At 70.1% G+C, this 57,671-nt stretch carries 45 protein-coding genes and 2 tRNA genes (1 of these 47 running past the window's edge); 37 read left to right on the top strand and 10 right to left on the bottom strand.

The annotated features are described in order from the left end of the window. The 5 genes from ACFWXQ_RS16300 to obgE form a co-directional block, all read left to right on the top strand. Positions 1-43, top strand: the end of a protein-coding gene (locus tag ACFWXQ_RS16300) for a ribonuclease E/G (protein ID WP_386268384.1). 4,151 nt of this gene lie to the left of the window's left edge; 43 of the gene's 4,194 nt are visible here — the last part of the coding sequence; its start codon lies beyond the left edge, outside the window; it ends in the stop codon at positions 41-43. Positions 44-321: 278 nt separating this feature from the next. Then, positions 322-1,674 carry a phospholipase D-like domain-containing protein gene (locus tag ACFWXQ_RS16295; protein WP_383955453.1) on the top strand — a complete coding sequence of 451 codons (1,353 nt, stop codon included), beginning with the start codon at positions 322-324 and terminating at the stop codon, positions 1,672-1,674. Positions 1,675-1,894: 220 nt separating this feature from the next. Further along, positions 1,895-2,215: a 50S ribosomal protein L21 gene (gene rplU / locus ACFWXQ_RS16290; RefSeq protein WP_006374708.1), complete on the top strand. Its 321-nt coding sequence runs from the start codon at positions 1,895-1,897 to the stop codon at positions 2,213-2,215. Between the two features lie 14 nt (positions 2,216-2,229). Continuing rightward, positions 2,230-2,484 carry a 50S ribosomal protein L27 gene (gene rpmA / locus ACFWXQ_RS16285; protein WP_006374707.1) on the top strand — a complete coding sequence of 85 codons (255 nt, stop codon included), beginning with the start codon at positions 2,230-2,232 and terminating at the stop codon, positions 2,482-2,484. 148 nt (positions 2,485-2,632) lie between these two features. Next, positions 2,633-4,069: a GTPase ObgE gene (obgE, locus tag ACFWXQ_RS16280; protein ID WP_383955457.1), complete on the top strand. Its 1,437-nt coding sequence runs from the start codon at positions 2,633-2,635 to the stop codon at positions 4,067-4,069. 301 nt (positions 4,070-4,370) lie between these two features. On the opposite strand, the gene ACFWXQ_RS16275 is transcribed toward obgE, so the two are convergent. Beyond that, positions 4,371-6,455, bottom strand: a complete 2,085-nt coding sequence (locus ACFWXQ_RS16275; protein WP_383946827.1) for a hypothetical protein — start codon at positions 6,453-6,455, stop codon at positions 4,371-4,373. A gap of 381 nt (positions 6,456-6,836) precedes the next feature. On the opposite strand from ACFWXQ_RS16275, the gene proB reads away from it, so the two are divergent. From proB to ACFWXQ_RS16250, 5 genes are all read left to right on the top strand, one after another. Then, positions 6,837-7,943 (top strand): glutamate 5-kinase, encoded by a 1,107-nt coding sequence (proB, locus tag ACFWXQ_RS16270; RefSeq protein ID WP_326763071.1) that lies wholly within the window; start codon positions 6,837-6,839, stop codon positions 7,941-7,943. Positions 7,944-8,082: 139 nt separating this feature from the next. Further along, positions 8,083-8,541: a hypothetical protein gene (locus ACFWXQ_RS16265; RefSeq protein WP_055610583.1), complete on the top strand. Its 459-nt coding sequence runs from the start codon at positions 8,083-8,085 to the stop codon at positions 8,539-8,541. 74 nt (positions 8,542-8,615) lie between these two features. After that, complete coding sequence (locus ACFWXQ_RS16260) at positions 8,616-9,902, top strand: glutamate-5-semialdehyde dehydrogenase (protein ID WP_383946824.1); 1,287 nt, start codon at positions 8,616-8,618, stop codon at positions 9,900-9,902. Between the two features lie 166 nt (positions 9,903-10,068). Then, entirely contained in the window at positions 10,069-10,659 is a 591-nt protein-coding gene (locus ACFWXQ_RS16255) for a hypothetical protein (RefSeq protein WP_383946822.1), read from the top strand. A gap of 77 nt (positions 10,660-10,736) precedes the next feature. Further along, positions 10,737-11,804 carry a hypothetical protein gene (locus tag ACFWXQ_RS16250; protein WP_383946819.1) on the top strand — a complete coding sequence of 356 codons (1,068 nt, stop codon included), beginning with the start codon at positions 10,737-10,739 and terminating at the stop codon, positions 11,802-11,804. 568 nt (positions 11,805-12,372) lie between these two features. Here the strand turns inward: ACFWXQ_RS16250 and ACFWXQ_RS16245 are convergent. Then, complete coding sequence (locus ACFWXQ_RS16245) at positions 12,373-13,494, bottom strand: M48 family metallopeptidase (RefSeq protein ID WP_383946817.1); 1,122 nt, start codon at positions 13,492-13,494, stop codon at positions 12,373-12,375. Positions 13,495-13,595: 101 nt separating this feature from the next. Between ACFWXQ_RS16245 and ACFWXQ_RS16240 the strand changes: the two genes are divergently transcribed. The 7 genes from ACFWXQ_RS16240 (at position 13,596) to ACFWXQ_RS16210 (ending at position 18,504) form a co-directional block, all read left to right on the top strand. Continuing rightward, positions 13,596-13,751 carry a hypothetical protein gene (locus ACFWXQ_RS16240; protein WP_186000991.1) on the top strand — a complete coding sequence of 52 codons (156 nt, stop codon included), beginning with the start codon at positions 13,596-13,598 and terminating at the stop codon, positions 13,749-13,751. A gap of 232 nt (positions 13,752-13,983) precedes the next feature. Beyond that, positions 13,984-14,148 (top strand): hypothetical protein, encoded by a 165-nt coding sequence (locus tag ACFWXQ_RS16235; RefSeq protein WP_198655517.1) that lies wholly within the window; start codon positions 13,984-13,986, stop codon positions 14,146-14,148. A gap of 47 nt (positions 14,149-14,195) precedes the next feature. Next, a complete protein-coding gene (gene nadD / locus ACFWXQ_RS16230) occupies positions 14,196-14,870 on the top strand; it encodes a nicotinate-nucleotide adenylyltransferase (protein ID WP_055610578.1) in 675 nt (224 codons plus the stop codon). Between the two features lie 16 nt (positions 14,871-14,886). Beyond that, positions 14,887-16,695: an LCP family protein gene (locus tag ACFWXQ_RS16225; RefSeq protein WP_383946813.1), complete on the top strand. Its 1,809-nt coding sequence runs from the start codon at positions 14,887-14,889 to the stop codon at positions 16,693-16,695. Between the two features lie 375 nt (positions 16,696-17,070). Continuing rightward, positions 17,071-17,517 carry a ribosome silencing factor gene (rsfS, locus tag ACFWXQ_RS16220; protein WP_383946810.1) on the top strand — a complete coding sequence of 149 codons (447 nt, stop codon included), beginning with the start codon at positions 17,071-17,073 and terminating at the stop codon, positions 17,515-17,517. Positions 17,518-17,555: 38 nt separating this feature from the next. Beyond that, positions 17,556-18,215, top strand: coding sequence for a histidine phosphatase family protein (locus ACFWXQ_RS16215; RefSeq protein WP_383946833.1), 660 nt, complete (start codon positions 17,556-17,558; stop codon positions 18,213-18,215). Positions 18,216-18,431: 216 nt separating this feature from the next. After that, positions 18,432-18,504: transfer RNA gene (locus ACFWXQ_RS16210), tRNA-Ala, on the top strand. A gap of 4 nt (positions 18,505-18,508) precedes the next feature. Here the strand turns inward: ACFWXQ_RS16210 and ACFWXQ_RS16205 are convergent. Further along, positions 18,509-19,429 (bottom strand): helix-turn-helix transcriptional regulator, encoded by a 921-nt coding sequence (locus tag ACFWXQ_RS16205; RefSeq protein WP_383946807.1) that lies wholly within the window; start codon positions 19,427-19,429, stop codon positions 18,509-18,511. Positions 19,430-19,580: 151 nt separating this feature from the next. Here ACFWXQ_RS16205 and ACFWXQ_RS16200 point away from each other — a divergent pair, with 151 nt between their 5' ends. From ACFWXQ_RS16200 to ACFWXQ_RS16190, 3 genes are all read left to right on the top strand, one after another. Beyond that, the gene (locus tag ACFWXQ_RS16200; protein WP_383946830.1) at positions 19,581-21,005 is read left to right on the top strand and encodes an MFS transporter; all 1,425 of its coding nucleotides are present in this window, start codon (positions 19,581-19,583) and stop codon (positions 21,003-21,005) included. A gap of 243 nt (positions 21,006-21,248) precedes the next feature. Continuing rightward, positions 21,249-21,482, top strand: a complete 234-nt coding sequence (locus ACFWXQ_RS16195; RefSeq protein WP_010986886.1) for a hypothetical protein — start codon at positions 21,249-21,251, stop codon at positions 21,480-21,482. Positions 21,483-21,833: 351 nt separating this feature from the next. Next, positions 21,834-21,906, top strand: a tRNA-Ala gene (locus tag ACFWXQ_RS16190). A gap of 126 nt (positions 21,907-22,032) precedes the next feature. Here the strand turns inward: ACFWXQ_RS16190 and ACFWXQ_RS16185 are convergent. Continuing rightward, positions 22,033-23,655 carry an NADH-ubiquinone oxidoreductase-F iron-sulfur binding region domain-containing protein gene (locus ACFWXQ_RS16185; protein WP_359714757.1) on the bottom strand — a complete coding sequence of 541 codons (1,623 nt, stop codon included), beginning with the start codon at positions 23,653-23,655 and terminating at the stop codon, positions 22,033-22,035. After that, the gene (locus ACFWXQ_RS16180; protein WP_383946802.1) at positions 23,655-24,980 is read right to left on the bottom strand and encodes a cytochrome b/b6 domain-containing protein; all 1,326 of its coding nucleotides are present in this window, start codon (positions 24,978-24,980) and stop codon (positions 23,655-23,657) included. The genes ACFWXQ_RS16185 and ACFWXQ_RS16180 overlap by 1 nt, the downstream gene beginning before the upstream one ends. A gap of 415 nt (positions 24,981-25,395) precedes the next feature. Here ACFWXQ_RS16180 and leuS point away from each other — a divergent pair, with 415 nt between their 5' ends. The 9 genes from leuS to holA all read left to right on the top strand — a co-directional run bounded on the left by leuS (position 25,396) and on the right by holA (position 37,884). Then, positions 25,396-28,272: a leucine--tRNA ligase gene (leuS, locus tag ACFWXQ_RS16175; RefSeq protein ID WP_383946800.1), complete on the top strand. Its 2,877-nt coding sequence runs from the start codon at positions 25,396-25,398 to the stop codon at positions 28,270-28,272. Between the two features lie 204 nt (positions 28,273-28,476). After that, a complete protein-coding gene (locus tag ACFWXQ_RS16170) occupies positions 28,477-29,364 on the top strand; it encodes a hypothetical protein (protein ID WP_383946797.1) in 888 nt (295 codons plus the stop codon). A 72-nt stretch (positions 29,365-29,436) separates the two neighbouring features. Beyond that, positions 29,437-30,282: a DegV family protein gene (locus ACFWXQ_RS16165; RefSeq protein ID WP_055610571.1), complete on the top strand. Its 846-nt coding sequence runs from the start codon at positions 29,437-29,439 to the stop codon at positions 30,280-30,282. 107 nt (positions 30,283-30,389) lie between these two features. After that, positions 30,390-31,517 carry a helix-hairpin-helix domain-containing protein gene (locus tag ACFWXQ_RS16160; protein ID WP_383946794.1) on the top strand — a complete coding sequence of 376 codons (1,128 nt, stop codon included), beginning with the start codon at positions 30,390-30,392 and terminating at the stop codon, positions 31,515-31,517. Then, positions 31,514-34,249: a ComEC/Rec2 family competence protein gene (locus ACFWXQ_RS16155; protein ID WP_386268376.1), complete on the top strand. Its 2,736-nt coding sequence runs from the start codon at positions 31,514-31,516 to the stop codon at positions 34,247-34,249. The genes ACFWXQ_RS16160 and ACFWXQ_RS16155 overlap by 4 nt, the downstream gene beginning before the upstream one ends. A gap of 4 nt (positions 34,250-34,253) precedes the next feature. Continuing rightward, entirely contained in the window at positions 34,254-35,075 is an 822-nt protein-coding gene (locus tag ACFWXQ_RS16150; protein ID WP_383951736.1) for an arylamine N-acetyltransferase, read from the top strand. A 178-nt stretch (positions 35,076-35,253) separates the two neighbouring features. Then, positions 35,254-36,135: a YceI family protein gene (locus ACFWXQ_RS16145; RefSeq protein WP_383951756.1), complete on the top strand. Its 882-nt coding sequence runs from the start codon at positions 35,254-35,256 to the stop codon at positions 36,133-36,135. A gap of 139 nt (positions 36,136-36,274) precedes the next feature. Further along, entirely contained in the window at positions 36,275-36,520 is a 246-nt protein-coding gene (locus tag ACFWXQ_RS16140; protein ID WP_189837892.1) for a hypothetical protein, read from the top strand. A gap of 377 nt (positions 36,521-36,897) precedes the next feature. Further along, complete coding sequence (gene holA, locus ACFWXQ_RS16135) at positions 36,898-37,884, top strand: DNA polymerase III subunit delta (RefSeq protein ID WP_383951739.1); 987 nt, start codon at positions 36,898-36,900, stop codon at positions 37,882-37,884. Between the two features lie 397 nt (positions 37,885-38,281). Here the strand turns inward: holA and rpsT are convergent, their stop codons facing one another. Beyond that, complete coding sequence (gene rpsT, locus ACFWXQ_RS16130; RefSeq protein ID WP_143632071.1) at positions 38,282-38,548, bottom strand: 30S ribosomal protein S20; 267 nt, start codon at positions 38,546-38,548, stop codon at positions 38,282-38,284. A gap of 236 nt (positions 38,549-38,784) precedes the next feature. Here rpsT and lepA point away from each other — a divergent pair, with 236 nt between their 5' ends. Then, positions 38,785-40,653 (top strand): translation elongation factor 4, encoded by a 1,869-nt coding sequence (gene lepA / locus ACFWXQ_RS16125; protein ID WP_383951742.1) that lies wholly within the window; start codon positions 38,785-38,787, stop codon positions 40,651-40,653. A 308-nt stretch (positions 40,654-40,961) separates the two neighbouring features. Beyond that, positions 40,962-42,836, top strand: coding sequence for an AMP-dependent synthetase/ligase (locus tag ACFWXQ_RS16120; RefSeq protein WP_383951745.1), 1,875 nt, complete (start codon positions 40,962-40,964; stop codon positions 42,834-42,836). 90 nt (positions 42,837-42,926) lie between these two features. On the opposite strand, the gene ACFWXQ_RS16115 is transcribed toward ACFWXQ_RS16120, so the two are convergent. Beyond that, positions 42,927-43,511, bottom strand: coding sequence for a response regulator (locus tag ACFWXQ_RS16115; protein WP_359714785.1), 585 nt, complete (start codon positions 43,509-43,511; stop codon positions 42,927-42,929). A gap of 18 nt (positions 43,512-43,529) precedes the next feature. After that, positions 43,530-47,627, bottom strand: a complete 4,098-nt coding sequence (locus ACFWXQ_RS16110) for a HAMP domain-containing protein (protein ID WP_383951748.1) — start codon at positions 47,625-47,627, stop codon at positions 43,530-43,532. 212 nt (positions 47,628-47,839) lie between these two features. On the opposite strand from ACFWXQ_RS16110, the gene ACFWXQ_RS16105 reads away from it, so the two are divergent. Next, a complete protein-coding gene (locus ACFWXQ_RS16105; RefSeq protein ID WP_383951751.1) occupies positions 47,840-49,909 on the top strand; it encodes a SpoIIE family protein phosphatase in 2,070 nt (689 codons plus the stop codon). 82 nt (positions 49,910-49,991) lie between these two features. Further along, positions 49,992-51,224 (top strand): radical SAM family heme chaperone HemW, encoded by a 1,233-nt coding sequence (hemW, locus tag ACFWXQ_RS16100; protein ID WP_383951753.1) that lies wholly within the window; start codon positions 49,992-49,994, stop codon positions 51,222-51,224. 246 nt (positions 51,225-51,470) lie between these two features. On the opposite strand, the gene ACFWXQ_RS16095 is transcribed toward hemW, so the two are convergent. Both ACFWXQ_RS16095 and ACFWXQ_RS16090 read right to left on the bottom strand, forming a co-directional pair. Further along, positions 51,471-52,274, bottom strand: coding sequence for a DUF3097 domain-containing protein (locus ACFWXQ_RS16095; RefSeq protein ID WP_383956079.1), 804 nt, complete (start codon positions 52,272-52,274; stop codon positions 51,471-51,473). 90 nt (positions 52,275-52,364) lie between these two features. Further along, a complete protein-coding gene (locus tag ACFWXQ_RS16090; RefSeq protein WP_383956082.1) occupies positions 52,365-53,222 on the bottom strand; it encodes an MBL fold metallo-hydrolase in 858 nt (285 codons plus the stop codon). A gap of 238 nt (positions 53,223-53,460) precedes the next feature. Here ACFWXQ_RS16090 and hrcA point away from each other — a divergent pair, with 238 nt between their 5' ends. The 4 genes from hrcA (at position 53,461) to ACFWXQ_RS16070 (ending at position 57,541) form a co-directional block, all read left to right on the top strand. Beyond that, entirely contained in the window at positions 53,461-54,477 is a 1,017-nt protein-coding gene (gene hrcA / locus ACFWXQ_RS16085) for a heat-inducible transcriptional repressor HrcA (RefSeq protein ID WP_055615606.1), read from the top strand. Continuing rightward, positions 54,478-55,614 (top strand): molecular chaperone DnaJ, encoded by a 1,137-nt coding sequence (gene dnaJ, locus ACFWXQ_RS16080; RefSeq protein ID WP_383956084.1) that lies wholly within the window; start codon positions 54,478-54,480, stop codon positions 55,612-55,614. 98 nt (positions 55,615-55,712) lie between these two features. Beyond that, positions 55,713-56,798 (top strand): nitronate monooxygenase, encoded by a 1,086-nt coding sequence (locus ACFWXQ_RS16075; RefSeq protein WP_383956088.1) that lies wholly within the window; start codon positions 55,713-55,715, stop codon positions 56,796-56,798. Then, positions 56,795-57,541, top strand: coding sequence for a 16S rRNA (uracil(1498)-N(3))-methyltransferase (locus ACFWXQ_RS16070; RefSeq protein WP_383956091.1), 747 nt, complete (start codon positions 56,795-56,797; stop codon positions 57,539-57,541). Before ACFWXQ_RS16075 ends, ACFWXQ_RS16070 begins: the two co-directional genes overlap by 4 nt. Positions 57,542-57,671 lie beyond the last annotated feature (130 nt).

Raw genomic sequence — 57,671 nt, 5'->3', positions numbered from 1 at the left:
GCAGTCGCCGTCGACCGTCACGGCCTCCACCGACGAGGGCTGAGCACCCGCGTAACCGAAGACGCCCCCTGGCCTGCGGTCCGACCGCAGGCCAGGGGGCGTTCGGCTGTTCGGACAACGCTCCGTCAGGGGAACCGAACTGCCCTGACTTCCGCCCGGTTTGGGGGCCCCTGACATGTTTTCAGGAGCATCACGGTCATCACAATTACCCCCCGCCTCTTGGAAGGCGATCATCTACCTGTAAAACTCATGCAGTCATAGGCGTGAACACACGGGTGCGCGTTGGGGAGACGCTCACACGTGTCAGGGGAGGGGATTGGGATGGCGCGCGTGCGCCTGAAGGGCACTGGGCGACACCGTGCCGTAAAGCCGGTCAGGGGCGGGCGCCAGGCCGTCGCGCTGGCGACCGTGCTGTCCGCGGCGGGCGGACAGGCCGTCATGTCGGCGGGTACCGCGCAGGCCGTGGACAACCCGGCGTGGATCGAGGGGCCGATCTTCAACGACCCGCTCGGCACGGCCGACGAGCAGACCGCGATCCGTACGAGGCTCATCGAGCTGACGAACGCCGCGCTGCCCGGCTCCACGATCAAGGTCGCGGTCTACCACGTCTGGGAGGCCTCGGTCGTCAACGCACTCGTGGCGGCGAAGAACCGTGGCGTCGACGTCCAGGTACTGCTCGACGAGTCCAGCATCAGCGACCGCCCCACCAACACCGCGTACGGCACGCTGGCCTCGGGGCTCGGCACGGACCGTACGCAGGGTTCGTACGTCGCGACCTGCCCGGAGAACAAGTCGTGCCTCGGCGACCCGAAGTTCGGGCAGTCGATCATGCACAACAAGTTCTGGCTGTTCTCGGCGGTCAAGGGCGCGACGAACGTGGTCGTCGAGACCACCTCGAACTCCACGCCGTCGGCGCACACCAAGTTCTTCAACGACGCGCTGCTGCTGCCGAACAACCCGACGATGTACGACGCCTACGCGGACTACTTCGACACGATGGTCGCGCAGGACTGGGAGTCCTGGAACTACCGCACGGTGAGCAACGGCCTCTACAAGGCGTACTTCTTCCCGCGGGCCGGCAACACCCGGGCCACCGACACGGTGTACTCGATCCTCAACAACGTGACCTGCAAGTACAAGGACACCGCGGGGGTCACGCAGTCGACCAGGGTCCGGGTGGCGATCTTCAAGATCACGCGGCTGGCCATCGCGGAGAAGCTGGTCTCGCTGAAGAAGGCGGGCTGTTCCGTGAGCATCGTCTACGCGGAGTCGGACAGCGCCAAGAGCAGCGGCGGCACCAAGGGCACGTGGGAGAAGCTGCACACCACCGGCGGCCCGACCGTGCGCTGCTACAACGACGACCGGGACCCGCTGAACCCCGGCCAGAAGCTGTCGACGCCGTACATCATCCACTCCAAGTACATCCTCATCGACGGCATGTACGACGGCGTGAAGAACAAGGTCAGCTTCACCGGCTCCGGCAACTACACGGGCCCGGCGCTGCGCGAGAACGACGAGTCGATCGTGAAGGTCGACGACGACGCCGTGCACGACATGTACAAGGTCCACTTCGACCGGGTGGCCAAGGCGGCCTACCCGGGCACCGCGGACACCACGGACCTGTGCAAGGGCGTGAAGCCGCTGCCCGACGACGGTGAGAAGCCGACCGTGTAGGTCCCGCGCAGGTCCCGCGTAGGTGCTGGTCAGCAGCGGCCCCCGACCCGGTTTGACCCCCAGGTCGGGGCCCCGTAACCTTGACCCTCGGTGTGTTCACTGACGCACCGCATTCCCGTAAACCTCTTCCTCCCGGTGGCTCGCGCCCCGGGAGAGGCCGTCTGCTTTCCTCGGCGGCTGGACTGCGGGGATTCCGATTTCGAGCGAGAGAGAGATCCGCGTGTACGCCATCGTGCGCAGCGGTGGTCGCCAGCACAAGGTTGCTGTCGGCGACATCGTTGAGGTTGACAAGATTTCCACTGCCAAGGTTGGCGACACGGTCGAGCTCTCGACCCTGCTCGTTGTCGACGGCGACGCCGTGACGAGCGACCCCTGGGTCCTTGCCGGCATCAAGGTCCAGGCCGAGATCGTGGATCACCACAAGGGTGTGAAGATCGACATCCTTCGCTACAAGAACAAGACCGGCTACCGCCGTCGTCAGGGCCACCGCCAGCAGTACACGGCGATCAAGGTCACTGAGATCCCCGCGGCTGCGAAGTAAGGGACTGAGGAGAGATGGCACACAAGAAGGGCGCATCGTCCACCCGGAACGGTCGCGACTCCAATGCTCAGCGGCTCGGCGTGAAGCGCTTCGGCGGTCAGGTCGTCAACGCCGGTGAGATCCTGGTCCGCCAGCGCGGCACCCACTTCCACCCCGGCGCCAGCGTCGGCCGCGGCAAGGACGACACGCTGTTCGCCCTCGCCGCCGGTGCGGTGGAGTTCGGTACTCACCGTGGCCGCAAGGTCGTGAACATCGTTCCGGTCGCCTGACCGGATCTTTCGCGAGGCGGACCTCACTTCCCGTACGGGAAGCGGGTCCGCCTTTCGCGTGTTTTAACTGAGTAGTGATCACTGAGCGGCGAAGACTGCCGGGTGATCATCGATGAGAGATTTCCGTACGTAACTGGAGGCACATCCCATGACCACCTTCGTGGACCGCGTCGAGCTGCATGTCGCCGCGGGTAGCGGAGGTCACGGCTGTGCCTCCGTCCACCGTGAGAAGTTCAAGCCGCTGGGCGGCCCGGACGGCGGCAACGGCGGCCGTGGCGGTGACGTGATCCTGGTCGTCGACCAGTCCGTCACCACGCTCCTCGACTACCACCACTCCCCGCACCGCAAGGCCACCAGCGGCAAGCCCGGCGAGGGCGACAACCGCTCCGGCAAGGACGGCCAGGACCTGGTCCTGCCGGTGCCGGACGGCACGGTGATCCAGGACAAGGCGGGGAACGTACTCGCGGACCTGGTGGGCCAGGGCACGACCTACGTCGCCGCACAGGGCGGCCGGGGCGGCCTCGGCAACGCGGCGCTGGCCTCGGCCCGCCGCAAGGCCCCCGGCTTCGCGCTGCTCGGCGTGCCCGGTGACCTCCAGGACATCGTCCTGGAGCTGAAGACGGTCGCGGACGTCGCGCTCGTCGGCTACCCGAGCGCGGGCAAGTCCTCGCTGATCTCGGTCCTGTCGGCCGCCAAGCCGAAGATCGCGGACTACCCGTTCACGACCCTCGTCCCCAACCTCGGTGTCGTGACGGCGGGTTCGACCGTCTATACGATCGCCGACGTACCCGGACTGATCCCCGGGGCGAGTCAGGGCAAGGGCCTCGGCCTGGAGTTCCTGCGCCATGTGGAGCGTTGCGAGGTGCTCGTCCACGTCCTCGACACGGCGACCCTGGAGTCCGACCGCGACCCGGTCTCCGACCTCGACATGATCGAGGAGGAGCTGAAGCAGTACGGCGGCCTCGGCAACCGGCCGCGTCTCGTCGTCCTCAACAAGATCGACGTAACGGACGGCAAGGACCTGGCCGAGATGGTCCGGCCGGACCTGGAGGCACGCGGCTACCAGGTCTTCGAGGTCTCGGCGGTGGCCCACACGGGCCTCAAGGAGCTCTCCTTCGCCCTCGCCGGCCTGGTCGGTGAGGCCCGTGCGGCGAAGCCCGAGGAGGAGGCCACCCGTATCGTCATCCGCCCGAAGGCGGTCGACGACGCTGGCTTCACCGTCGTCCAGGAGGAGGACGGACTCTTCCGCGTACGGGGCGAGAAGCCCGAGCGCTGGGTCCGCCAGACCGACTTCAGCAACGACGAGGCCGTCGGCTACCTCGCCGACCGGCTCAACCGCCTCGGTGTCGAGGACTCGCTGATGAAGGCGGGTGCCCGGCACGGTGACGGGGTCGCCATCGGACCCGAGGACAACGCGGTCGTCTTCGACTGGGAGCCGACGGTCATGGCCGGCGCGGAGATGCTCGGTCGCCGTGGCGAGGACCATCGGTTCGAGGCGCCTCGGCCCGCCGTTACGCGGCGACGCGAGAAGCAGGCGGAACGGGACGAGGCGGACCAGGCGTTCGACGACTTCGACCCGTTCTAGGCCGCAGCCGTCCGAAACCGGGGGCTCCGCCCCCAGGCCCCCGCGGTCTGCATTCACACTGCGGGCCGGTGGGGGCTGGTCGCGCAGTTCCCCGCGCCCCTAAAAGCGACAGGTCACCGTCGGCGGGAAGCGGCACGTGACCGCCGGCCCCAGCCACCTTCAGGGGCGCGGGGAACTGCGCGACCAGCCCCCACCGCACCCGCAGCCGAAAACGAAACGGACGCACCAAAACAGGAAGAGGGCCCGGAGACACTCCGGGCCCTCTTCCTACGTGCTCCCCGCGGCAGCGGCCACGTAGCGGCTACGCGTTGACGGAGTCGTCCGCCTCGTTCGGGTCCTGCGCGGCCTCCTCGGCCGCGTCCTCCTTCGCGGAGCGCGGGGAGGGGATCTCCGCGGCGAGGCGGGACTCCATCCGCACGCGCCGCTCGTCGGCGAGGGTGCAGAGGTCGTCGATCGCGGCGTCGAAGCGGGCCAGCGACGGCGGGTCGGACGGACCGAGCAGGTGCTCCTTGAGCTCGGCACGAGCGGCCGTGAACTGGTCCTTCTCCGGGTGGCGGACCGACTCCAGGAGCGCCGGCACACCTCCCGCCTTGGGCGTCAGGATGGCGCCCGCGGACACGGTCGGGAAGCCCGCGCGGAACGCCGCCTCGGACATCCCCGAGGTGTTGGCGACCGCGTACGGCTTCTCGCTGGACAGCCAGTCGGAGACGACCGACGAGACATCGCTGATCAGCAGGTCCGCCTGGTTGAAGCAGGCGAAGATGGCAGGCCGCGCGTCCGTGATGATCTCGTGCTCCCACTCCGGGAAGGACGCCCAGTAGGCCTTCTCCCAGGCCAGCGTGGCCTCGACGATGGCCGCCTCGCGGTCGCCGCGCGGCGCGCCCTGGAGCAGCATCCGCTCCATCTCGTCCGCGCTCTCACGGAAGTCGGTGGAGGTGAGCTTGTCCAACTCGGCCGTACGGCGCGTCAGTTCGGCGGCGGCACCGGCGTCCGGACGGGCGCCCGACCGCTTGGTGTTGGCCTCGCGGATCATCGCCATGATGCGCTGGTTCGCGGCGCCCGCGCGCGGGTCCACGGAACCGGTCATCGGGTGCGGCTTGTAGAGGAGCCGTACGCCCTCGTCGGCGAGCAGCCGCTTGACGATGTTCTCGCCGGCCAGCACCACCGAGGTGTTGCCGGGGTTGCCGTCCCAGCCCTCCCACGTGGGGGCGTACAGCACGGTCGTGTACGTACCCGTCGGCGCCCCGGAGTAGGGGCGGATCGGCGCCAGCTGCGGGCGGCCGACCTCCACGATGTCCTTGTCCTCGACGCCGACCTCGGCCAGCGCGTACCGCTCGCGCGCCGCGGGACCGGCCACCCACACCTCGTCGTACGCCTTCGCGTACGGGTTGCAGGAGGACAGCTTGTCGGACTCGCCGTGGTTGATGAAGGCGTGCTTGATCGTGGGGATGCGCAGGACCTGCGAGGTCTTCGCGGCGTTGGCCGGGTGCAGCATCATCTTCAGCGTCGAGTTCTCCAGCGAGAACATCGTCGAGACCTTGGGGAAGCAGATGACCGGGACGTCCGTGGCGTCGATCTTCTGCACCATGAAGCGCTCACGCAGCACGATCAGCGGCTTCGCGTCGACCGAGGAGAGCGTGGAGAGCCACATGTTCGCCTGGTACGCGGAGGTCGTACCGCCCGAGAAGTACATGGCCACGGTCGGCCGGTAGTCGGCCAGCCACTTGTCCAGCCACTCCATGACCTTCTGCTCGCTCTTGGCGCGCTTCTTGGGCAGCAGCCAGGTGCCGAGGTAGGCCGTGCCGCCGCCGATCAGGACGAGCGCGATGCCGACGCCGATGGCACCCCAGTACGCGTCCGTGGTGGCCGCGGTGACCATCAGGCCTGCCGTGGTCGGGATCGAGAAGGTCAGCAGGCGGTGACCCGGGCGGCGGGCCAGGACGCGCGGCGGCGCGGCGCTCAGGCGCAGCGCGGACGCGTCGATGTTGCGGGTGACGATCGGCAGCGTACGGGTGCGACGGACCACGACCGCGGCGGCCTGGCAGGCGAAGTGCAGGGCGTAGAACACGCACATCGCGATCAGCAGCGGAGCCTGCTCGCGCGTCGGGTTGATGCCCTCGATCCGCAGGAGCCCCACCAGGATCAGCATGTCGCGCAGCAACTGCCGGACCGTGACGTCGAAGCGGACCTTGCCCAGGAGCGAGAGCAGACCGGGGTCCCGGTACTGCAGGAACACGTCGAGGGCGAGCCCGGCGGCGCTCGCGGCGATGAACACCGGGACGTTCGGCAGCAGAGCGGAGACGATCTGCGCCGTGAAGAGCGCGAACATCGAGAGCAGCGCCGAGAGCTGCACGATGCGGCGGGGGGCGAGTCCGGCGGAGGGCACGGAATGGGCTCCTGCGAGGGATGCGACGGATGGGGGGAAACATGGGGGCCGGCCTCGTCATGCCTCGCGAATCCCCGCGATTTCTCGCGGATCCTCGTGCCAGCGGGAGGCCGATCCCTGACCGTATGACTTCGGCGGGCCCGCTAGCAATCTTGCGTGAGGTCATTCACCGTATTTCGGGCTAAAAAGACTGGAACCTGTGAGGTGGTTCTCTCGTCTTCCTCGCTCGGGCGTCCGCGGCCCCCATGCCGTCCGCCACTCGAAACGCGGCGGCGCCGGCCACCCTCGGTCACGTAGATTGCACGGACCGGGCTGGTCGGAACATTGGGGTACAGCGTGTCAGCGGCAAGGCAGGCGGCAGTGCAGGCGGCGAGGCCGGGAGTGGCGGAGGCCCGCAGGATCGTCGTCAAGGTGGGCTCCTCCTCCCTGACCACCGCGTCCGGGGGGCTCGACGCCGACCGGGTGGACGCCCTCGTGGACGTCCTCGCCAAGGGCCGCAGCGGCGGTGAGAAGGAGATCGTCCTCGTCTCGTCCGGTGCCATCGCCGCGGGCCTCGCCCCGCTGGGCCTGCGCCGCCGTCCCAGGGACCTGGCCCGCCAGCAGGCCGCCGCCAGCGTCGGCCAGGGCCTGCTGGTCGCCCGCTACACCGCCTCCTGCGCCCGCTACGGCGTCCGGGTCGGCCAGGTGCTGCTCACCTCGGACGACATGAGCCGCCGCGCCCACCACCGCAACGCCTCGCGCACCCTCGACAAGCTCCTCGCGATGGGCGCCCTGCCGGTCGTCAACGAGAACGACACCGTCGCCACGGACGAGATCCGCTTCGGCGACAACGACCGGCTCGCCGCCCTCGTCGCCCACCTCGTACGCGCCGACCTGCTGGTCCTCCTCTCCGACGTGGACGGCGTGTACGACGGCGACCCCGGCAAGCCCGGCACGTCACGGATAGCGGAAGTGCGCACCCCGGCGGACCTCGCGCACGTGGACATCGGCAGCGCGGGCAAGGCGGGCGTCGGCACCGGCGGCATGGTCACCAAGGTCGAGGCGGCCCGTATCGCGGCCGCGGCCGGGATCCCCGTGGTGCTGACGAGCGCGGTGCACGCCGCGGACGCCCTCGCGGGCCGGGACACCGGCACGTACTTCCACTCCACGGGCCGCCGCTCCGCCGACCGGCTCCTCTGGCTCCAGCACGCGTCAACCCCGCAGGGCGCCCTCACCCTCGACGACGGGGCCGTGCGCGCGGTCGTCGAGCGGCGTACGTCCCTGCTGCCGGCCGGTATCGCGGGCGTCGAGGGCGACTTCACCGCGGGCGATCCCGTCGAACTGCGCGACAGCGCGGGCCGGGCCGTCGCCCGGGGACTGGTGAACTTCGACGCCAAGGAGATCCCGCAGCTGATCGGCCGCTCCACGCACGAGCTGGCCCGCGAGCTGGGTCCGGCGTACGAACGCGAAGTCGTACACAGGGACGATCTGGTGCTGCTCCACCCGTAAACGGCCGAAAGGAAGGCCCCCGCCGGTGGACGTTCCGTAAAACCGTCACACGGAGGCTTCCCACCTGCTCAACTTTGTTTCAGGGAGACCCCCTCAGTCCGAGCGGACCCATTGCGTAAAGGAGGCCGTCGTGAGACGAGTGCGCCCTGGGGCGGCGGCGTCCCGCGGTGGTGTCGGCTCCCGGGTGGCCGGCGAGGAGCGGGCTCTGACCAGCGTCGCGGCCGGCGACACCTACGAGGTGGAGGAGCCGCAGGACCTGCCGAGGCTCTGGCACGTCACGCTCAGCGTCTCGGGCGCCGAGGCCCCGCTGAAGGAGGTCAGGCGCGGTCTTGAACAGCTCGCCCACGACCACCCCTTTCTGCTGACCAGCCGCTATGCCAACGACCACGCGGAGATCCGCTACTGGGAAGAGGCCCGCGACCTGCACGACGCCGCCGCGGTCGCGCTGCGCCTGTGGGGCGAGCACCGCCAGACCGCGAAACTGCCGCCCTGGGAGATCGTCGGCCTGGAGGTCATCGACCGCGAGACCTACCATCAGCGCATCGCCGAGGGATACGGACCGCTGCCGGCGACACCTGTGGGCGTACACCCTTTCTAGGGGCATTTCAGGACCTGTCTCGCGGTGTGGGACAACGGCTGAACACCTCTCGCGGGCGCACTACCCTGCGGGATATGACCACGCTCTCGCCGTACGACTCGATGTCCCCGGTCACCCAGGCCGCCTACCGTGCCAAGGGCGCCGCCGCCGACCTCGCCCCGCTCCCGCGGGCCGAGAAGGACGACGCGTTGCTCGCGATCGCGGACGCGCTGGAGGTCCGTACGAGCGAGATCGTCGAGGCCAACGCCAAGGACATCGAGCGCGCCCGCGAGGCCGGCACCAGCGAGTCGGTCATCGACCGGCTGACGCTCACTCCCGAGCGGATCCGCGCGATCGCCTCCGACGTGCGTGACGTGGTGGCGCTGCCCGACCCGGTCGGCGAGGTCGTCCGCGGCTCGACCCTGCCCAACGGCATCGACCTGCGCCAGGTCCGCGTCCCGCTCGGCGTGGTCGGGATCATCTACGAGGCCCGCCCGAACGTGACGGTCGACGCGGCCGCCCTCTGCCTGAAGTCCGGCAACGCGGTCCTGCTGCGCGGCTCGTCCTCCGCCTACGAGTCCAACACCGCCCTCGTACGGGTCCTGCGCGACGCGGTGGGCGGCTCGGGCCTGCCCGCCGACGCCGTACAGCTCGTGCCGGGCGAGGGCCGCGAGTCCGTACGGGAGCTGATGCGCGCCCGCGGTCTCGTCGACGTGCTCATCCCGCGCGGCGGCGCCTCCCTGATCCAGACGGTCGTCCAGGAGTCCATCGTCCCGGTCATCGAGACCGGCACCGGCAACTGCCACGTCTACGTCGACGCGCAGGCCGACCTCGACATGGCGATCGACATCCTGATCAACTCCAAGGCCCAGCGGCCCAGCGTCTGCAATGCCGCCGAGACGCTCCTCGTCCACCAGGACATCGCGCCCGAGTTCCTGCCGCGCGCCCTCGACGCCCTCGCCGAGGCCGGGGTCACCGTGCACGGGGACGAGCGCGTTCTCGCCTACGCCAAGGACTCCAAGGCCACCGTCGTAGAGGCGACGACCGAGGACTGGGAGACCGAGTACCTGTCGTACGACATCGCGGCGGCCGTCGTCGACTCGCTGGAGCGCGCCGTCGAGCACATCCGGCTGTGGACCTCCGGCCACACCGAGGCGATCGTCACCACCTCGCAGCAGGCCGCCCGCCGGTTCACCCAGCTGGTCGACTCCACGACGGTCGCCGTGAACGCGTCCACGCGCTTCACCGACGGCGGCCAGTTCGGCTTCGGCGCCGAGATCGGGATCTCCACGCAGAAGCTGCACGCGCGGGGGCCGATGGGGCTGCCGGAGCTGACGAGCACCAAGTACATCGTCACGGGCGACGGGCACATCCGCCGCTGAGCAGGCCGTGGACGGCGCCCGGAGGAGTCGCGAAGGGGCTCTCGGGGACTTCGCCGAGAAAACCCCGCACGGAGTGTTTGGGGGCCTCGCCCGGAAAGCGTCTCGTCAGGCGGATGAATTTCCATACCGTCTGCCCAAATTGACCACCCCGGTCTACTCTGGATCCGTGCCGGAGGACGTGGGGGGCACGCCGTTCCCTGACGGCTGGGAGCCCGACGACGACCGCGACCGCGGGGGTGCGGACGAAGAGTTCGCCTCCGTGGTCTTCGACGAGGCCTTTGTACGTGCGGCCACGGTTCACGAACCGACCGCCGTCGAACGCCTCCTGGCCGCCGCGCAGGCGAGAGCCGAGGCCTCCGAGGCCGAAGCCCGCCGGACACACCCCCGGGGGGTACGCGGCGACGACGAGCTCTACGACGACGGATTCGGACCCGACGGACGTGGCGATTTCGGCCACGACCCGGATCTGGACGACCTCGACGACCGGGACGTCCTGCACGGCGGCTACGGCAGCCCGGGGACGTACGGGAAGCAGACCCGCTGGCACCGTCCCGTCGCCTGGATGCTCGCCCTCGTGATGGGCATCGGCATGGTCGCGCTCGCTTTCACGGCCGTCTACCGGGGATCGTCCTCGGGCAGCCGGGACCAGGTCCCGCCGCCCGCCTCCACAGGCCTCGAACAGGGAAGCGGAGTGGGTCCCTCGGCCTCGGCCGACTATTCCCAGCCAGCCGTCTCGGCGGTGCCGCGCACGCCGTAGGGCTTCCGTGAGGTCCTGTCAGAACTTGTCGTGTACCAGGGCGTTTACCTGAGGTCCTTGAGACCTACTCTGAATGTATGGGCGGACCTGGAGACCCACCTGAGGGGACCCCCGAGGGTGCTCCTGGTGGTGGCGAGGAAGAATACCGATCCGTCGTCTTCGACGAGTCGTTCGTCCGGGCTGCCCGCCTCCAGGAGTTCTCCGCACAGGAGCGGATCGGCGACCACGCCCCGGCCGTCCGCCGCCTTCCGCCGATGCGCAGGGGCCTGTCCCGGCAGGCGCTGATCCTCGTCCTGCTGATCGCTGTGGCCTTCGGCACCGCGATCTACATGGGCGTACGCCATCCGTACCAGACGCCCGCCGCCAAGCACCCCGAGCCGCTGCGGATGACCGTGATACCGCTCGCGCCGCAGAACGCGGTGCCCGGCTCCACCGACATCGATTCGCTGTACGCGCACAGCCCGGCCGACCAGTTCCGCATCGGCGCCGAGGGCATCACGCTGCCCGCCTCCCGGCGCACCGCCCACTTCTCCGACAGCCAGGTGGTCACCGCCCTGACCACGGCGAAGGACTACCTCGTCGAGTCCTCGCTCGACCCGGACGTCCTCACCGGCGGCGCCACCCGGTCCGTGCGGATACGGCTCGACCCTCAGCAGCTCGACCAGTTCGACCAGAGCTTCGAGCGGCCGACCGCGGACGGGCGGCACGCGCCCACCGGCTGGCTGGTCCGCTTCGACCCCAACCAGGCTGAGCTGGCCGACAGCAAGATCCGGGTGCAGGGCACGCTGGCGGCCGCCGAGACCGACTCCGACACCCTTGAGGTCAGCGCCGACCACACCTTCGTCTACGCCCTGCGGCCGACCGGCTCGGACGAGAAGGCCAAGGCCTCGCTGTTCACCGTGCGGCGCGAGCTGCACTTCCGGTTCGACCGCGACGACCTGCGCATGCACCAGACCGAGCTGGTCGTCTCGTACGTCCAGGCCGGGCCGCTGGCCTGCGCCGAGGACGCGACGAACCATCTGCGCCCGCTGCTCGCGGGCGAGACGGCCAAGGCGGGCGGCCCGGCCGGCACCGACCCGTACGCGACGGGCAGCGCGACGTCGCTGTGCGGCTCCCTGGCAGCGAGCGCCCAGCCAAAGCTGTAGTTCGGCCCCGGGGCCTTTTGGACCTGCTGGTTGCTTGGGCCTCAGCTTGTCCGGACTGGCCGCCTGAGCGGCCGCGTCGCGACTGGGTGCTTGGGCCGCCGCGTCGCGCTTGGTTGCTGGGCCGCCGTGCCCGGACTGGCCGTCTGGGCCGCCGTGCCCTGAGCCGTGGTTCGGGGCCGAGCTGTATGGCTTCGGCCCCGACTTCCGGCTCCAGCCTGGCGGTGGCCTCGGACCCGACTGGCTCGCCGGGCCGCCGTGCTCCGAGCCGCGGTTTGGGCCCTGAGCTGTGGCTCCGGACCTGGCTTCTGGCTCCGGCCCCGACTTCCGGCTTCAGTCTGGCGGTGGCTCCGGACCTGACTGGCTCCCCGGGCTGCCGTGCTCCGAGCCGTGCTTCGGCCCCTGAGCTGTGGCTCCGGACCTGCCTTCTGGCTCCGGACCGGGGTTCCGGTTCCGGATCGGGTGTGGCTTCGGGGGCTTCCGAGGGGCGGGGTTGCGGCACGCCTCGGCTCGGGCCGACCCCGCCTTCAAGGGGCGGCCCGAGCCCGGGCTCAAGGCGCTTCCCGCGGGGTCAGGCCCTGCCGTTGGTTCCGTTGGGGCTTTCGTCGTCCGGGCCGTCGGTGGGCGGCTGGTCCTGCGGGGAGCTGCTGCTCGCGCCCCCGCTGCCGGTCGCGAAGCCGCCGAAGCCGCGCCGGACCCGGCCGCCGAGGTCGCCCGCGCCGCCCGCGATGTCGCTGACCAGCTTCATCAGCGGGTCCTTCGAGTTCTTGACGTCGGTCGCATAGCTCGCGGCCGACTGGCGGAAGGAGTCCGTGACCGAGGTGTCCCCGTCCTCGTCCCGGCGCGGGTAGTGGCCGTCCATGATCCGCTGGTAGTCGCGGGACTCGGCCCACTTCTTCAGCTCGGCCGCCCGGACCGTGGTGAAGGGGTGGGAGCGGGGCATGACGTTCAGGATCTTGAGCACCGAGTCGCGGAGGTCGCCCCCGGCCTCGTACTCCTCGGCCTGGGCGAGGAACGCGTCCACGTTCATCTCGTGCAGGTGGTTGCCGCCCGCGATCTTCATCAGGCCGCGCATCGAGGCCTTCAGGTCCTGGCCGACCAGGAGACCGGCACGGTCCGCGGACAGCTCGGACTTGCGGAACCACTCGCGCAGGGCGGTCACGATCGCCATGATCGCGAGGTTGCCCAGCGGGATCCAAGCCACTCGCAGGGCGAGGCTGGTCAGGAAGAGCAGTATCGTGCGGTAGACGGAGTGGCCGGAAAGCGCGTGTCCCACCTCGTGGCCGATGACTGCCCGCATCTCCTCCTCGTCGAGCAGCTCCACGAGGCCGGTGGTGACGACGATGATGGGCTCGTCCAGGCCGATGCACATCGCGTTCGGCTGCGGGTCCTGGTTGACGTACATCGGCGGGACCTTCTCCAGGTCCAGGATGTAACAGGCGTCGCGCAGCATGACGTTCAGGTGCGTGAACTGGGCGTCCGAGACGCGCACGGAGTCCGACAGGAACAGCAGCCTCAGACTGCGCTCCGGGAGCAGGCCGCTGAGCGCCTTGAAAACGGTGTCGAAGCCGCTGAGCTTGCGCAGGGCGACCAGGGCCGAGCGGTCCGCCGGGTGTTCGTACGCCCGGGAGGAGATCCCCTCGAAGCGCCGGCGCTGCCTGCTCGGTACGTTCTCGTGGCTTTCTTCTGGCATGTGGTCCCCCATGCGTTTGATTGCCTTCTGTGCCCCCAAGGCGGGGTCCAGCCTAGGCGGATATACCGTGGACGGGCAGTACAGCGAAGGAGTCGTACGTCATGGAGCATCTCCCCGAACCCTGGCTCACCGAGGCCGCGAGCGCCGCCCAGCAGCAAGGGGCGGGGAATCTCCTCCGTGTCGTGCTGATCGTGATGGTCGTCGGCTGTGTGCTGACTGCCTGGTTCCTTCTGCGCGGCTACAAACGGGACGAGTGAGGCCGGGCGGAAGGTTCCCGACCCCTTAGACCCACGGAGGGTTCCGGACGGTTGAGACGGCCGGGAGGATCGCTCGGCGGACACCGGGAGACGCAGTCCGCCGAGGCCGATGGTTCGGGGTGCCTGATGCCGGGCAGTCCTGACGGCGGAGTCGGAGTGATACCGGCGACAGCCCCCGCTTACGATGTGCGGAAGTCTTTATCCCGCCCACACCGGATAGGTCCTGCCGAAGATGAGCTTCCACAGCACCGCTGCCCAGTTGGTCACACTTGCCGCCGAGGGCGAGGAGCACGGCGGCAACCACGAGAGCCTCAGCCCCTACCTGACCGGCGGCGGGGCCTTCTTCATCCTGATGCTGCTGCTGTGGATCACCACCCGCTTCAACCGGGACCGCTGACGCCCGCGCGACCGGACCCGTCGTCGGGGCCGGTAGGGTCTGCACGCATGGGAGAGCAGGACATGCCTACCGGTCCGGCGGGCGGCACGGCGCGGAGCGCACGGCGCGGCCCGGGTAACGGCCCGTCGAACCCGGGAAAGCGCCGCCTCGGCGTCATGGGCGGAACGTTTGACCCGATCCACCACGGGCACCTCGTGGCGGCCAGTGAGGTCGCCGCGCAGTTCCACCTCGACGAGGTGGTGTTCGTGCCGACCGGACAGCCGTGGCAGAAGACAGACCGCAAGGTCTCCCCGGCCGAGGACCGCTATCTGATGACGGTCATCGCGACCGCCGAGAACCCGCAGTTCTCCGTGAGCCGCATCGACATCGACCGCGGCGGCCCGACCTACACCACGGACACCCTGCGCGACCTCCGGGTGCTCAACCCCGACGCGGACCTCTTCTTCATCACCGGCGCCGACGCGCTCGGCCAGATCCTCACCTGGCGCGACGCCGAAGAACTGTTCTCCCTCGCGCACTTCATCGGGGTCACCAGGCCCGGCCACATACTGACCGACACCGGTCTGCCGGAGGGCGGTGTCTCGCTCGTCGAGGTCCCCGCGCTCGCCATCTCGTCCACAGACTGCCGTGCGAGGGTCGCGAAGGGCGACCCGGTCTGGTATCTGGTGCCGGACGGTGTGGTGCGCTACATCGACAAGCGAGAGCTGTACCGCGGCGAGTGAGCCGAGAGGGGCACCGGTGAACGACCGATACGACGCTGGGTACGGGGGCGACCAGTACGAGCTCGTCGGCTACGACGAGTTCGGGCAGCCTGTGTACCGGCAGGTGCCGTCACCTTCCCAGACTCCGCACACTCCGGGGGCCCCTCAGGCCCAGCAGGAGTACGGCTCTTACGACCCCTACGGGGGGCAGGCGCAGGGGTACGGGCAGGGCCACCAGGGACAGCAGGGGCAGCCGGAACACCAGGGGTACCAAGGACAGCAGGCGCACCAAGGTCACCAAGGTCAGGGATACGGGCAGGGGTACGGGTACGACCCGTACGCGATGGGCCAGCAGGGGCAGCAGGCGGCGCCCGTGGTGTCGTATGACACGGGTCAGCAGCAACCTGTGGCGCCCTATGACACCGGTCAGCAACAGGCCCACGTCGCGGAGCAGACCGCGTACATCCCGCAGCAGGCGCGACCCGCGGAGTCCCCGGAGTCTCCGGAGCCTGCTGAGGACGGGCGGCAGGGTGACGGGCCGCAGGGTGAACGCGACTACCGGACCGAGCAGTTCGCCTTCGTGGAGGAGCAGCCGGAGAACTCCGAAGACGTCATCGACTGGCTGAAGTTCACCGAGAACCGCACGGAGCGGCGCGAGGAGGCCAAGCGCCGGGCGCGCGGCCGTGTCGTCGCCCTGGTCGTGGCGCTCGCGCTGGTCGCGGTCGGCGGAGTCGGCTACCTCTGGTACGACGGCAGCCTGCCGGGAACGTCCTCCGAGTCGGCGTCCGGCACGACCACCGCCGGCGGCGCCCAGAACCGCGACGTGATCATCGTCCACCTGCACAACACCAAGGGCGGCGGCACGGCGACGGCGCTGCTCGTCAACAACACCACCACCAAGCAGGGCACCACCGTCCTGCTGCCCAACTCCCTTGCCCTGACGGACGACAACGGCACCACGACCACGCTCGCCAAGTCGGTCGACGACGACGGGTCCTCCGGGACGCGCGACGAGATCGACACCGTGCTCGGGACCGATGTCGAGGGCACCTGGCGTCTCGACACCCCGTACCTCAACAACCTCGTCGAACTCGTCGGCAACATCGATGTCGACACCAACGCGGATGTGCCGGACCCGGACGCGAAGAAGAAGGGCGAGGCGCCCCTCGTCAAGAAGGGCGACGAGCAGACGCTGAGCGGCAAGATGGCCGTCGCGTACGCCACGTACCGCGCTTCGGGGGAGTCGCAGAACGCTCAGCTGGAGCGGTTCGGCCAGGTCATGCAGGGGGTGCTGCGCAAGCTGTCCTCGGACCCGCAGGCCGCGACGACCACCGTGCAGACCCTCGCGCAGATCCTCGACCCCTCGCTGAGCGACAAGGACCTGGGCGCGTTCCTGGCCAAGCTCGCCGACCGCGCCAAGGGCGGCGACTACAAGACGGCGCTGCTGCCGGTCCAGACGGACGGCAGGCTCAGCGCGCAGGCCAGCGACAGCGTGGTCAAGGACGTGCTCGGCGGCGCCGCGAAGAGCCCCGAGAAGGGCGCGGCCGTCCAGGTCGGCATCCGCAACTCGACGGGCGACAAGGACGCCACCGAACAGGCCCGGGTGGTCCTGCTGAACGGCGGCTACACCTTCGTCGACGGCGGCGAGACCGATGTCGCCCAGGCCGTGTCCCAGATCACATACGCCGACGCCGCCAAGAAGGAGGACGCGGTGGAGGTCGCCAAGACGCTGGGCCTGCCGACGAGTTCGGTGAAGAAGGGCAGGACCACGTCGAACGCGGATGTCTCGGTCGTACTGGGCCAGGACTACAAGGTGGGTGGCTCGGCGGGTTCGTCGGGCGGGTGAGCGATCGGGTGACGGTCCGGGTGACGGGCGGTGCCTTCGGGGGCCCGGACCGCGCTGCGGGTCGGGCCCCCGGCGCCGACATCCCGTACGGACACCGGGCCAGGCACCCCGTCCAGGCACCCCCTGCAGGCGCTGGGCGTGTCCGGGTGCGGGCCCGGGGCCCTGGGGCGCCCGGCATGATCGGTTAATCACGTGGGGTGCTGTCGGCGGTCCGTGAGACCCTTGGGGTAGGGCCTGCCCGGCGGAGCAGGCCGGAGGAGTGCGAAGGCGTCCGGCACGCGCGGATGCGTGTGTCAGACCCCGCGTCTCCGGCATGATCCGCCGCACAGGCCCCAACCCCTCGGGGACTCCTGACCGTCTACGGAAAGCCTTGTAGTGACCGCCACTGACCGCTCTGTCGAGCTCATCACCACCGCCGCGCAGGCGGCCGCAGACAAGCTCGCGCACGACATCATCGCGTACGACGTCAGCGACGTGCTGTCGATCACGGACGCCTTCCTGCTGGCCTCCGCGCCCAACGACCGCCAGGTCAAGTCGATCGTCGACGAGATCGAGGAGCGGCTGAACAAGGAGCTCGGCACGAAGCCGGTGCGCCGCGAGGGCGACCGCGACGCCCGCTGGATCCTGCTCGACTACGTCGACATCGTGGTGCACGTCCAGCACAGCGAGGAGCGGGTGTTCTACGCGCTGGAGCGGCTCTGGAAGGACTGCCCCGAGCTCGACCTGCCCGCGGACGCGAAGGCCACGCGCGGCAAGGGCGCCCAGCACGCCCAGCTCCAGGACGCGGAGGACGCCGCCGAACTGCGCGGAGAGCTGCGGTGACGGCCGGGGCGGGGCATCCGGTGCCGGACGGCAGGCCGCTGTCCGAGGCCGGGAGGAAGGCGGGCCGGGGGCGCCGCGTCATCCTGTGGCGCCACGGCCAGACGCTGTGGAACGTGGAGCGCCGCTTCCAGGGCACGACGGACGTCGAGCTGACCGAGACCGGCGTGGGCCAGGCCCGCCGCGCCGCCCGGCTGCTCGCGTCCCTGAAGCCCGACGCGATCGTCGCCTCGGACCTGAAGCGGGCCGCCGACACGGCCGCCGAGCTGTCCGTGCTCACCGGCCTCGACATCACCCACGACGAGGGCCTGCGCGAGACCTACGCGGGCGTCTGGCAGGGCCTGACGCACGAGGAGATCATCGCGCGGTACGGCGACCAGTACACGGCGTGGAAGCGCGGCGAGCCGGTGCGCAGGGGCGGCGGCGAGCTGGAGGCCGAGGTCGCCGACCGCGCGGCCCCCGTGGTCCTGCGGCACGCCGACAAGCTCCCCGACGACGGCACGCTCGTGGTCGTCAGCCACGGCGGCACGATCCGCACCACCATCGGCCGCCTCCTCGGCCTGGAGTCCCAGCACTGGGAGAGCCTCGGCGGCCTCTCCAACTGCTGCTGGTCCGTCCTCGGCGAGGGCGCCCGCGGCTGGCGGCTGCTGGAGCACAACGCGGGGACACTGCCGGAGCCGGTACTGGGAGACGACGACTAGGCGCACGGCCGGCAGCCTTTCGGGGTTCCGGCCGGGCCGCTCCTTCGAGGCGCTCGTGGTGTCAGTCGCGAGCCGTCCCGGGGCACTCCCGGGGCACGTCGGCGGGCCTTCCGTCCGCTCTCCGATGCCCTGCGGGACCGGATTTCACTTTCCGGCTGGTCGCAGGCTAAAGTTCTTCTTGTTCCGCCGCCGGGAAGCCGGGATCGGACACCGCAAGGGGCTATAGCTCAGTTGGTAGAGCGCCTGCATGGCATGCAGGAGGTCAGGAGTTCAATTCTCCTTAGCTCCACAGATCAGAACCGCAGATCGATGATCCCGTTCCCATCAGGGGGCGGGATTTTTCGTGCCCTCCGCTGCCGTCGGAATTCCCTCAGCCGCGCGGCCCGCGCACTCGTCTCCTCGTCCGCCGGCCGGTAGACCACGATCCGGCACTCCGGCATCCCGTCGACCGACAACGACACCGAGGTCATCCGCAACTCGCCCACCGCCACGTGCCGGAACGTCTTCACGCGCGGTCCCGGCGGCGCCACGTCCCCGTTCCGCCACAGCCGGGCGAAGTGCCCGCTGGCCTCGGACAGCCTGCGTATGAAGTCCTCCCACACGGGCTCGCCGACATGTCTGCCGTACGCGGCCCGCAGCGTCGCCACCATCACCGGCAGCTCGCTCTCCCGGAAGACCAGCGGACAGTCCTCCTCCGAGGCCGTGAACAGCGTCCACAGCGCGTTGCGGACGCCACCGCCGGCCGCGCGTGTCTCCGGCACGAAGAACACCTCCCGGTAGGCCGGGTTGGTCGCGAGGATGTCGTACCGCGCGTTGTAGACCACCGCCGGGCTCGGGTCGAGGGCGTCGACGATCTCCTGGACCTCCGGACCCAGGGCCAGCGCGGTCGACTCGGCGCCGTGGGTGTACGGCACCTCCGCCAGGTCGTACAGATGCTCGCGCTCCGGCTGGTCGAGCCGCAGCGTGCGCGCCACGGCGTCCAGCACCTGCGGTGAGGCGTTGATCGGCCGGCCCTGCTCCAGCCAGGTGTACCAGGTGACACCGACACCCGACAGCTGCGCCACCTCCTCGCGCCGCAGCCCGGGCGTGCGCCGCCGCAGACCCGGCGGCATCCCCACGTCGGCCGGTGTCACCCGCGCCCGCCTGCTCCGCAGGAAGGCGGCCAGCTCCGGCCGACGCCGCTGTGTCGTGGTCATCGTCGTCACGTCCCCCATCGTCGACCCCGGACCCAACCCCTGCCAGGTGCTGTCAGTACCAGCATCGGCGGGCTCTCCGCACCCGTACCCGCCCGCCCCCACGCTCGATGCCATGACGACGACAACCCCCGCCGGCCCGGACTCCGCACCCGGATCCGGCCCCGGACCAATGCCTGCCCCAAGTAAAACTCCCGGCACTGACAATCGCCCCGGCCGACTGCTCGCGATCGTCCTCGCCGCCCAGTTCATGGCGCTCCTGGACGTCTTCATCGTCAATGTCGCGGTCCCCACCATCGGCGCCGAACTCCACGCCTCGGGCGCCGAACTGCAGCTGGTGGTCGCCGGATACGCCATCACGTACTCCGTCCTGCTGATCACCGGCGCCCGCCTGGGCGACCTGCTCGGCCACCGCCGCGTCTACCTGGCCGGCCTCGCGCTGTTCACGGCGGCCTCGCTCGCCTGCGGACTCGCCCAGGGCACCGGCGAGTTGATCGCCTTCCGGCTGATCCAGGGAGCCGGCTCGGCCGTGATGATCCCGCAGGTCCTCAGCCTCATCCAGCGGAACTTCACCGGCGAGGCCAGGGGCAGGGCCCTCGGCCTGTACGCGGCGGTCCTCGCGACCGGCGCCGCGGCCGGGCAGGTGATCGGCGGGATCCTGGTCAGCGCGGACCTGTTCGGCACGGGCTGGCGCCCGGTGTTCCTGGTGAACGTGCCCGTGGGCCTCGTACTGCTGGCGCTCGGCGCGCGGATCCTGCCGCGCGACGACGCACGCGCCCCGGAGCGCGCGCACCGGCTCGATCTGCCGGGCCTGGTGCTGCTGGGCGCGGCCGTGTCGTTGCTCACGGTTCCGCTGGTGCTCGGGCAGGAGGAGGACTGGCCCCTGTGGGCCTGGCTGTCGCTCGCCGCCGCCGCGGTCGACTTCGCCCTGTTCTGCGCGTACGAGTCCCGGCTCGCCCGGCGCGGCGGCACCCCGCTGATCGCGCCCAGGGTGCTGCGCCACCCCGGCATGGGGCTCGCGGTCTTCCGGATCATGGCCGTGATGGCGGTCAACGGAGGCTTCCTGTTCGCACTCACCCTGCACGTCCAGGGCGGCCTCGGCTTCAGCGCACTGCGCGCGGGACTCACCTTCGCGCCGACCGCGGTGGTCTTCGGGCTGGTCGGGCTGACCTGGCGCGGGTGGCCCGCATCCTGGCAACGCGCCCTGATCCCGGCCGGGTTCGCCCTCGCCGCGGTCTCCGTCGCGGGCGTGGGCCTGACACTGCGGGACGGCCACGGGGCCGGCTTCTGGCTGTACGTCGCGTTCGCCGGCGTCGGCACAGGGCTCGCGCTCGGCTTCGGTCCCACTCTCACGCGGGCCCTCGCCACCGTGCGCCCCGAGGACGCGGCGGACGCCAGCGGCCTGCTCGCCACGGCCACCCAGCTCGGTCAGCTGATCGGTGTCGCGGTGTTCGGCACACTCTTCTTGAATCGGCTTGAGTCACTTGGGGCCCCGGGGGCGTATACCTCTTCGGACGCGCTTCTCGTCTGCATGTTCGCGCTGGCCGCGACCGCCGCGACGGGTGCCGTGTCCGGACTGGTACGAAGGCGTCGCTGACCGTATTGGCCCGGCCGTGGCAGAATCAAACGGCCGGAAGGGGCGGCCCGACGGGAGGGAGTGGCGATGCCTGCGAGCATCCTCGGGGAGGTCGGCGACCTTGCCGGATCCGAGGTGATACGGGATCGGATCACCCGCCTCGACTGCCCTTCCCGCGGTTCGGCCCATGTTGCCCCGCTTTTTGGCGACAGCGGCGGAATTTCCTACGTGTGCACGGCCTGCGGCCACAGCTGGAGCTGATCGATGGGTGCACACAGGCGCAAGTGCGATTGGTGCGGCAGTGGTACGCCCATCGTGCGCGACATGGAGCCGGTCAACCACGACTACCAGTACTGGTGCGAGGAGTGCGCCCGGGCGCTGATCATAAAAGGCGACCCGATCGAGACGTACCGCGAGCTGGAGGGCGAGCCGATCTACGGCCGGCTCCTCGACGAGCACTGCACGCTCAAACGGTTCTATTCCTTCGCCACTGCCTGACGCCGACCGGGGGTTCGCCACTTGGTGACCCCGGTCATGGCCGGCAGAGCGAAAGCGGCCTCTCCGTAGAGTGCCGACAACGTCAACTCGACGCCGCTGGCGCGCCCTCCACGCGGTTCCGCGGCCACGGGACCGGCCGGGGGCCCCACTGCGGCGGTGAGCGTCGCTCAGACGGCCGTAGAGGCCCGGCTCCGGGGTGTGCAGCAGAGGGGCGGGCATCCCGCGCTGTCCACCGTGCCCCTTGGGCCTGTCGCTGGGCCTGTCCGCGCGTCCCGGAAACGATTTGGCGGTGCACGGAGGGACCGGTAATGTTGGCGTCGCCGCCGGGGAAAAGCCGGTGGAACACCGCAAGGGGCTATAGCTCAGTTGGTAGAGCACCTGCATGGCATGCAGGGGGTCAGGAGTTCAAATCTCCTTAGCTCCACAGCAGATGAAGGCGGGTCATCCGATCAGGATGGCTCGCCTTTTGCGTTGACTCGCTCTTGCCTGTCTTGCGCTGTTCCTGTGCGCGGTTCGGTTCGGCGGCCCGGTCTCCCGGGCCGCCGGTGTGTCAGCGCCCGCGGCCCAGGGCTCGGCGGCCGCCGCCACCGCCCTCGCGTACGGCGGGGAGGTTCTGGCGGGGAGCCGCACCGCGGGTGTCCTCCTCCAGGCGCAGCGCGAGCGCCGGGCAGCGGCGTACGGCGCGCAATGCCTTCGCCTCCGCGTACCGGGGCACCCCCGCCTGCGCGACGGTCGGGAAACCGTCGGCGCCCAGCTGGAAGACCTCCGGGAGGATGTCCGCGCACAGGCCGTGCCCGCGGCACAGCGTCCAGTCGACGTAGATCTTCTGGCGGCTGGGACCCTGCTCGGGCTCCGCCTGGCCGCCCGGGATGCCGGTGGGCTGCTGGCCGCCCTCGAAGAGCGGCAGAACGCCCTCCACGGGCCGTCCGCAGCCGTTGCCGAGGACATGCGCGGCCAGGTCGTCCGTGAACGCCTTGATGGTCGACTCCAGGAACATCGCGGAGCCGTCAGGGTGCGAGCAAGCGCCGCGCCGCTTCACGGCGTTGGCGACCTGCTTGAGGGCCTCCAGGGCGGCAGGACCGCCGCCGTTGAGGATGTCCTCCATGCCGCGCGCGGCGGCGGGCAGCCCGAGGTAGCAGGGGCCGCACTGTCCCGCGCTCTCCTCCGCCAGCCACTGCGCCACCCGCAGCGACTCGCCCAGCGGGCAGGTCGCCGTGCTGATCGGCAGGATCGCGCCCGCGCCGAGCGCACCGCCCACCGCGTCCAGGGAGTTGCGCGAGACGATCGCCTCGTTGACCGTCGCGGAGTCGATCCACTTGCCGTGGTACCCGCCGGTCAGCACGCCCTGCGGGACCGGCGGGGCGCCGGCCAGCTGCAGGATGTACCGCAGGGGTACGCCCGTGGGGGCCTCGATCACCATCGGGCGGGCGACCGCTCCGGAGACGGTGAGCATGACCGTGCCGGGCTCGTCGTACAGACCGGTGTTGCCGTAGCGCTCGGCGCCGATGCGCGCGGCGATCGCCAGCTGGGCGAACGTCTCGGCGTTCGACAGCAGGGTGGGCGCGCCGCCCACACCGTTCTGCGAGGCGCTGGTCTTGCGGCCCGGCGGGATCGCGGGACCGCCGTCGATGGAGCGGACGAGCGAAGCCGCCGCTCCGGTCACCATGCGCACCGGATTGCGCTGCACGCGCGCGCGGATGGTCGCTCCGCGCCGGTTGGTCAGCCCGCGCTCGGAGAGTGCCGCCTCCATCGACCGCTGCGTGGACTCACGGGTCACACCGACGACCAGGGTGCGTGCGCCCAGCGCCTCGGCGACCAGCAGGGCGCCGTCCAGGATCAGATGCGGGGCACGGTTGATCATCACCGTGTCCTTGCGGCAGGCGGGCTCGTCCTCGCTTCCGTTGACGACGACCACGGGACGTACACCGCGGCGGATCGCCGCCTCGGCGACCGACCGCAGTTTCTTGTGGAACGGGAAACCAGCGCCGCCGCGGCCCTTCAGATTGATGCGTTCGGAGAGCTGCGCGAGCTGCTCGCCGCCCATCGGCTCGAGCGGCCCGTGCACCTTCAGGTGCATGGGCAGGTCGAGTCTCTCGACGAGATCGAAACCGGAGGTGAGCTGGGGAAGGCCCACCACTCGGACTTCGGGGACGTCGGGAAGGGCCTCGTTCACTAAAAGCCTCCGGAAGGCGCGTTCCAGGGTTCGCCGTTGCTGGGTGCCTCGTAGGGACCGGGCTGCGTTTCAGTGGCGGGACCGCTGTTGTACATGTCGTTCGGGTTGTACGTACCGAGGGGGTCGTTCGTCTCACCGGTGTCGTACACATCACTTGTGCCGTACGCGGGGACGGCACCGGTGTCGTACATGGCGTTCGCGTCGTATGTGGGGATCGTCCCGGTGTCGTACGTCGGTGTCCCGGCGGGGCGCGGCGGGGCCTCGTAGAGCGGCGGGGACGGGGCCGGCCAGCGGGGCCCGGTGTTGCCGTCGACGCGCGGCATCGCCTCAGTGGCCTGCATGTCCATCGGTACCTGCATGCGCTGGGTGGGGTCGGGCATCAGCGGGTCCTGCGCGCGCGGGGTGTTGACGGCCCGGTAGGCGGCCGCGAAGCCGCCGGTGTCCGTGAGGGACCCGGTGTCCGTGAAGGACGCCGAGTCCTGGAGGGAGGAGCGCTGCGGGGACTGGTACGACCCGGACGGGGACGACGTCCGCTGCGAGGGGACCGGCATGTCGGGGAAGCCGGGACGACCGCCGCCGCCGGGCAGCGAGGAGGCACCGCCACGGCGTCCCCCGGGCTCTTCGCGGTAGGGCCGGTTGTCGCTGTCGAGCAGGGACAGGACGCGACTGGCGACCTTCCGCTTGAACGGCAGGGGGGCCGACCGCAGGAGCAGTGCGCCCATGACGGCGACCAGGGACAGGCTGTACAGGATCACGAAGACCGGCTTCGCCTCGCGCCCGGCGAAGAGGCCGTGGATCAGGGCCGAGCACCAGGCGGGGTAGGCCAGCATGTGCAGCGCGCGCCAGCGACCGGCGACCTGCACGGGGGACGAGAAGGCGCTGCGCAGCGCGCCGGTGAGGGCCGTGACGACCATCAGGAGGCCGGCCAGGGTGCCGAAACCGATGAGAGCGCCGGTGCCGGTGACGCCGAGGCCGAAGGGGATCACGACCGCGATGGCGGAGGTGTGGTCGAGGACGAGCTTGACCGAGACGTGCAGCAGCAGGAAGCCGACCGAGGCCACCGCCGTGCTCCGGTGCACGGCCTGGGCGATCAGCCTCTGGCGCGTATTGAGGAAGACCCGGTCGGTCGCGACGAGCCCCCAGAGCACCGAGAGGGTGAGGGACACGAGCGACAGAACGCCCGCGCCGAAGTTGAGGAAGTCGCGGAATCCGTCACCTCCGACCACTACGACGAGGGGTATCAGCAGCAAAGCGGCAGCCGTCACTCCACCCCGGACCGATCGGCTCGGCGGGGTGAGCGTGCTGTTGTTGCGGCGAGAGTTCATGGGGGCAACTCCGAACAGTTCGGGAAAGCGGTCCCGCTGCCGCACTCTAGGTCGAGCCATACCGAGGGGTACGAGGTTTGAGTTATTGCGCTGTTATCAAAGGGCAGTGAGGGAGTTGTGATGTCCCTTAGAGGCCCTTACGCGAAGTAACTTTTGACTCTTGTTCAACTTCTGTCGACCTGGCGCGGACGTGACACGCAGTGCCGCAGCGTAGCCGAAAGCGCGTCGCGGTCCTCGCGGCCGCTGCGGTACCCTGACGCCATGCGTGCCGTACGCCTTCTGCTTAGCGAGCCGCGCTGATCAATCCCGGTCGCCGGAAACCACGACCGGCATCGGCGCGGCGCCCCCTCCTGTGCGAGGGGTTTTTTCATTTCCTGAGCCGCTGGCAGAGACGATCGATGGAGCTTTGAGGATCATGAGCGAGACGAACAACGCTGCCGCTTCCGAGGTGGCCGCGCCGCACCGCTACACGGCCGCCATGGCCGAGCAGATCGAGGCACGCTGGCAGGACTTCTGGGACGTCGACGGCACGTACGAGGCGCCCAATCCGAAGGGTGACCTGGCCGGAGACCCCTCGCTGGTCGCCAAGCCCAAGAAGTTCATCATGGACATGTTCCCGTACCCCTCCGGTGCGGGCCTGCACGTCGGTCATCCTCTGGGCTACATCGCCACCGATGTATTCGCCCGGTATCAGCGCATGACCGGCCACAACGTCCTGCACACCCTGGGCTTCGACGCCTTCGGCCTGCCCGCCGAGCAGTACGCCGTGCAGACCGGCACGCACCCGCGCGTGTCCACCGAGGCCAACATCGAGAACATGAAGATCCAGCTGCGCCGGCTGGGCCTGGGCCACGACAGGCGCCGGTCGTTCGCGACGATCGACCCGGACTACTACAAGTGGACCCAGTGGATCTTCCTGCAGATCTTCAACTCCTGGTACGACGACGAGGCGGACAAGGCCCGTCCGATCGCCGACCTGGTCGCACAGTTCCAGACCGGTGAGCGCGCCGTACCCGGTGGCCGTTCCTGGAGCGGGCTGACCGACGTCGAGCGCGCCGACATCCTGAGCGAGTACCGCCTGGCCTACGCCTCCGACGCGCCCGTCAACTGGTGTCCCGGGCTGGGCACCGTCCTGGCCAACGAGGAGGTCACCGCCGACGGCCGCTCCGAGCGCGGCAATTTCCCCGTCTTCAAGGCCAAGCTGCGCCAGTGGAACATGCGCATCACGGCGTACGCGGACCGGCTGCTGGACGACCTGGACGCACTGGACTGGCCCGAGGCCATCAAGCTGCAGCAGCGCAACTGGATCGGCCGCTCCGAGGGCGCCCGCGTCGACTTCCCCGTGGACGGCGAGGCCATCACGGTCTTCACCACCCGCCCGGACACCCTGTTCGGCGCGAGCTACATGGTCCTGGCGCCCGAGCACCCGCTGGTCGAGAAGTTCACCCCGGCCGCCTGGCCCGAGGGCACCCACGACGTCTGGACAGGCGGGCACGCCAACCCCGCCGAGGCCGTCGCCGCCTACCGCGCGCAGGCCGCCTCCAAGTCCGACGTGGAGCGACAGGCCGAGGCCAAGGACAAGACCGGCGTCTTCATCGGCACGTACGCGACCAACCCGGTCAACGGCGAGCAGATCCCCGTCTTCATCGCCGACTACGTCCTGATGGGCTACGGCACCGGCGCGATCATGGCCGTACCGGCGGGCGACCAGCGCGACTTCGAGTTCGCGCGCGCCTTCGAGCTGCCGATCCACTGCATCGTCGAGCCGACCGACGGTCGCGGCACCGACACGTCGACGTGGGAGAGCGCCTTCGGGGCGTACGACGCGAAGATCATCAACTCCGCCAACGACGACATCTCGCTGGACGGCATGGCCGTTGCCGACGCAAAGGCGCGCATCACCGAGTGGATGGAGCGCAAGGGCATCGGCCACGGCACCGTCAACTTCCGGCTGCGCGACTGGCTGTTCAGCCGCCAGCGCTACTGGGGCGAGCCCTTCCCGATCGTCTACGACGAGGACGGCATCGCCCACCCGCTGCCCGAGTCGATGCTGCCCCTGGAACTGCCCGAGGTCGAGGACTACTCGCCGCGCACCTTCGACCCGGACGACGCGAACACGTCCCCGGAGACCCCGCTGTCCCGCAACGAGGACTGGGTCGACGTCACGCTGGACCTGGGCGACGGCCGCGGTCCGCGCAAGTACCGCCGCGAGACCAACACCATGCCCAACTGGGCCGGTTCCTGCTGGTACGAGCTGCGCTACCTGGACCCGCACAACTCCGAGAAGCTGGTCGACCCGGAGATCGAGCAGTACTGGATGGGGCCGCGCGAGGGCCAGCCGCACGGCGGTGTCGACCTGTACGTCGGCGGCGCCGAGCACGCCGTGCTGCACCTGCTGTACGCGCGCTTCTGGTCCAAGGTGCTGTTCGACCTGGGGCACATCTCCTCGGTCGAGCCGTTCCACAAGCTGTTCAACCAGGGCATGATCCAGGCCTACGTGTACCGCGACAGCCGCGGCATCGCCGTACCGGCAGCCGAGGTGGAGGAGCGCGACGGCGCCTACTTCTACGAGGGCGAGAAGGTCTCCCGGCTGCTGGGCAAGATGGGCAAGTCCCTGAAGAACGCGGTCACTCCGGACGAGATCTGCGCCGAGTACGGTGCGGACACGCTGCGTCTGTACGAGATGGCGATGGGTCCCCTGGACGTGTCGCGGCCGTGGGACACGCGCGCGGTGGTGGGCCAGTTCCGGCTGCTGCAGCGGCTGTGGCGCAACGTCGTGGACGAGGCGACCGGTGCGGTCACCGTCGTCGGCACCGAGCCGGACGAGCAGACGCTGCGTGCCCTGCACAAGGCCATCGACGGCGTGCGCCAGGACCTGGAGGGCATGCGCTTCAACACCGCCATCGCCAAGGTCACGGAGCTGAACAACCACCTGACCAAGGTGGGCGGTCCGGTCTCGCGCACGGTCGCCGAGTCGCTGGTGCTGCTGGTCGCGCCGCTGGCCCCGCACATCGCCGAGGAGCTGTGGCGCAAGCTGGGCCACCCGGACTCCGTCGTGCACCGGGACTTCCCGGTCGCCGACCCGGCGTACGTCGTGGACGAGTCCGTGACCTGCGTCGTGCAGATCAAGGGCAAGGTCAAGGCGCGCCTGGAGGTCTCCCCGTCGATCTCGGACGAGGAGCTGGAGAAGGTGGCGCTGAGCGACGAGAAGGTGGTCGCGGCGCTGGACGGGGCGGGCATCCGCAAGGTGATCGTGCGGGCGCCGAAGCTGGTGAACATCGTTCCCGCGTAGCTTCCGGGTAGTTCCGCGTAGTTCCCGTGCAGGTGGTTCCTGTGCGGACGGAGGGCCCGAGAGGGTCGGGGCGGTTCCCCTGGTCGGGGTAGTCCCCTACGGGCAGGTTGGGGGTTCCGCTGGAACCCTCGGCCTGCCTTTTCCGTTTACCGTGGAAGAGCCGGCCGGCACCGCCGGCACTGGACCGCACGCGAGAGGATCGTCATGGAAGCCGTGGGCGTAGTCGTGGCGCTGATCTTCTTGCTGTTCGTGGCTCTGGGCGCGTATGCCACGGTGAAGGTGGTCGGCGCGGCCAAGCGCGGAGTGGACCGCACCGTCGCACAGGCCCGCCGCACGGTGGAGGACTCCACGCTCAGGGCGAAGACCTTCGCCCAGCCGGGACCCCAGGGTGAGATCGCCCAACTGCGCCTCTCCTTGCGTACGTCGATGCGTGCCACCCAGGACGCGCTGCACGCGGGCGTGACGGAGGACGAGTCGCTGAAGGAGTCCCTGGCACTCTTCGAGCGGCTCAGCGCTCATGGCCACGAGCTCGACGGCGACCTGAAGCGACTGGAGCGCGAGCCGGACAGGGCCCGCCTCGCCGAGCGGCTTCCCTCACTGCGGGAGCGCACGGAGCGGATAACGCAGTCGGCGGACGCCCTGCGCTGGGCGGCCCGCGACCGCGCCCAGCGCTTCGGGAACGACGACCTGGACTCGCTGAGCACTCAGATCGACATGGAGGCGGGCGCGCTGCGGCACTGGACGACGGAGCCGACTTCCACAGGGACTTCCACGGGGACGTCATCGGATCCGTCTTCCGCGGGGCAGCCCGGCCCGTCGGTAGGGGCGCACGGCTCCTCCGCCGGGACGCCAGGCCCGTCCGCAGGGATGTCCGGTCCGGCGTCCGCGCGGACGCCGGAGCCGGCTGCGGGACAGACGCCGCCCCCGGCCCCGTGGCCCGAGGCGCCGCCCGTGCCCGCCGATCAGCAGACCTGGCCGGAGAGCCCCGAGTCGCGCAGGGCCGAGGAGCCCACCCGGGCCGCGATCGACCCGCCCGTGCAGCGGCAGGCCTACCCTTGGGAGAAGAAGCCCCGCCCCGAGAGCACGACTTGATCCCGTCTGCCCGACCGCAGGTGGGAGGGGCCGGACTGCCGCCCACGCTCACTGACAGGTAACCTCCAGTTCATGTCCCGCCATGTCGCGATCGTCACCGATTCAACGGCCTACCTGCCGCCACGGACGATGGAGCGCCACGGCATCACCGCGGTGCCCCTGACCGTGGTCCTCGGCGACCAGGCACTCGAAGAGGGCACCGAGATCTCGGCCCGGTCACTGGCCCAGGCGCTGCAGAAACGACGGTCCGTCACCACCTCCCGGCCCAGCCCGGAGGTGTTCGCCGAGACCTATCGCAGGGTCGCCGAGTCCGGCGCGACCGGCATCGTCTCGCTGCATCTGTCCGCGGAGTTCTCGGGCACGTACGACGCGGCTGTCCTCGCCGCGCGCGAGGCGCCGGTGCCGGTGCGGGTGGTGGACACCGGGATGGTCGCCATGGCCCTCGGCTTCTGCGCGCTGGCCGCGGCCGAGTCCGCCGAGGCGGGCGGCACGGTCGACGAGGCGGTCACCGCGGCAGAGAAACGGGCCGCGGGTACGTACGCGTACTTCTACGTCGACACCCTCGACTATCTGCGCCGGGGCGGCCGGATCGGGGCGGCGCAGGCGCTGCTCGGGTCGGCGCTGGCCGTGAAACCGCTGCTGCAACTGGACGGCGGGCGCATCGAGCTCCTGGAGAAGGTGCGGACGGCGGGCAAGGCGATCGCCCGCCTGGAGGAGATCGTGGCCGAGCGGGCGGGGAGCGCGCAGGTCGACATCGCGGTCCACCATCTTGCCGCGCCCGAGCGGGCGGCCGCGCTCGCGGAGCGGTTGCGGGTTCGGGTGCCGGGGCTGGCCGACCTGCATGTGAGCGAGGTCGGGGCGGTGATCGGGGCGCACACCGGGCCCGGGCTGCTCGGGGCGGTCGTTTCTCCTCGATGAGGTCGGGCTGACTCGTGTGGGTGGTGGAGTTATCCACAACTGGGCGGTAATCCCCGGGAATTGAGCAAGATCATCGCGGTTCGGTGGTTGTGCCCGATTCTCGTCGCATGGCACTTCGATCACCTTCACGGACAGCGACAGCAACCAGCGGGCCGGGCCGCGGCCCGGTCTCCGACAGTCGTACGCGACACCGTCATCACCGCCATCGCGGCAGGTCCCGGCGCCGAGAAGCCTCCGCGGAGGCGCTGCGCCTGCGCGCCGAGACACTCTTCGCCGAACGGACGAGAGTGCGTGGGGAGTTGAGGCATGGTCCGCCGGTGGTGTCGGGGCGGGAGGCGTGGAGGCTTGGCGGTAGCGGTGTAGTCGCCGATGTTGAAACTGCCGTTGAGGGCGGCGCTGAAAGTGGCGCTGAAGTTGGAGCTGAGGTTGGAGCTGATGCGGGGGCCCGGGCTCCGGCCGGGGCCGCCTGGCGGGAGCGGACCGGGCTCGCTGTCAGGGAGCGGATGCCATTGTGGCTGCAGTCCAGGTGCGGGCTGGAGCGGAGGAGCGTGGTCGCGCTCACCGTGGTCCTCGTGGTCGCGGCTGTCTTCGCCGCGCAGCACTTCTGGTCGGGGCGGACCCAGCCGGTCCGGGCACCTGAAGTGGTGGGGGCGGTGGGTTCGTACGGGGGAGAGAGTGAAGGCGGGCAGGAGGCGGCGCCGGGATCGTCCGCCGCCGCACGGGACCCTGTAGGTGTGGCCGGTACGGCTGCCGGTGCCGGTGCCGGTGCCGGTGCCGGTGGTGCTGTGGTCGTGGTGGATGTCAGTGGCAAGGTGCGGGAGCCCGGGATCCAGCGGTTGCCGGCCGGTTCCCGGGTGGCCGATGCCCTCCGGGCGGCCGGCGGGGTGCGTCCCGGCACGGACACCGAGGGACTCAACCGGGCGCGGCTGCTCGTGGACGGTGAGCAGGTCATGGTCGGAGGGCCTCCGGCTGTAGCCGGGCCAGGTGTGGCGGGCGGTCCGGGTGCCGTGGGCTCCGGCGGAGCCGCCGCGGGGGCTGCCGCCGCTCCGGTCGGCCTCAACACGGCCACCCTGGAACAGCTGGACACTTTGCCCGGTGTCGGACCCGTGCTGGCCCAGCACATCATCGACTACCGCACCCAGCACGGCGGCTTCCGCTCGGTCGACGAACTCCGTGAGGTCAATGGGATCGGCGACCGCCGTTTCGCCGATCTGAAGAATCTCGTACGGCCATGAGGGGCCCCGAGACGCACGGTCCGGCGGGGCTCGGAGCGCGGCAGGCATCCTCGGCGCCCGGTGTGCCGAACGGCGCTCTGCGGTCCGACGACCGCCGCTCTGGCGTACACGCCACGTCCGGCAATCCGCTCGGTGCCGCGCATCCTCGCCAGGAGGCGCCGACGGACCTGCGATTGGTGCCCCCGGCGCTGGCTGCTTGGGCGACGGCGGCGCTGGCGCTGGACGCGCCGCCGGGGTGGGTCACCGGTGTGGTGATCGTCTGCGTGGTCGTGGCCGGTGGGTTGTTGGCCACCGGCCGAGGCCGCGCGAGCGGTGAGCCGGGGCCGCATCATCGGCCGGAGCCGGAGCCGGAGCCGGAGCCGGAGCCGGAGCCGGAGCCGGAGCCGGAGCCGGAGCCGGAGCGCGGCGGTGGGTCGCGAGGCAGCGTGCGGCGCGGCCGATGGCCCTCGTGGCCGAAGGTCTCCGTCGCCGCTGTGTTGCTCTGTGTCGCGGCGGCGGCTGCCTCTGGTGGGCTGCACGGTGCGGACCTGCGGCGTGGGCCCGTCCCGGAGCTGGCGCGGCAGTATGCCGAGGTGACCGCCGAGGCGGAGGTCACCTCGGACCCACGGCTGACCCGCCCACGGATCAAGGGCAACCACGCGGCTCCGACCGCCATCCTGATCAACGCCGAGGTCAGACGGGTCGAGAACCCGGACGGGACGGTGGCGGAAACCCGAACGCCGGTGCTGCTGATCGTGGACGCGGGTGCGGGTGCGGGTGCGGGTGCGGGTGTGGAGGCGGACCGTGAGCGAAGGGGCTCGCCCTGGCTCGCTCTCCTGCCCTCCACGAGGGTGCGTCTGACGGCACGGGTCGTGCCCCCGCTCGGAGACGGTGACCGGATCGCGGCGGTGCTGCGCGTGCGCGGCAGCGGCCCGCCGCGAGTGGTCGGGCAGCCGTCGGACACGCAGCGGTTCGCCGGGGAGCTGCGAGGCGGGCTCCGGGCGGCGACCGACGGGCTGGAGCCGGACGCAAGAGCGCTGTTGCCGGGCCTGGTGGTGGGGGACACCTCACGGATCACCCCGGAGCTGGACGAGGCGTTCAAGGCGACGGATCTCACACACATCCTGGCGGTGAGCGGCGCCAACTTCACGATCCTGCTCGCCCTGCTCATTGGGCCACCCGGTCGTGCCCAGCAGGCTGAACGCCGAGGACTGGCACCGAGGCTCGGCATCCCACTGCGGGCGACCGCCCTGGCCGGCGGGGCGCTCACGCTCGGTTTCGTCATCGTGTGCCGGCCGGACCCGAGTGTGCTGCGAGCCGCGGCGTGCGGATCGATCGCGCTGCTGGCCATCGCGACCGGCCGCCGCCGATCACTGATCCCGGCGCTGGCCACGGCGGTTCTGCTGCTGGTGCTGTACGACCCCTGGCTCGCCCGGAGCTACGGCTTCCTGCTCTCCGTGCTCGCCACCGGAGCCCTGCTCACGCTGGCCCCGCGATGGAGTTCCGCGTTGCGGAGGCGTGGGGTGCCACCGCGGTTGGCCGAGGCGTTGGCGGCCGCGGGGGCGGCGCAGGCGGTGTGCGCGCCGGTGGTCGCCGTTCTCTCCGCCCGGGTGAGCCTGGTGGCGGTGCCGTGCAATCTGCTGGTGGAGTTCGCGGTCGCGCCGGCCACGGTGCTGGGCTTTGCCACCCTGGCAACGGCTCCCTGGGCGATGCCGGTCGCCAAGGCGCTGGCGTGGTGCGCGAGTTGGCCCACGGGGTGGATCGCGGACATCGCCCGTGCGGGGGCCGCGCTGCCGGGCGGAGGAGTGGACTGGCCGGGCAGCTGGACGGGCGCGCTGCTGCTCGCCCTGGTGATCGCCGTTGTGGTGCTGGTCGGCCGCAGGCTCCTGAGACACCCCTGGCTCAGCGCGGCCTGTGGAGTGCTGCTCCTGCTCGTGATGGTGCAGCCGCCTCCTCTCACCCGAGTGATCACGGGGTGGCCGCCGCCCGGCTGGCGGTTCGCGATGTGTGATGTGGGACAGGGAGACGCGATGGTGCTCGCGGCGGGCGACGGCACCGGTGTCGTGGTCGACGCGGGACCGGACCCGACGCTGGCCGACCGGTGCCTGCGCGCGCTCGGCATCACACGAATCCCACTCGTCGTACTGACCCACTTCCACGCGGACCACGTCGCCGGGTTGCCGGGCGTGCTGCGCGGGAGGTCGGTGGGCGCGATCGAGACGACGGGCTTCGAAGAGCCACTGGACCAGGCGGAGTCCGTCCATCGGCAGGCGGCGGCCCGGCGGATCCCGGTGACACGGGCGGTGGCGGGGGAGCGGCGTCGCACCGGTGCGCTCGACTGGCAGGTCCTGTGGCCGCCGCCGGAGCGGGCCGCCCCGGGAGCCGAGGGCCCGAACGACGCGAGCGTCACCCTGCTTGTACGGTCGGCGGGGCTGACGCTGCTGATGCTCGGAGACCTCGAACCACCGGCACAACAGGCACTGCTGAGATCACCGACGGGCGCCGGTCTGGGGAGCGTGGACGTGCTCAAGGTCGCCCACCACGGGTCGGCCTACCAGGATCCAGACCTCATACGCCGGGTGTCGCCGCGCCTCGCCCTGATCTCCTGCGGCGCCGACAACCCGTACGGACACCCGGCGCCGAGCACGGTGGCGGCGCTGCGGGCCGGGGGTGCGGAGGTGCTGCGTACGGACGAGGACGGGGCCGTCGCCGTGGCAGGAGGCGGTGAGAGCCTGCTGGTGGCGGGAGACTGAGTACATGAAACCCGCACAGGCTGATGCCTATCTCCGCCGTATCGGCGCCGCCCACCCCGCCTGGCCCACTGCCGACGTACTGCGTGAGCTCCAGTTTCGGCACCTGTTGACCGTGCCGTTCGAGAACCTGTCGATCCATCTCGGCGAGGAGATCGCGCTGGACGAGGAGCGGCTGCTGGACAAGGTGGTGGGTTCCCGAAGGGGCGGTTTCTGTTACGAACTGAACGGGGCTTTCGGGATGTTGCTCGGGGCGCTGGGATTCGATGTGACATTCCTCGCGGCGCGTGTGTACGGGGAGGAGGAGCGGCTGGGGATTCCGTTCGACCATCTCGCGCTGCGGGTGCGGACGGTGGACGGGGGTGACTGGCTCGTCGACGTCGGGTTCGGGGCGAACAGTCACTATCCGCTGGCTTTTGGGGAGCGGGGCGAGCAGGCGGATCCGGGTGGCGCGTTCCGGGTGATCGTGGCCGGGGCGGATCCGGCCGGGGTGCGAGGGAACGACAGGAGGTTCGGGGACCTGGACGTCGTGCGGGACGGCAGGTCGCAGTACCGGCTGGAGACCCGGCCGAGGGTGCTCGGGGACTGCGTGGCCGGAGCCTGGTGGCACAGCACCTCGCCTGCCTCGCACTTCACGCAGTCGCTCGTCTGCTCGCGGCTCACCAAGGACGGCGGGCGCATCACGCTCAGCGGACGCACTCTCACGGTCACGAACCCCGACGGCGGGAAGGAAGGGTCGGAACTGGCCACGGACGAGGCGGTGTTGAAGGCGTACCGGGAGCGGTTCGGGATCGAGCTGGAACGTGTCCCGGTTGTCAGGAAAGGCTAATTCCGAGGGAAGAATATTAACGGGGCTGCCAATTCGGGCTACTCGTGCGTAGTCCCAGCACATGTGCTGGATTCCTGCGATGTGGTCGTCTGTTGCCTCGAAAGTCGCATCAGTGGTCGAATACCTCCTCGGCAACAGTGATTTCACAACGTTCGTCTCGCGCGAGGGTGGGTCGCAGATGGTCGGCAGCTGGCTGGGGAAGCGTTCGAACCGAACGCAACGGGCGGATCGGGTCGCCGCGGTGCCGATGCCAGCGGGGGCCGGAGTGCTCACCTGCCGGGTGTTGGATCCGGTCAACCAGCCGGTCGCGCAAGCCGAGTTCGTGGTCACGGACACGGCTGGACGAAAAGTGGTCGGCGGGGGGCTGGATCCGTTCGGGTCGTTCACGGTGACGGTGCCGGCGGGCGAGTACCGGCTCGCGGTGTCGGCCGAGGGGTACGCACCGTTCCGGACGAACGCCGGGGTGGAGGAGAACGGGCTGGCCTCGCTCGGCGAAGTGACTCTTCACGTAGCCCGGCCGACCGCACTGCCTCGGCCGGGGGACTGGGAGATCGAGCCGGCGCACTCCACGATCGGGTTCACCGCCCGGCACATCGGGCTGGCCAAGGTGCGCGGCAGGTTCAACACGTTCGCGGGGGTGATACGGCTGGCCGAGCGTGCCGAGCAGTCGGCCATGCATGTGGTGATCGACGCGTCGTCCATCGACACCAACGTGAAGATGCGGGACGACCATCTGAGGTCCGCGGACTTTCTGGATGTCGACCGGTTTCCGACGCTGGAGTTCTACAGCGATCGGTTCGCGCACCGGGGCGGCAACCGGTGGGCGGTCACCGGGGCGCTGTCGCTGCACGGGGTGACGCGGACGGTCACGCTCGACACGGAGTATCTGGGCGTCGGCAACGGCATGGAGGGCGAGGTGCGGGCGGCCTGCCGGGCCAGTACCGAACTGCGCCGCGACGACTTCACGGTGAGCTGGCAGACGATGCTCGCCCGGGGGATCGCGGTGGTCGGCCCGAGTATCACGGTCGACCTGGACGTACAGATCGTGCCCAAGGGCTGAGGGCGGGGCTGACGGGGCTGCGTGGTCCGACTGGTCTGCTTCGTCTGACGGGTTTTGCCTGGTGGGTCGTCTGACCTGGTGTTTCGCTGACCGCCCGCCCTCGGCGCGGAGCCTCGCCCGCGTACCGGAAAATAGCCGGGTGAGCGATGTGAGACATGTACTGGTCCTGCCCGACCGCGATGCCGCGCACGAGGCGGCGGAGGCGCTCGGGGAGCGGTTCGCACTCGACGAGGAGCCGCAGCTCGTACGGGACGCCCTGGCCGGCGAGGACGACGCCGAGGACGCGCAGTGGCTGCTGGTCCTGCGGGACTCGGAGGGGCGGCTCGATGCGGGGGAACTGGACGAGTTCGCGGGGGAGTGGGACGGGTGGCGCGAGGAGCCGTAGGGGGCCGCCTTCGCGGGTGAAGTACACCTGCACGGCGTGGGCCCTCCGTGTGGGTGTCGGCCGCTCGTGACGGCTGGCCTGTTCCATGGCTGCCACGGCTGTCACGGCTGTCGGTCGGCGTACGGGCGTTGGCTTGCCATCTGCGGGCCTCGTGCACTGGATGAGCGTTGGGTTGTTCCGTGGCTGGCGGTTCTCCGTATGGTCCGGGCGGCCCTCCGTGCGGCTGTAGGGCTACCGCGCGGCCGTCGTTTGCCCGTCGAGCCGTCGGTGTCTCCCGCGGGCGTCGGGTCGCCCCATGGCCGGCAGTCCGCCCCGGGGTGGGCGATCCCATTCACGGGCGGAGTCCGTTGTCAGTGGTGCGTGGGATGCTTGGCGCGATGGCCAGGAACTCTGCACAGGACAACCCGCTCGCCCCCGTCACGATCGCCGTCGGGCAGGAGGACCTCCTGCTCGACCGCGCCGTGCGGGAGGTGGTGGTCGCCGCGCGGGCCGCCGACGCGGACACGGATGTACGGGACCTCATGTCGGACCAGGTGCAGCCGGGCACGCTCGCCGAGCTGACCAGCCCGTCGCTCTTCGCGGAGCGCAAGGTCGTCGTGGTGCGCAATGCCCAGGATCTGTCGGCCGACACGATCAAGGACGTGAAGGCGTATCTGGGCGCCCCCGCCGAGGAGATCACGCTCGTGCTGTTGCACGCCGGCGCGGCCAAGGGCAAGGGGCTGCTCGATGCCGCGCGCAAGGTGGGTGCGCGGGAGGTCGCCTGCCCCAAGATGACGAAGCCGGCGGATCGGCTGGCCTTCGTGCGGAGCGAGTTCCGGGCGTTGGGGCGGTCCGCCACGCCTGAGGCCTGCCAGGCGCTTGTCGACTCCATCGGGAGCGATCTGCGGGAGCTGGCGTCCGCCGTGACGCAGCTTGTCTCGGACATCGAGGGGACGATCGACGAGGCCGTCGTCGGCCGGTACTACACGGGTCGGGCCGAGGCTTCCAGCTTCACGGTGGCGGATCGGGCGGTCGAGGGGCGGGCGGCGGAGGCGTTGGAGGCTCTGCGGTGGTCTCTGTCGACCGGGGTCGCGCCTGTGATGATCACGAGTGCGTTGGCGCAGGGGGTGCGGGCGATTGGGAAGCTGTCGTCGGCTCGTGGGGGGCGGCCTGCGGATCTTGCTCGGGAGTTGGGGATGCCGCCTTGGAAGATTGATCGGGTGCGGCAGCAGATGCGGGGGTGGACTCCGGATGGGGTTTCTGTTGCGCTTCGGGCGGTTGCGGAGGCCGATGCCGGGGTGAAGGGGGGTGGTGACGATCCTGAGTACGCTCTTGAGAAGGCCGTCGTCGCCATTGCGCGGGCGGCCCGGGCGCGCCGCGGCTAGCTGCCGCCAGGCGTTTTTCGCCCCCGCCGCCCCTACCCATTCCCGTCCCTTACTCAGGGGCTCCGCCCCCGAACCCCCGCATCGCGCTGCCGCGCTCGTCCTCAAACGCCGGACGGGCTGGGTGGTGCGCGGCTGATGGGGTGGGTGGGGCTGCCGAGGGTGGGTGGGGAATCGGCCTGAACGGCCTCGTCCTCAAACGCCGGACGGGCTGAAGATCCCCACCCCACGCCAAAGGCCCCGGTCGCTCGTCCTGGGGAAGGGCGGGTGGCCGGGGCCTTGGGTTGTGCGGGGGACTCGTACCCGCGTGGCGAACGCAGTCGCGTACGAGTCGGGGTGCCGGTCGGGAGCGGATAGAGAGGGCCCGCTCAGGTCCTTCCGGCGGTCAAATCAAGTGAGTTCAGCCCTTGAGGGAAGAGACCTTGGAAGCAAGCGCCGACTTCTTGTTGGCGGCCTGGTTCTTGTGGATGACGCCCTTCGAGACAGCCTTGTCCAGCTTGCGCGAAGCCTCGCGCGCGGCCTCCGTGGCCTTCTCGACGTCACCCGCGGCAGCAGCCTCACGGGCCTTGCGGATCGCGGTCTTCAGCGAAGACTTGACGGCCTTGTTGCGCAGCCGAGCCTTCTCGTTGGTCTTGATCCGCTTGATCTGGGACTTGATGTTCGCCACGAATGAGCCTTCTCAGGTTCTGGCACGCGAGAAACGAGACATGAAAACACGCCCCGCGCACCGTTTGGTTTCTTGAGGATGTGCCTCCTGCAGAGAGGGCATGAGACACAGCTGTTCAGGCTACCAGTCACCGCACGAGTGGCCCAAACCGGTCGCACGCCCCCGCCCGTGGGACCATGGAGCCTACGTATCGATCCGACCCGAGGCGACAGGCGCCTCAAGAGACAGGACCCTGCGTGCCCGCGACCCCTAACAATGTGCCCGAGCCGAGCCGTACCGCCCCGGCGCTGCTCCGCAATTTCTGCATCATCGCGCACATCGACCACGGCAAGTCCACGCTCGCCGACCGCATGCTCCAGCTGACCGGAGTGGTCGATCAGCGGCAGATGCGCGCTCAGTACCTCGACCGCATGGACATCGAGCGCGAGCGCGGCATCACGATCAAGTCCCAGGCGGTGCGGCTGCCCTGGGCCCCGACCGAGGATCCGGGCAAGACCCACATCCTCAACATGATCGACACCCCCGGGCACGTGGACTTCACGTATGAGGTGTCCCGGTCGCTCGCCGCCTGCGAGGGGACCGTTCTCCTCGTCGACGCGGCTCAGGGCATCGAGGCGCAGACTCTCGCCAACCTCTACCTGGCGATGGAGAACGACCTCAAGATCATCCCCGTACTGAACAAGATCGACCTGCCGGCCGCCCAGCCCGAGAAGTTCTCCGAGGAGCTGGCCAATCTCATCGGCTGCCAGCCGGAGGACGTGCTCAAGGTCTCGGCGAAGACCGGCATCGGGGTGGACGCGCTCCTTGACCGGGTTGTTCGTGACGTTCCTGCCCCCGTCGGGGTCGCCGATGCGCCCGCCCGCGCGATGATCTTCGACTCCGTCTACGACTCCTACCGGGGCGTGGTCACGTACGTCCGTGTCATCGACGGGCAGCTCAACAAGCGCGAGCGCATCAAGATGATGTCGACCGGTGCGACGCACGAGCTGCTTGAGATCGGCGTCTCGTCCCCCGAGATGACGCCGGCCGACGGCATCGGCGTCGGCGAGGTGGGCTACATCATCACCGGCGTGAAGGACGTCCGTCAGTCCAAGGTCGGTGACACGATCACCAGCAAGGACAAGGGTGCGACTGAAGCCCTCGGCGGGTACAAGGATCCGAAGCCGATGGTCTTCTCCGGGCTGTATCCGCTGGACGGTTCCGACTATCCCGACCTGCGCGAGGCGCTGGACAAGCTCCAGCTCAACGACGCCGCCCTGGTCTACGAGCCCGAGACCTCCGCGGCCCTCGGCTTCGGTTTCCGTGTCGGCTTTCTGGGGCTGCTGCACCTCGATGTCATCCGGGAGCGCCTGGAGCGAGAGTTCAACCTGGAGCTCATCGCCACCGCGCCCAACGTGGTCTACCGCGTGATCATGGAGGACGGGAAGGAGCACACGGTCACCAACCCGAGCGAGTTCCCCGAGGGCAAGATCGACAAGGTCTTCGAGCCGGTCGTCCGGGCCACGATCCTCGCTCCCAGCGAGTTCATCGGCTCGATCATGGAGCTCTGCCAGACCCGCCGCGGCACCCTTCTCGGCATGGACTATCTGTCGGAGGACCGGGTCGAGATCCGCTACACGCTTCCCCTCGCCGAGATCGTCTTCGACTTCTTCGACAACCTGAAGTCCAAGACCCGCGGGTACGCCTCCCTGGACTACGAGCCCACCGGCGAGCAGGACGCCTCGCTGGTGAAGGTCGACATCCTGCTGCACGGCGACCGCGTCGACGCCTTCTCGGCTGTCACGCACAAGGACGCGGCGTACGCGTACGGAGTGCGGCTCGTCGCCAAGCTGCGCGAGCTCATCCCGCGCCAGGCCTTCGAGATCCCCATCCAGGCGGCCATCGGGTCCCGGGTCATCGCCCGCGAGACCATCCGCGCCATCCGAAAGGATGTCCTCGCCAAGTGCTACGGCGGTGACATCTCCCGTAAGCGGAAGCTGCTGGAGAAGCAGAAGGAAGGCAAGAAGCGGATGAAGATGGTGGGCTCTGTGGAGGTTCCGCAAGAGGCCTTCATCGCCGTTCTGTCCAGCGACGACGCCGCCGGCTCGGGCAAGGGCAAGAAGTAGCCACCGGCCCGGTCGTCGGACGGCCGCGCAATCACGGGCCCGTCGCGCTTTCGCGTGGCGGGCCCGCCGCATCGACGGACTGCCGCGTTCCGCCCACGCTCTGTAGGAAGTGACAGCACGCCGCCCCTTACGCACCGGGCGGACGGGCTTTACTCTGATCACCACTCGATGGTTACTCGTGAGTTAAACAACGAGTGCACCGAGCCAGTAGCCAGTGAGTCACCAGCACCAATCTGCCCCTGAGCCAACTGTCAGAGCCAACCGCAATCAGCCAGCCACACGCACTGTCGCGGGCCCCGGAGGATGTCGTGAGCGACACACAGACCCTGATCGAGAACCGTCCGCCGTCCGTGGCGGCCCTCTTCCTGGAGCGCGTGGCGGCGACGCCTGACGCGGAGGCGTACCGCTACCCGGTGCCGTCGGCCTCGGGCGAGGGCCCGGACGACTGGAAGTCCCTGAGCTGGACGCAGGCGGCCGACCGGGTCTTCGCGATCGCGGCCGGTCTGATCGAGCTGGGTGTGCAGCCGGAGCAGCGCGTCGCGCTCGCCTCCTCGACCCGCGTCGAGTGGATCCTCGCTGACCTCGGCATCATGTGCGCGGGCGCGGCGACGACCACCGTGTACCCGCAGACGAACGCCGAGGAGTCGGCCTTCATCCTGGCCGACTCCGAGAGCAAGGTGCTGATCGCGGAGGACGCGGCGCAGCTCGCCAAGGCCCGGGACAAGCGCGGTGACCTGCCCGAGCTGACCCATGTCGTGGTGATCGACCCGGCCGGCGTGGAGTCCGACGAGTGGGTCCTCACGCTCGCCGAGCTGGAGACCCGCGGCGCCGCGTACCTGGAGAAGAACCCCGACCTGGTCAAGGAGAAGGTCGGGGCGATCACCAAGGACCAGCTGGCCACCCTCATCTACACCTCAGGCACCACGGGCCGCCCCAAGGGTGTCCGGCTGCCGCACGACAACTGGTCGTACATGGCGAAGGCCATCGCCGCGACGGGTCTGGTCGGCCAGGAGGACGTCCAGTACCTGTGGCTGCCCCTCGCGCACGTCTTCGGCAAGGTGCTCACGTCCGGCCAGATCGAGGTCGGGCACGTCACGGCCGTCGACGGCCGCGTCGACAAGATCATCGAGAACCTGCCGGTCGTGCAGCCGACGTACATGGCTGCCGTCCCGCGGATCTTCGAGAAGGTCTACAACGGGGTTGCCGCGAAGGCCCGTGCGGGCGGCGGTGCCAAGTACAAGATCTTCCAGTGGGCCGCCGGCCTCTCCCGCGAGTACGCGAAGGCCACGCAGGACAACTTCCGCCGTACCGGCACCGCCTCCGCGCCCTTCGGCCTCTCGGCCAAGCACAAGGTCGCCGACGCGCTCGTCTACGCCAAGATCCGCGAGGCCTTCGGCGGCAACCTGCGCGCCTGTGTCTCCGGGTCGGCGGCCCTCGCGCCCGAGATCGGCTTCTTCTTCGCGGGCGCCGGCATCCACATCCTGGAGGGGTACGGACTCACGGAGTCGTCCGCCGCCTCCTTTGTGAACCCCGGCGAGGCGTACCGCACGGGCACGGTCGGCAAGCCGCTGCCCGGCACCGAGGTGCGGATCGCGGACGACGGCGAGATCCTGCTGCGCGGCCCCGGCATCATGGAGGGCTACCACGGGCTGCCCGAGAAGACCGCAGAGGTGCTGGAGTCCGACGGCTGGTTCCACACCGGCGACATCGGCGAGCTGTCCCCCGACGGCTATCTGCGCATCACGGACCGCAAGAAGGACCTCATCAAGACCTCGGGCGGCAAGTACATCGCGCCCGCCGAGGTCGAGGGCCAGTTCAAGGCCGTCTGCCCGTACGTCTCCAACATCCTCGTGCACGGCGCCGACCGGAACTTCTGCACCGCCCTCATCGCCCTCGACGAGCCGTCGATTCTCGGCTGGGCCGCGGACAACGGCCTGTCGGGCAGGCCGTACGCCGAGGTCGTCGCCGCCCCCGCGACGATCGAGCTCATCGACGGCTATGTCAGGACGCTCAACGAGGGCCTCCAGCGCTGGCAGACCATCAAGAAGTTCAAGCTCCTTCCGCGCGACCTCGACATCGAACACGGCGAACTGACCCCGAGCCTGAAGCTGAAGCGGCCGGTCGTCGAGCGGGAGTACAAGCACCTGATCGACGAGATGTACGCGGGATCGCGCGAGGCGTAGCGCTTCGCGGGGAGAGTGTTTGTTCGTCTGCGGGGTCGTTGTGGCTGGTCGCGCAGTTCCCCGCGCCCCTTGCAGGGGCGCGGGGAACTGTCATAGGCCCCGTCCCTTTCGCATTTCGCGGAGTAGGTCCTCCATGTGGCGTATGTGGTGGCGCAGTTCGAGGACGTCCTTGAGGTCGCTGGTCGCCATGTGGGTCTCGATCGCGCGCAGGCGGTCGGCGAGTTCGTCGAACTGTGCCTGCTCGCGGGCGAGCATCCGCTCCAACTGCCGGTTCTTGCGGTGCAGATCGAGGAAGACGGTCACCTTGGCCCGCAGCACCCAGGGGTCGAACGGCTTGGTCAGATAGTCGGCGGCCCCGGTCGCGTACCCGCGGAACGCGTAGCCCGCGTCGGAGTCCGTGCCGGTCAGGAAGATGATCGGTACGTCCTTGGTCTGGTCGAGCCGCTTGATGTTCGCGGCCGTCTCGAAACCGTCCATGCCCGGCATCCGGATGTCGAGAAGCACGACGGCGAACCGCTGGCGCAGCAGCGCCTTCATCGCCTCCTCGCCCGAACGGGCGCGTACGAGCGGTTCGTTGAGGGACCCCAGGACGGCCTCCAGCGCGATCAGGTTGTCCTCCATGTCGTCCACGAGGAGGATGCTGGCGCGCTCGTCGGTCGAGCCTTCAGTGCTCATGGTGATTGACTGCCTGCCTCATTGGGTCGCCGGCGGGATGGTGGGCTCCTCCGATGCGACGGGTTCGGGCGCGCCGGAACCGAGGGGTTCCGCCGCGCCGGTCGCGACGGAGAGGCCCTGCTCCTCGGCATCCGTGCTCTCGGGGTCCAGGAGCGCACAGACGACGGTCAGCAGCTGATCGACGTCCACCGGCTTGGGTACGTAGTCGTTCGCACCGCGCGCGATGGACTTCTCGCGGTCGCCCGGCATCGCCTTGGCGGTGAGGGCGACGATGGGAAGTCCGGCCCATTGCGGGGTGCGGCGGATGGCGGAGATGGTTTCGTAGCCGTCCATCTCCGGCATCATGATGTCCATCAGTACGAGTTGGACGTCGGGGTTGCGCTCCAGTGTCTCGATGCCCTCGCGCCCGTTCTCCGCGTACAGGACGGGCATCCCGACCCGGCCCAGTACGTGGGTGAGCGCGAAGACGTTGCGGATGTCGTCGTCCACGATCAACACCCGCCGCCCAGGCAGGACTTGGCCTGCCCGCCCCGCCTTCCACGCCTCCAGTTTGGTGGGTGCCGGCCAGCTGTCGTCCTGGTCGTGGACGGTGTAGGGCTCGGAGGACAGCTGCTCGGGCATGGGCAGGGCCTGCTCCTCGGCGCCCGGCTCGGTCGCCGAGTGGCCGGGGCTGACGACCGGCACGTACAGCGTGAAGGTGGAACCCCTGCCGGGCATGCTCTCGGCGATGATGCGGCCGCCCAGCAGGCCTGCGATCTCCCGGCTGATGGACAGGCCGAGGCCGGTGCCGCCGTACTTGCGGTTCGTCGTGCCGTCGGCCTGCTGGAACGCCTCGAAGATCACCGGGAGTTTTTCCGGGGCGATGCCGATGCCGGTGTCGGAGACCGCGAAGGCGATCACGTTGTCGCTCTTGTCGCGGGTGTAGAGGTGCTCGGGGTCCTTGACACGGTTGACGCGCAGCTCGACCCGGCCCGTCGCGGTGAACTTGATCGCGTTCGAGAGCAGATTGCGCAGGATCTGCTGGAGCCGCTGCTCGTCCGAGTACATCTCGCGCGGTACGTCCTCGCCGACCGACACCTCGAAGGCGAGCCCCCGGTCCAGGGTGAGCGGCCGGAACGTGGCGTGGACGTAGTCGAGCAGCTTGATCAGCGGCAGCTTCTTCGGGCGTACGTCCATCCGGCCGGCCTCGATCTTCGACAGGTCGAGGATGTCGTTGATCAGCTGGAGGAGGTCGGAGCCCGAGCGGTGGATCGTCGTCGCGAACTGCACCTCCTGGTCCGAGAGATGACCGTCAGGGTTGTCGGAGAGCAGCCGGGCGAGAATCAGTAACGAGTTGAGCGGGGTGCGCAGTTCGTGCGACATGTTCGCCAGGAACTCCGACTTGTACTGCGAGCTGGTGGCCAACAGCGCCGCCTTCTCCTCCAGTTCGGCGTTCGAGCGCTGCAACTCGGCCTGCTGCATCTGGAGTTCGTCCGAGCGTTCCTGGAGCTGCATGGCGAGGCGCTGCGACTCGCCGAGCAAGGACTCCGTACGGGAGTTGGCGATGATGGTGTTGATCGCGACGGCGATGGTGTTCACGAACTGGTCGAAGAACGCCAGGTGCACGTCCGAGAAGCGGGAGAAGGAGGCCAGCTCGATCACACCGAGGAGCTTGTCCTCGAAGAGGATCGGGATGATGACCACGCTGGCGGGGGCCGCCTCCCCGAGCCCGCTGTTGATCTTGATGTAGTCCGGTGGGGCCTCCTCGACGAGGATCCGCTTCTTCTCGCGGGCCGCCTGCTGGACCAGACCGTGCACCGGGAGGCCGCCCGTCTCGACCGTGGCGCCCTGCGCCGAGCCGTACCCGGCGATGAACGCCAGTCCCTTCGTGGGAACGGTCGTACGGAGAGAGGCGCTCTCCTCGTCCGGGTCGGCCAGGAAGAACGCGCCGTACTGGGCGTTCACCAGCGGGGTCAGCTCGCGCAGGAGCAGGTCGGCGACCTCCATCAGGTCGCGGTGGCCCTGCATCAGCGCGGCCAGACGGGCCAGGTTGGACTCCAGCCAGTCCTTCGCGCGGGTGGTCTCGCGCAGGTTGGACACCATCAGGTTGATGTTGTCCTTCAGCTCGGCGACCTCGCCCTGTGTCTCCACGGTGATCGAGCGGGACATGTCGCCCTGGGCCACGGCCGAGGCGACCTCGGCGATCGCGCGGACCTGGGTGGTGAGGTTGGACGCCAGCTCGTTCACGTTCGTCGTCAGGCGCTTCCAGGTGCCGTACACGCCCTCGACCCGTGCCTGGCCGCCGAGTTGGCCCTCGGAACCGACCTCGCGGGCCACGCGGGTGACCTCGGAGGAGAAGGAGGAGAGCGTGTCGACCATCGTGTTGATGGCCGTCTTCAGCTCCAGGATCTCGCCGCGCGCGTCCACGTCGATCTTCTTGGAGAGGTCGCCGTTGGCCACGGCCGTGGTGACCTGGGCGATGTTGCGGACCTGCGAAGTCAGGTTGTCCGCCATGTAGTTGACGTTGTCGGTCAGGTCCCGCCAGACGCCGGACACACCGAGGACCTGGGCGCGGCCGCCGAGCCGTCCGTCGGTGCCGACCTCGCGGGCCACCCGGGTCACCTCGTCGGCGAATGCACGCAACTGCTCCACCATCGTGTTGACGGTGTCCTTCAGCTCCAGGATCTCGCCGCGCGCGTCGACCGTGATCTTCTTGCCGAGGTTGCCGTTGGCCACGGCTGTTGTCACCTGGGCGATGTTCCGCACCTGTGAAGTCAGGTTCAGGGCCATGAAGTTGACGTTGTCGGTGAGGTCCTTCCAGACGCCGGAGACGCCGCGCACTTGAGCCTGGCCGCCGAGGTTTCCTTCGGTGCCGACTTCGCGGGCGACGCGGGTGACTTCGTCGGCGAAGGCGGAGAGCTGGTCGACCATCGTGTTGATCGTCGACTTCAGCTCCAGGATCTCGCCCTTGGCCTCCACCGTGATCTTCTTGCCGAGGTCTCCCTGGGCCACGGCGGTGGAGACGAGCGCGATGTTGCGGACCTGTGAAGTCAGGTTGTCCGCCATGAAGTTGACGTTGTCGGTGAGGTCCTTCCAGACCCCGGACACGCCGCGCACTTGAGCCCGCCCGCCGAGGTTTCCCTCGGTGCCGACCTCGCGGGCGACGCGGGTGACCTCGTCGGCGAAGGCGGAGAGCTGGTCGACCATCGTGTTGATCGTCGACTTCAGCTCCAGGATCTCGCCCTGTGCGTCGACCGTGATCTTCTGGCTCAGGTCGCCGTTGGCCACGGCCGTGGTGACCTGGGCGATGTTGCGGACCTGTGAGGTCAGGTTCGAGGCCATGAAGTTGACGTTGTCGGTGAGGTCCTTCCAGACCCCGGACACCCCGCGCACCTGGGCCCGGCCGCCCAACTGGCCTTCCGTACCCACCTCGCGGGCCACGCGGGTGACCTCGTCGGCGAAGGCGGAGAGCTGGTCGACCATCGTGTTCACGGTCAGCTTCAGTTCGAGCAGCTCACCGGTCGCCTCGACCGTCACCGTACGGGTCAGGTCGCCGCGCGCCACCGCCGTGGTGACCAGGGCGATGTCACGGACCTGGGCGGTCAGCCGGGACGCCATCGTGTTGACGGCCTCGGTCACGTCCCGCCAACTGCCCGACAGGCCCGTCACCTTGGCGCGACCGCCCAGCCGCCCCTCCGTGCCGACCTCGCGGGCCACCCGGGTCACCTCACCGGTGAAGAGGGACAGCTGATCGACCATCCTGTTGACCGTCCGGCCCAACCGGCGCAGATCGCCCCGCAGTTGACGGTTGCCGTCGTGCAGGTCGACGCGCTGGGTCAGGTCGCCGCCCGCCACCGCGTCGAGCACACGTGTCGCGTTGGCGGCCGGTGCCACCAGCGCGTCCAGCAGCTGGTTCACGTCGTTGACCCGGGTCGTCCAGTGGCCCTGCCCCGGGCTCGCGGACAGCCGCTCGTCGAGCCGGCCGTGGCGTACGAGCTCCCGGCGGACGCGCTGCACCTCGGAGTTGAAGTGCAGGCTGCGGTCCAGGATCTGGTTGAACACGGTGACCAGCTCGGCCGCCAGCCCGTGGCCGGATTCAGGCACTTTGCTGAAGTCGCCGTCCCGGGCGGAGGTCATGGCGGCGAGCAGGGGACGCAGGTCTGATGCCCGAATCTGTCCGTCTTCGAGCACACGCGTAGCACTGTTCTCACTCATGGTGGCCCAACTTCGGTAACTCGGCGCTTATGGGCGTGGCCAGTCTGTCACTCTGTCCGCATCGCCTGAGGTGTATTCGTCCGAACTGCTCCGGGAGCCGCACAGTGGGGCCCATACCGACGCAACGGGAGTCCATGGCCCGTGCTTCTGAGGCGCCAGAGCGCCCGCGGGCGGTGGCGCGTACGTCCTTGCCGGGCAACCCTCTCGCGCCGGGCGCCGCCCGCCGGTTCGTCCGTACCGCGCTTGCCGAATGGACCGAACTCGCCCTGCCCGGCACCGAGTTCATCACCGACCTGCTCGTCGCTGACGCCATGGTGGTGGTCAGCGAACTCGTCACGAACGCGGTGGTGCACGCCGGCACGGACGTGGAGCTGCTGTGCCGGCTCGGCCGTTGCTCGGAGGACTGCCCGGCGGCCGCTGCGGCGGACTCCGGGGCCGTACGGGTGGCCGTTTCGCGTGACGGCTCGCACGAGGGTTCGGGCAGCGACAGGCGTGACGGTTCGGGCAGCGACAAGCGTGACGGTTCGCGTGACGGCTCGGGCGGTGACTCCGAGGCAGGGCGGCCCGGCCCCGGCCCCGGCCCCGGCCCCGGTTCCGGTTCCGGCGTCCTCGTCGTAGAGGTCTCCGACCACCACCCCGCGCGCGCGGTGCGCGACGACGGGGCCGAGCGGCCGTACGACACCGTCGAGTACGGCCGGGGCCTGCGCCTGGTCTCCGCGCTCTCCGATGCCTGGGGCATCACCTACCGCACCGGCGTCAAGACCGTGTGGGCACGCCTGCCCGTCGACGGGATCGCGACCGTCGAGGAGGAGGCGGAGGCGTACGACGGCGAACACGCGCTGCGGCGCGGGCAGCGGGCCGCCGAGATCCTCGCCCCCGCACCCCGGCGCGGCATGCAGGACCAGGACTGGCGCAGCCGCGGCGTCCTCTCCTTCCTCGCCGAGGCCTCCGACCTGCTCGCCGGGCAGCTCGACGAGGACCTGGTCGCCGCGCTCACCGGGCAGCTGCTCGTCCCGCGGCTCGCCGACTGGTGCGCGGTGTGGCTGGAGGACGAGGCCCCGGGCCGCTCCGACGGGGGTGTCGTCGGCGGGCCACGGCTCGCCCGTGTCTGGCACGGCAGCGAGAACCGCATCGAGGAACTGCGCCGGCTCCTGGAGAAGGACCCGCCCGAGCTGCCCGAATCGCACCACGCGGGACCCGTGCCCGTGCCGTGGCCCGCCGAGGCGCTGGGAGCACGGGCGACCGGCGGATCGGCACTCGCGTTCCGGCTGATCGCGGGCGGCAGACCGCTCGGCACGCTGGTCATCGGCCGGGCCGGACAGACCCGCTTCCCCGACGAGATCACAGGGCTCGTCGAGGACCTCGGCCGCCGCGTCGCGCTCGCCATTGGCGCGGCCCGGCAGTACGCACGCCAGGCCACCATCAGCCGCGTACTGCAGCGCGGGCTGCTGCCCGGGGCGGTCGCCGAGATCCCCGGCGTACGCAGCGCGCTCGTCTACGAGCCGTGCGACAAGGGCGGACCCAGCGGGGACTTCTACGATCTCTTCCCCGCCGGTGACGGCCGCTGGTGCTTCGCCCTCGGCGACGTACAGGGCAAGGGGCCCGAGGCGGCCGTGGTGATCGGTCTCGCCCGGCCGTGGCTGCGGCTCCTCGCCCGGGAGGGGTACGAGGTGCCCGACGTCCTCGACCGCCTCAACCAGCTGCTCCTCGACGACGCGACCGAGGCCTCCGACGCGGCCGCCCGGGCCCTGGTGTCCGCGGGCGGCACCGGGCTCGCGGACGAGGGCCCGCAGACCCGCTTCCTCTCCCTCCTCTACGGCGAGCTGGTGCCCTTCGACGGCGGAGTGCACTGCACGGTCGCCTCCGCCGGGCACCCGCTGCCGTTGCTTCTGCAACCGTCCGGGGCGGTCGGAGAGGTGGCCCAGCCGCAGACCCTCCTCGGTGTCTTCGAGGACGCCAGCTACCTCTGCGGGACCTTCGAGCTGCGCCCCGGCGACAGCCTCCTGTGCGTCACGGACGGCGTGACCGAGCGCCGCAGCGGGCACCGGCAGTTCGACGACGACGACGGCCTCGCCGCCGCGCTCGCCGGGTGCGTGGGCCTGAGCGCCGAGCTGATCGCCGAGCGGATCCGCCGCCTGGTCCACGAGTTCGGCGGCAAGCCGCCGGAGGACGACCTGGCGTTGCTGGTGCTGCAGGCGGAGTAGAGGGATTAGGTAGAGGGAGTAGACGGAGGGGGCTGGGCGAGGGCCGGGTGGGGAGTGCTGAGAGTGCTGGACAATGGAGTACATGCCTTCCGCACTTCCCGACGGCGAGCCCGTCCCCGACGACGGGGTGCTGCCCGCGCACGCCCTGGCCGGCGCGGCCGACCGTCCGCTCGGGTTCTACCTCCACGTCCCGTACTGCGCCACGCGCTGCGGCTACTGCGACTTCAACACGTACACGGCGACGGAGCTGCGCGGCTCGGGGGGCGTGCTCGCCTCCCGCGACAACTACGCCTCGACCCTGATCGACGAGATCCGCCTGGCCCGCAAGGTCCTCGGCGACGACCCGCGGCCCGTCCGCACGGTCTTCGTCGGCGGCGGTACGCCCACACTGCTGGCCGCCGACGATCTCGTACGGATGCTGGGGGCGATCCGGGACGAGTTCGGGCTCGCGGCGGACGCGGAGATCACCACGGAGGCGAACCCGGAGTCGGTGGACCCCGCCTATCTGGCCGCGCTCCGGGAGGGCGGGTTCAACCGCGTCTCCTTCGGCATGCAGAGCGCGCGGCAGCACGTGCTGCGCGTGCTGGACCGTACGCACACGCCCGGCCGGCCCGAGGCCTGTGTCGCCGAGGCCCGCGCGGCCGGGTTCGACCACGTCAACCTCGACCTCATCTACGGCACGCCCGGTGAGAGCGACGACGACTGGCGGGCCTCGCTCGACGCGGCGATCGGTGCCGGGCCCGACCATGTGTCGGCGTACGCCCTGATCGTCGAGGAGGGGACACAGCTCGCGCGGCGCATCCGGCGGGGGGAGGTGCCCATGACCGACGACGACGTGCACGCCGACCGGTACCTCATCGCGGAGGACCGCCTCTCCGCGGCGGGCTTCTCCTGGTACGAGGTCTCCAACTGGGCCACGTCCGATGCCGGGCGGTGCCTTCACAACGAGCTGTACTGGCGGGGGGCCGACTGGTGGGGGGCCGGGCCCGGGGCGCACTCCCATGTGGGGGGTGTTCGCTGGTGGAACGTAAAACATCCGGGGGCGTATGCGGGGGCTCTGGCGGCGGGGAGGTCGCCCGGGGCCGGGCGGGAGCTTCTGTCCGAGGAGGACCGGCGGGTGGAGCGGATTCTGCTGGAGTTGCGGCTTCTTGAGGGGGTTCCGCTTGCTCTGCTTCACGGGGATGGGCTTGCGGCGTCTCGTCGTGCCCTCTCGGACGGGCTCCTTCAGGCTGGGCCGTACGTGGCCGGGAGTGCGGTGCTCACTCTGCGGGGGCGGTTGCTCGCTGACGCGGTGGTGCGGGACCTGGTGGACTGAGGGCCTGTTTTCGCCCCCGCCGCCCCTACCCATTCCCGTCCTTCTGGGGCTCCGCCCCAGACCCCGTGGGGTTCGTTGTCGGGTGCGGGCCGTCGTGGGTTGCTCGCGCAGTTCCCCGCGCCCCTAAAGACCTAGGGGCGCGGGGAACTGCGCAGTCTTTTGGGGGTTCGGGGGCGGAGCCCCCGAGTAAGTGACGGGAATGGGTAGGGGCGGCGGGGGCGAGGAAAAGCCCGTTGGCCGCCTCGCTCACTCCGGGGCCGTGACGAAGTCGATCAGTTCTTCCACGCGGCCCAGTAGCTCCGGCTCAAGGTCTCGGTAGGAGTGGACCGAGCCAAGGATCCGCTGCCACGCGGCACCCGTGTTGTCGGGCCAGCCCAGCGCCCGGCAGACCCCCGTCTTCCAGTCCTGCCCGCGCGGTACGCGGGGCCAGCCGGGGATGCCGACGGACGCCGGCTTCACGGCCTCCCAGACGTCGATGTACGGATGCCCCACGACAAGCGCGTACTCGCTCGTCACGGCCTCCGCGATCCGCGACTCCTTCGTGCCGGGAACGAGATGGTCGACCAGCACCCCCAGCCGCGCATCCGCTCCCGGGTCGAACTCCTCGACGATGGCGGGCAGATCGTCGATGCCCTCCAGGTACTCGACGACGACACCCTCGATCCGGAGGTCGTCACCCCAGACCCGTTCGACCAGCTCCGCGTCGTGCCGCCCCTCGACGTAGATGCGTCCCGCCCGGGCGACCCGTGCCCGGGCCCCGGGCACGGCAACCGAACCGGAGGCCGTACGAGTGGGGCGTACGGGTGCGGACGACGGGCGCACCAGCGTCACCACGCGCCCCTCCAGCAGGAACCCCCGGGGCTCCAGCGGAAACACCCGGTGCTTGCCGAAGCGGTCCTCCAGGGTGACCGTCCCCGCCTCGCAACGGATCACGGCACCGCAGAACCCGGTCCCGGGCTCCTCGACCACGAGCCCCGGCTCCGCCGCCACCTCGGGCACGGGCTTGGGCTTCTTCCACGGAGGGGTCAGGTCCGCTGAGTACTGGCGCATTCGGATGACGATAGGAGAAGGCCCCCGCCCGGCGCACCGAGCCCCCCTACGACACGCCGACGAGCCTCCTGCGGCAGGGTCACGGGCTCCCTACGACACGCCGAAACGCTGTGCCAGCGCGTCCCGTTGGGCCCGTACGAACCCGGCGTCGACCGCCGCCCCGTGGCCGGGCACGTACACCGCGTCCTCGCCCCCGAGTGCCAGCAGCCGGTCCAGGGCTGCGGGCCAACGGGAGGGGACGGCGTCGGGGCCCGCCTGAGGTTCACCGGACTCCTCGACGAGGTCCCCACAGAAGACGATCTCCGGCGAACTGGTCCAGGACCCGCCGGGACCGCTCGGACCGCTCGGACCGCTGGGACCGCCTGATCCGCCGGGGCCGCCGAGACTGCCAGGGCCGCCGGAGCCGCCGAGGCCGCCCGAGTCGCCGAGGGCTCCGGCGCTTGCCGGGATGAAGACCGCCAGGTCGTGGCCCGTGTGGCCCGGGCCCGCGTTTGCCAGTAGGACCTGTATGCCGCCGCCCAGGTCGAGGGTCCACTCGCCGGAGACGAGGTGTCGGGGGCGGACGAGGAGGTCCGCCGCCTCGGTCGCCTCGCCCGGATCGGCGCCGTTGCGTACGGCGTCCGCCAGCAGCTCGTCCCGGCCGTCGACGAGCACCCGATCGAGGCCGACCGCGCCGAAGACCTCGACCCCCGCGAACGCCGCCGCGCCGAAGACGTGGTCGAAGTGCGGGTGGGTGAGCGCGAGATGGGTGACCCGCCCGCCCCCGAGCAACCGCCGCGCCTCCGTACGCAGCCGCGCGCCCTCCCGCAGCCCCGACCCGGCGTCGATCATGAGCGCCGCACCCTCGCCCACCACGAGCCCGACCGTGCAGTCCCACCCCGGAAGCCGGCAGCGCCCCACACGCGGCCCCAGTTCCTCCCACCCTGCCTCTTCCCAAGTCACCCTCATACGCCGACGCTAGCTCTACGCCCCATGAAGTGCGCAGACAGTAGTCGGGACAGAGCAGGACAGCCCCGTACACGTCGTCGTGACATCGCGGGGCCGCCCTTGCCCGGGGCGCACCTACCGGCCGTACACTTGGCGCGGGGATGCTGGCACTCGTGCGGGCTGAGTGCCAGGCAAGGCGATCGAGATGATCGAGGACCGCATCGAAGACCGCGGGGAAGACCAGCTGGAGGTGTGCGCGATGCTCAGTGAACGCAGGCTCGAAGTGCTGCGCGCCATCGTCCAGGACTATGTGGGCACCGAGGAGCCGGTCGGTTCCAAGGCGCTCACGGAGCGCCACCGGCTGGGCGTCTCCCCGGCGACCGTCCGTAACGATATGGCCGTCCTTGAGGACGAGGGCTACATCGCCCAGCCGCACACCAGCGCCGGCCGCATCCCGACGGACAAGGGCTACCGCCTCTTCGTCGACAGACTCGCGGGCGTCAAGCCGATGACCGCGCCGGAGCGGCGGGCGATCCACAGCTTCCTCGACAACGCCGTCGACCTCGACGACGTCGTGGGGCGGACCGTCCGGCTCCTCGCGCAGCTCACCCGGCAGGTCGCCGTCGTGCAGTACCCCTCGCTCACCCGCTCGACCGTGCGTCATGTGGAGCTGCTGTCGCTGGCCCCGGCCCGCGTCATGCTCGTACTGATCACGGACACCGGCCGGGTCGAGCAGCGCATGGTGGACTGCCCGGCGCCCTTCGGGGAGGCCTCTGTGGCGGATCTACGCGCGCGGCTCAACAGCCGGATCGCGGGCCGCCGTTTCGCGGACGTCCCGCAGCTGGTGCAGGATCTCCCCGACGCTTTCGAGTCGGACGACCGGGGTACGGTCGCGACGGTGCTCTCCACCCTCATGGAGACCCTCGTCGAGGAGACCGAGGAGCGGCTGATGATCGGCGGCACCGCCAATCTGACCCGCTTCGGACATGACTTTCCCCTCACCATCCGTCCGGTGCTGGAGGCACTTGAAGAGCAGGTCGTGCTCCTCAAACTCCTTGGTGAGGTCAATGATTCGGGCATGGCCGTACGGATCGGTCACGAGAACGCCCATGAGGGACTCAACTCCACGTCCGTCGTCTCCGTCGGCTACGGTTCGGGCGTCGAGGCAGTAGCAAAACTTGGCGTCGTCGGACCGACGCGCATGGATTACCCCGGAACGATGGGAGCGGTACGAGCGGTGGCACGGTACGTAGGACAGATCCTGGCGGAGTCGTAAGTGGCCACGGACTACTACGCCGTACTCGGCGTGCGCCGCGACGCGTCCCAGGACGAGATCAAGAAGGCATTCCGGCGGCTCGCACGCGAGCTGCATCCGGACGTCAATCCCGATCCGAAGACGCAAGAGCGCTTCAAGGAGATCAACGCCGCGTACGAGGTGTTGTCGGACCCGCAGAAGAAGCAGGTCTACGACCTCGGCGGTGACCCGCTGTCCCAGGCGGGCGGCCAGGGCGCGGGCGGCTTCGGCGCCGGCGGGTTCGGGAACTTCTCGGACATCATGGACGCCTTCTTCGGTACGGCGTCGCAGCGGGGCCCCCGGTCGCGCACGCGGCGCGGCCAGGACGCGATGATCCGGCTGGAGATCGACCTCGACGAGGCGGCCTTCGGCACGACGAAGGACATCCAGGTCGACACGGCCGTCGTGTGTACGACGTGCAGTGGCGAGGGCGCCGCGCCCGGCACCTCCGCGCAGACCTGTGACATGTGCCGCGGGCGCGGCGAGGTGTCCCAGGTCACGCGGTCCTTCCTGGGTCAGGTCATGACGTCCCGGCCGTGTCCGCAGTGCCAGGGGTTCGGCACGGTCGTCCCGACGCCGTGCCCCGAGTGCGCGGGTGACGGGCGGGTGCGGTCGCGCCGGACGCTGACCGTGAAGATTCCCGCCGGTGTCGACAACGGCACGCGGATCCAGCTCGCGGGCGAGGGCGAGGTCGGGCCCGGTGGCGGCCCCGCCGGTGACCTGTACGTCGAGATCCACGAGGTCGCGCACTCCACCTTCCAGCGGCGCGGCGACGACCTGCACTGCACGGTCACCATCCCGATGACCGCGGCCTCCCTCGGCACCAAGGTGCCGCTGGAGACGCTCGACGGGATGGAGGAGGTCGACATCCGTCCGGGCACGCAGTCCGGGCAGTCGATTCCGTTGCACGGGCGGGGAATCACCCACCTTCGCGGTGGCGGGCGCGGTGATCTCATCGTGCATGTCGAGGTCATGACGCCGACCAAGCTTGATCCCGAGCAGGAACGGCTGCTGCGCGAGCTCGCGCTGCTTCGGGGGGAGGAGCGGCCCACGGGTCAGTTTCAACCCGGGCAGCAGGGGCTGTTCTCCAGGCTGAAGGACGCGTTCAACGGGCGCTGAGGGTTTTCCTCCTCGGCCCCCGCCGGGTGATTCCCGTGGCTTATGCCCGGGGGAAGGCCGGATTCGGACTTGTACGGAGGACGTGACAACATGCCGTCATGTCCTCCGCGCTGACCGATCTCTTCCCACTCCCGATCGTGCAGGCCCCCATGGCGGGCGGCGTCTCCGTGCCGCAGCTCGCAGCGGCCGTGTCCGAGGCCGGGGGGCTCGGTTTCCTCGCCGCCGGCTACAAAACGGCCGACGGCATGTACCAGGAGATCAAGCAGTTGCGGGGCGCCACCAGCCGCCCGTTCGGCGTGAACCTGTTCATGCCGCAGCCCGAGTACGCCGACCCGGCCGCGGTCGAGGTCTACGCCCACCAGCTCGCCGGCGAGGCCTCCTGGTACGAGACCGAACTGGGCGACCCCGACAGCGGACGCGACGACGGATACGACGCCAAGCTCGCCGTACTCCTCGACAACCCGGTACCGGTCGTCTCCTTCCACTTCGGCTGCCCCACGCGTGACGTCCTGGACTCCCTGAGCCGGGCCGGCACGCTGACCCTGGTCACGGCGACCACCGCCGAGGAGGCGCAGGCCGTGCAGTGGGCGGGCGCCGACGCGGTGATCGTGCAGGGCGTCGAGGCCGGCGGCCACCAGGGCACCCACCGCGACAACCCGGAGACCGACGGCTCCGGCATCGGACTGCTCTCGCTGATCGCGCAGGTCCGCGAGACCGTGCAGATCCCGATCGTCGCGGCCGGCGGCATCATGCGCGGCAGCCAGATCGCCGCCGCGCTCGCCGCGGGCGCGAGCGCCGCCCAACTCGGCACGGCGTTCCTCGCCACCCCCGAGTCGGGCGCCAACGCCGTGCACAAGCAGGCGCTGACCAACCCCCTCTTCGTCCGTACGCAGTTGACGCGTGCGTTCTCCGGCCGGCCCGCGCGGGGTCTGATGAACCGCTTCATGCGCGAGCACGGGCCGTACGCGCCCGCCGCCTACCCGGACGTCCACCACCTCACCTCCGCGCTCCGCAAGGCTGCTGCCAAGGCGGGGGACGCGCAGGGGATGGCGCTGTGGGCGGGACAGGGCCACCGGCTCGCGCGCGAGCTGCCCGCCGGGCAGCTGGTCGAGGTGCTCACGGCCGAACTCGCCGCCGCCAAGACAGCGTTGTCTTCCAACTCGGGCGGGGGTCCGGTCCGTTGACCGCCCCGGTGTTCGTGGTGGACGTGGTGCCGGGCGGGCCCGAGTTCGTGCTCGACGGCCCCGAGGGGCGGCACGCCGTGTCCGTGAAGCGGCTGCGGGCGGGCGAGGACGTCGTCCTCACCGACGGGCGGGGGCGCTGGGCCGAGGGTGTCGTCAAGGCGGCCGAGGGCAAGGACCGGCTCGTGGTGACGGGTATCGCCGAGGTGCGCGAGGAGCCCGAGCCGGCTCCCCGTATCACCGTCGTCCAGGCGCTGCCCAAGGGCGACCGCGGTGAACTCGCCGTCGAGACGATGACGGAGACCGGTGTCGACGAGATCGTCCCCTGGGCCGCGTCCCGCTGCATCACGCAGTGGAAGGGCGAGCGGGGGCTCAAGGCGCTCGGGAAGTGGCGGGCCACTGCGCGTGAGGCGGGCAAGCAGTCTCGGCGGGTGCGGTTTCCTCGGGTCGCGGACGCGATGACGACCAAGCAGGTTGTCGCGTTTCTCGCCGACGTGGACCTTGGGGTGGTGTTGCATGAGGACCGGGGGTACGGGAGCGAGCCGTTGGCTTCCGCCGAACTGCCTTCCTCCGGGCGGATCGTGCTTGTCGTGGGGCCCGAAGGTGGGGTCTCGCCCGAGGAGTTGGCTGCGTTCGCGCAGGCCGGGGCGAAGGCCTGTCGGCTGGGGCGCAGCGTTCTGCGCACCTCCACGGCCGGTACGGCGGCGACGGCCCTGCTCCTGACCCGAACGGGCCGCTGGTCCTGACGACCTTTTCCTCGCCCCCGCCGCCCTTACCCGTCCCGTCCCCTGGGGCTCCGCCCCAGACCCCGTGGGGTGCGTTGTCGGGTGCGGGTGGGTGGGGGCTTGTCGCGCAGTTCCCCGCGCCCCTTTAAGG

The sequence above is a fragment of the Streptomyces sp. NPDC058697 genome, from assembly GCF_042715345.1.
In the GTDB taxonomy this organism is placed as follows: Bacteria; Actinomycetota; Actinomycetes; order Streptomycetales; family Streptomycetaceae; genus Streptomyces; species Streptomyces liliifuscus.
The sequence above is the reverse complement of the archived record's forward strand: the minus strand, read 5'-3'. Positions and strand labels throughout refer to the sequence as shown.

Coding starts and splice junctions, on each gene's coding strand:
- ACFWXQ_RS16295 (WP_383955453.1), top strand. CDS start 322: ATGGCGCGCGTGCGCCTGAAGGGCACTGGGCGACACCGTGCCGTAAAG.
- rpmA (WP_006374707.1), top strand. CDS start 2,230: ATGGCACACAAGAAGGGCGCATCGTCCACCCGGAACGGTCGCGACTCC.
- obgE (WP_383955457.1), top strand. CDS start 2,633: ATGACCACCTTCGTGGACCGCGTCGAGCTGCATGTCGCCGCGGGTAGC.
- ACFWXQ_RS16260 (WP_383946824.1), top strand. CDS start 8,616: ATGACCACGCTCTCGCCGTACGACTCGATGTCCCCGGTCACCCAGGCC.
- ACFWXQ_RS16250 (WP_383946819.1), top strand. CDS start 10,737: ATGGGCGGACCTGGAGACCCACCTGAGGGGACCCCCGAGGGTGCTCCT.
- ACFWXQ_RS16245 (WP_383946817.1), bottom strand. CDS start 13,494: ATGCCAGAAGAAAGCCACGAGAACGTACCGAGCAGGCAGCGCCGGCGC.
- ACFWXQ_RS16240 (WP_186000991.1), top strand. CDS start 13,596: ATGGAGCATCTCCCCGAACCCTGGCTCACCGAGGCCGCGAGCGCCGCC.
- ACFWXQ_RS16235 (WP_198655517.1), top strand. CDS start 13,984: ATGAGCTTCCACAGCACCGCTGCCCAGTTGGTCACACTTGCCGCCGAG.
- nadD (WP_055610578.1), top strand. CDS start 14,196: ATGGGAGAGCAGGACATGCCTACCGGTCCGGCGGGCGGCACGGCGCGG.
- ACFWXQ_RS16205 (WP_383946807.1), bottom strand. CDS start 19,429: ATGGGGGACGTGACGACGATGACCACGACACAGCGGCGTCGGCCGGAG.
- ACFWXQ_RS16200 (WP_383946830.1), top strand. CDS start 19,581: ATGCCTGCCCCAAGTAAAACTCCCGGCACTGACAATCGCCCCGGCCGA.
- ACFWXQ_RS16195 (WP_010986886.1), top strand. CDS start 21,249: ATGGGTGCACACAGGCGCAAGTGCGATTGGTGCGGCAGTGGTACGCCC.
- ACFWXQ_RS16180 (WP_383946802.1), bottom strand. CDS start 24,980: ATGAACTCTCGCCGCAACAACAGCACGCTCACCCCGCCGAGCCGATCG.
- leuS (WP_383946800.1), top strand. CDS start 25,396: ATGAGCGAGACGAACAACGCTGCCGCTTCCGAGGTGGCCGCGCCGCAC.
- ACFWXQ_RS16170 (WP_383946797.1), top strand. CDS start 28,477: ATGGAAGCCGTGGGCGTAGTCGTGGCGCTGATCTTCTTGCTGTTCGTG.
- ACFWXQ_RS16165 (WP_055610571.1), top strand. CDS start 29,437: ATGTCCCGCCATGTCGCGATCGTCACCGATTCAACGGCCTACCTGCCG.
- ACFWXQ_RS16160 (WP_383946794.1), top strand. CDS start 30,390: ATGGCACTTCGATCACCTTCACGGACAGCGACAGCAACCAGCGGGCCG.
- ACFWXQ_RS16155 (WP_386268376.1), top strand. CDS start 31,514: ATGAGGGGCCCCGAGACGCACGGTCCGGCGGGGCTCGGAGCGCGGCAG.
- ACFWXQ_RS16150 (WP_383951736.1), top strand. CDS start 34,254: ATGAAACCCGCACAGGCTGATGCCTATCTCCGCCGTATCGGCGCCGCC.
- ACFWXQ_RS16145 (WP_383951756.1), top strand. CDS start 35,254: ATGGTCGGCAGCTGGCTGGGGAAGCGTTCGAACCGAACGCAACGGGCG.
- holA (WP_383951739.1), top strand. CDS start 36,898: ATGGCCAGGAACTCTGCACAGGACAACCCGCTCGCCCCCGTCACGATC.
- ACFWXQ_RS16115 (WP_359714785.1), bottom strand. CDS start 43,511: ATGAGCACTGAAGGCTCGACCGACGAGCGCGCCAGCATCCTCCTCGTG.
- ACFWXQ_RS16110 (WP_383951748.1), bottom strand. CDS start 47,627: ATGACCTCCGCCCGGGACGGCGACTTCAGCAAAGTGCCTGAATCCGGC.
- ACFWXQ_RS16105 (WP_383951751.1), top strand. CDS start 47,840: ATGGCCCGTGCTTCTGAGGCGCCAGAGCGCCCGCGGGCGGTGGCGCGT.
- hemW (WP_383951753.1), top strand. CDS start 49,992: ATGCCTTCCGCACTTCCCGACGGCGAGCCCGTCCCCGACGACGGGGTG.
- ACFWXQ_RS16095 (WP_383956079.1), bottom strand. CDS start 52,274: ATGCGCCAGTACTCAGCGGACCTGACCCCTCCGTGGAAGAAGCCCAAG.
- ACFWXQ_RS16090 (WP_383956082.1), bottom strand. CDS start 53,222: ATGAGGGTGACTTGGGAAGAGGCAGGGTGGGAGGAACTGGGGCCGCGT.
- hrcA (WP_055615606.1), top strand. CDS start 53,461: ATGCTCAGTGAACGCAGGCTCGAAGTGCTGCGCGCCATCGTCCAGGAC.
- ACFWXQ_RS16075 (WP_383956088.1), top strand. CDS start 55,713: ATGTCCTCCGCGCTGACCGATCTCTTCCCACTCCCGATCGTGCAGGCC.